Origin of the sequence: Pantoea sp. A4, from assembly GCF_000295955.2 — a bacterium.
Taxonomy (GTDB): domain Bacteria; phylum Pseudomonadota; class Gammaproteobacteria; order Enterobacterales; family Enterobacteriaceae; genus Pantoea; species Pantoea multigeneris.
The window spans coordinates 1-57,671 of sequence record NZ_ALXE01000024.1 but is presented as its reverse complement, the minus strand read 5'-3'; the positions used below and the strand labels follow the sequence as shown (position 1 = coordinate 57,671).

Here is a 57,671-nt window from a genome sequence, read left to right as displayed (position 1 = left end):
ATTGGCGTTGCGCTGGGTATTCTGCTCTCCCGTCGTTAATTATGGATAAACAGCAAAGCCACGGCCCCGGCAAAGGGGTCATCCACATCGGACAGCGCATTGTGACGACGCTGGTCAGCATGGCTGAAACCCGCGTGCGGCTGGCAGTGGCAGAACTGGAAGAGGAAAAGGCCAATCTGATTCAGATGTTACTGATGATTGGTCTGACCATGCTATTCACGGCTTTTGGCTTGATGAGCCTGATGGTACTGATCATCTGGGCTGTTGACGCGCAATATCGCCTGATGGCAATGGGTATCACCACTGCCGTGCTGTTTGGCCTGGCGCTGATTTTTGGCTTGTGGACGCTGTACAAATCTCGCCAGTCCACGCTGCTGCGCCATACGCGCAAAGAGCTGGAAACCGATCGCCGCCTGCTGGAAGAGGATAAGTCATGAGCCGCCGGGAGCGTGAACAGCGCATCCACGACCTGCTGGGTGACATCCAGCAGCAACGGCTCGATCTCAGCGCGGCGCGACGTGACTGGCTTCAACACACGGCACATTACGATCGTGGCTGGCACACGTTCATCAATCTGCGCCGCTATCTGGCGATTGGCAGCGGCGTGCTGGCTATCTGGTCGGTGCGTAGCCCCAGTCTGATGCTGCGCTGGGCCAAGCGCGGATTTGGCGTCTGGAGTACCTGGCGCATGATCAAATCCACCCTCAATCAGCGTTGATCCCCCTGGCCGGTCGTTGTATCCGGCCTCTTTAATTCAGTTTTACTGAATAACATCAACATTTTTTCTCGCTTACAACCTTTGCACTCCGCGACTATCATCTTCAGCTATCAACCCAATGAACAGCAATATCGCAGTTCGGCGGGTAATACTAGCCGCAGGCGCATTTGCCCTGTCGTAAAAAACCGTTGGAGTAAATGATGAAAAAATTCGAAGACACTGGCCTGCTGCTGGCACGTATCCTGATGCCAATCCTGTTCATCGTTGCAGGTTGGGGCAAAATCACCGGTTACGCAGGCACTGCGCAGTACATGCAGTCTGCAGGCGTTCCTGGCTTCCTGCTGCCACTGGTTATTCTGCTGGAGTTTGGCGGCGGTCTGGCGATTCTGTTTGGTTTCCTGACGCGTTTCACCGCGCTGTTTACCGCAGCTTTCACCCTGCTGACCGCGTTTATCTTCCACGTTGATTTCGCGAACGAAATTAACCAGCTGATGTTCATGAAAAACATGTCTATCGCCGGTGGCTTCCTGGTGTTAGGTCTGGTTGGACCGGGTGCATACAGCATTGATGCACTGATTCGCAAGAAACTGCAGCCTTCTGCGTCTTTCTAAGCGACAACAACGCATATACTTGTCAGGGCGGAGATCTTCTCCGCCCTTTTCGTTTTTGGAGGGCATATGGGACAACTGATTGACGGTGTCTGGCATGACACCTGGTACGATACCAAATCCACCGGTGGACGTTTCAAGCGTAGCGACGCCGTGTGGCGCAACTGGGTGACTGCTGATGGCAGCGCAGGCCCAACCGGTAACGCCGGTTTTGCAGCTGAACGAGGCCGCTATCATCTGTATGTCTCCCTCGCCTGCCCCTGGGCACACCGCACTTTGCTATTGCGCAGCCTGAAAGGGTTAGAGGATTTTATCTCGGTTTCCGTGGTGCATCCGTTGATGCTGGAGAACGGCTGGACGTTCAATGATGATTTCCCCGGTGCGACAGGCGACCACCTCTATCAAAAACAGTATCTCTACCAGCTCTATCTGCATGCCGATCCCCACTACACCGGGCGTGTTACGGTGCCAGTGCTGTGGGATAAACAGCAGCAAACCATCGTAAGCAACGAATCCGCAGATATTATCCGCATGCTGAACAGCGCCTTTGACGCACAAGGGGCCAAAGCAGGCGATTACTATCCGTTGGCACTGCGCGAAAAGATCGATGAGCTAAATGGCTGGATTTACGACAGCGTGAACAACGGCGTGTACAAAGCCGGATTTGCCACCTCACAGCCCGCTTATGACGAAGCCGTGACCGCGTTGTTCCATTCGCTGGCGCGACTGGAGCAGATCCTCGGTCAACATCGTTATCTGACCGGTGATAGCCTGACCGAAGCCGATCTGCGTTTATGGACCACGCTGGTGCGCTTTGATCCGGTTTATGTCACCCACTTTAAGTGCGATCGTCACCGGATCAGTGATTTTATCAACCTTAATGGCTTCCTGCGCGATATCTACCAGATGCCGGGCATTGCCGAAACGGTCAACCTGCCGCACATTCGCCATCACTACTATTGCAGCCACAAGACCATCAACCCTAACGGGGTGATCTCGGTCGGCCCGGCTTTTAACTGGGATGAACCCCACGGGCGCGGGTGATCAGCTTTCCCCCACGGGCTGAGCCGGTGGGGGAAAACGTCACTCAGAACCGGTAGCTGACACCCGCTTCCACCGTACGGTCGCGGCCAATCCAGCAGTAGGTTGAGCTGTAACAGGTATAGGTGAACTTGTTGGTCAGGTTCTGCGCACTGGCTTTCACCAGCAAACCGCGCAGTTGCGGACTGAGCACACCAAGATCGTAGCTGATCGCCGCATCAAACTGCGTGTTGCCACCGATCGCCGGGAGTGAGTTGTCCTGCGTGATCTCTGACTTGCCGCTGTAGCGTAGCCCGGCTCCCAGCATCAATCCCTGCAAGGCGGTCTCATTGAAGGTGTAATCCGCCCACAGGTTAACCTGGTTTAGCGGCACCTGAGTCGTACGCTTGCCCTGATACAAATCATCTTTCTTGTTTACCGCATCGGTATAGGCGTAGTTCGCCACCAAATTCAGGTTATCCAGCGGGCGGCTCACCACACTTAACTCCGCACCATTCGACTCCACTTCTCCTGTCTGGCGATAGTTAGTGAGAGAGTTAGCCCCCAGGCTGTAATCGGTAGTCACCACATTTTTCTGTTTGATCTGGAATACCGAAGCGGTAACGGTGGTGGCGTAATCAGGCAGCAGGTATTTCACCCCGCCCTCCAGCTGCTTGCTGGTGGTCGGTTTCGCCTTATCAGCCGTTAGCGTGCCCTGCGGTGAAACCGGCATAAAGCCTTCCGAGTAGCTGACGTAAGGGGCGATACCATTGCTAAACTGGTACAACGCGCCGAGTCGCTTGGTTACCCGATCCTGCGCAGTCCAGGTTTTGCTGTCCCCGGAAAGATAATCTGCGGTGATAGCGTGATAATCGTCATAGCGCAGGCTGGCAAGGATATTCAGGCCGCCAAAGGCCATCTGATCCTGAAGATAGTACCCCTTCTGGCTAAAACTCAGGCGTTTGTTTAGCGCAGTGTACAGGCCAAGGCTGCTGTCCGTGACCTGGCTGTAGTCAGGTGCCAGCAGGTTAATATCCGGGGTCGCATTCCCGCTATAGCGGTAGGTCAGGTGCGAATTCAGGTGCTGGTAATCAAAGCCTGCCAGCAGATGGTGCGTCCACGCTCCCCACAGCACATCCTTCTTCAGTTGGTTATCTATATTGACGCTATCCAGCCCTTCATCGGTGGTGTAACCGTAGCGTGAGAGCTGCGTGCTGCTGCCATCGGTGCCAAGGGAGTAGACGCTACGTTGATGGGTATCTACCGTGAAATAGCGCGCTTTCTGCACCACGCCCCAGCCGTTATCGAACTGATGTTCAAAGCTGTAGCCCACCATACCCTGCTGCTGCGAGAAACCATTCCAGTGGTCGCCAGCATAGGCACGGCGTGAAGCGTAACCGCTGCGCAGATAAGCCAGCGGCAGCGGGTTTGAGGGTGTCAGGCTTGGCTGATTCTGCCACAGCGCTTCCAGCGTCAGACGGGTTTGGTCAGAGGGCTGCCAGCTGAATGAAGGCGCGACCAGGTAACTTTCGTGCTTGCTGGTATAGGGCTGATCCTGCCCTTCGCTGGCTTTGCTGATAAAACGGTAGCTCCAGTCACTGTCGGCGATCTGCCCGGTGGAGTCGATATACCCCTCTTTCAGGTTACGGTTACCGGTGTTGAACCCCACTTCCGTGTTTTGGGCTTTCTGTGGCTTTTTGCCCTGAATATTCACCAGGCCTCCCGGCGAGGCGTTGCCATACAGCACCGATGATGGGCCTTTCAGGATATCTACCTGATCAATCAGGATCGGATCGATACTGGCTTTGGTGTTGCCGGTCACGTTATAGGGCAGCTGGAGTCCATCGTAATACTCATTATCCGCAGAGAACCCGCGGATCTTGTATTCGCTCATATAGGTGGTGCTGCCGCGCATCTCGGTTGAGACGCCTGCATCGTAGCGCAGGATCTCATTCAGTGAGTTCGCGTGGCGCTTCTCAATCTCTTGCTGACTGATACTGTTGATGGTTTGCGGCGTGCGGCTCTCCGGCACGGCAGATTTTGTTCCACTGTTGGTGTAAGGCGCGACGCTGTTTTCAGCGCTACCCGCTGCTTCACCGGCCGTGACCACCAGCGTGGATGGATTCCCCTGGGAGGGCGCAGCATTGGCTGCCGGGCAGAGTGCGCAGGCAATGGCCATCGCCAGCGGACTCAATGCGTTTAAACGTTTCCATGCCAACATAAAAATGACTCTCGCTCTTGTTATTTTTGCTGGCGCTATTATCCCGACCCGCTAAACAAACCCGCTATGCGTGCTGCTGCAATGCGTATGCGCACTGACAAATTTACGCCAGCTCGCTGGGTGCCACACCATACTGGCGGCGAAAAGCGGTGGCGAAGTTGGTCGCGTGCTGATAACCGGACATCCATGCCGCCTGCTGCACGCTATATCCCTGCTGCAAATACTCCCGCGCCAGCGCGAGGCGACACTGCCGCAGGTAGTTAAAGATGGACTCGCCATAGCACTGGCGGAATTTGCTGCGTAAGCTGCTGGCGCTCATGGCCGCGAGCTGTGCCAGTGCATCCAGGGTATAGGGCCGTTCCGGGGCGCTCTCGATCAGCTGCTTAACCTGCTCCAGCCGCTGCAACTCGCGTGGACAAAGGGGGGACACGGGGGAAACTGACGGCGTGGGGATCATCCAGTAACCCAGCAACTGCAACAGAATACCTTCAAGGATCAGTTGATGTGCCAGGCTATCACCTGCGGGCAACTGTTGCAGTGATTGCAGCACCACGCCGGGAATCGCGCGTAGCGCGGTCTGCGGCTGCGTTTGCTGCCATTGAGCCAGATACGCCGCCACGGCTGAAGACGGGCAAAAACGTTGGGGATCGATAGCGAGGGAGAGCGTGACCAGGCGCTCTGCTGCCTGATGGCGAGCACTGAGCGTCTGCTGTGCATCCAACCGGGTGGTCAGCGCCATGCCACTGTGCAAATGCTGATAGCAACCGTTGACGGCGATCTCCACCTGTCCAGACAATACCAGCAGTACATACAGCGGCGAATGACCAGTTGAAGTGGATTCATAGGGTTCTATCACCTGCAAATCCGAACGGGTAATACAAACGCCGGCTGGCAGCACCCACTCCTCAACATAGCCCTGCACAACGGCACGCTGCGCCACATCCTGCCGTCCCTGCTCCAGCGCAGGGAAGTGATAATCAATGCCGTAGCGCGCGCCAATATCGAGAAAGTGCGCCACGGTAAATGCGCTGGCACAGCGCGGCGAAATCGCAGAGTTCATCACAGTCAGCCTTGCTCACCATCACAGGACTGACAGAGTAACATTCTCAACAAGCAGAAGCCTACAAATGATAACAGTTCTTATTTATAGAACAGCGTTATTATCCTGGAATTTAATTATGGCGACATAAAAACCCATATCATTTATAAAAAAATCCATTTGCGACACTATTATCTACAAAAAAATAAAAACCAGACCCATCCCAAAAAATACAGTTTGTAAAGTTAATGTGTTTTTATTGACGAGAAAAAAACCGTCTTTATTATTCACGAAAAAACTAACAAGGCCTCCTATGGATACTACAGAAGAGTTAAATAATACTTACTACTTTAATGGAATGCACAACTTAACAGCTGGAGAACTCTTTTTTTTCATATTCCTTGAAGAAGCGCAAAAAAAATTAGGCGTGGATGATATCGCTGCTCTGGCACTTATCATACTTGGTCAGCCCTCTAAAAGTACGCGAGGTAAGCCAGAGGGTGCAACCAAAGGAACGTCTATTTTAAGTGAACGGCTAAGGCGATGGCTGAATGTTAGGGTCCATCGCTGGCCAACACTCACCACGGGAAGCATCGTACGTTTAAGATTTTCATATGTGAATAATCTTGGTGCTTTTGCCGGTCGTTGGATTCCTATATTAGGGATTGCATTTATTCTCAATGATGTCACCCAAATAGCGTTGAAAACGACTCAGCACTATAATAAGGTTGCGCGAGGAGAGGATAAATTATGGTGACTGAACCCTTGGCCGATGAACTATTTGCATGGTACGAAGAAAACTATAATCATAAACCGTTATTTCACAGGAAAAAGCCTGAACTTTCACTGGAGACCAGTCTTTCAACGGGAGATATGCCATGGGCTCGGGAAACGGGTGATGAAATCATGAAAGACTATTTTCGACGCTTTCAAGTTGATGACAGTCATTTCGACTTTCTGATCTACTGGCCTTATGAGAAAGGTCTGCTGCCAAACTTCCTTCGTCCCAAAGCATGTAAAGTCCCCGATGTTGAAGCAAAACCTTTGACTTTACGCATGCTTCTCGCCTCAGCGGAAGCAGGAGAATGGTTATTTGACAGAAAAGACCAATAAAAAAGCCGCTCTCGCGGCTTTTTTATTGGGGTGCGTTAGCGGCGTTTAAGGAGTAAATACATACTCACTGCGAAGAACGCACCGCTTGGCAGTATCGCGCCGAGAATCGGCGGTAAGCCATAAACCAACGACAGCGGGCCGAAAATCTGGTCCAGCACGTAGAAGATAAAACCAAAGCTAATGCCGGTCACCACGCGTACCCCCATCGACACGCTACGCAGCGGTCCGAAGATAAACGACAGGGCCATCAACATCATTACCGCTACCGACAGTGGCTGGAAAATCTTGCCCCACATATTCAGTTGATAGCGGCCGGAAACCTGGCCAGACTGCTTGAGGTATTTGGTGTAGTTATACAGACCACGGATCGATAATGCGTCCGGGTCCAGCGCGACAACGCCCAGCTTGTCTGGCGTCAGGTTGGTTTTCCAGTCACCGGTCAGACTCTGTGAACCGGTAATCTGTTTCGGGTCATTCAGATCCGACTCTTCCACCTGCGAAAGCTGCCACTCTTTACGATCTTTATCCCAGCTCGCGCTGGCGGCATAGCGCACTTTTAACAGCCGGCGCTGATCGTTGAAGTTGTAAATACTGACACCATCCAGCGAGTTATCACCGTGAATGCGCTCAATATAAATAAAGCTATTACCGTCTTTAGCCCACAAGCCGTTCTGGGTAGAAACCAGCGCGCCGCCGTAAATCTGTTGGGCGCGATAGTTACGTGCCATCTGCTCGCCCTGCGGTGCAATAAACTCACCCACCAACATGGTCAGCAGCACCAGCGGGATTGCCGTCTTCATCACAGACAGCGCGACCTGCAAACGGGTAAAGCCTGAAGCCTGCATCACCACGAGCTCGCTGCGCTGTGCCAGTGCCCCCAACCCAAGGAGTGCGCCTAATAACGCCGCCATCGGGAAGAAGATTTCAATATCTTTCGGCACACTGAGCAAGGTGTAATAACCCGCATCCAGCGCGGTATAGGCACCCTGTCCGGTTTTGCGCAGCTGGTCGACAAACTTGATGATGCCAGAGAGCGACACCAGCATGAACAGCGTCAGCATAATGGTGTTAAAGATGGTCTTACCGATATACCGGTCTAAAACGCGAAACATCAGGCTGCCCCTCCGCGCACAAAGCGACCGCGAATACGCCGCATTGGCACCGTATCCCACAAGTTAAGCGCTATCGCCAGCACCAGATACGACACATTGACGACCCACATCCAGATAGCCGGATCAAGGCGGCCTTTGGAGCCACTTGAACGCAGAGAACTCTGTAACAGGAAGAAAATGAGGTATAGCAGCATCGCTGGCAGCATGGATAACACGCGGCCCTGACGTGGGTTAACCACGCTGAGTGGCACCACCATCAGCGCCATAATCAGCACCGAAACCACCAGTGTCAGACGCCAGTGCAGCTCAGCACGGAACGGCGGCGTTTTGTTCTCAATCAGGCTGGACATACTGGCCTGATCGGAATCATTCGGATCCAGCACCGCCTCTTTGTAGCCAATCACAGCCTGGTAATTACTGAAGTCCGTGATGCGGAAATCACGCAGCATTGCCGTGCCTTCAAAGCGCGTGCCTTTATCCAGCGTGACGACCTGCGAACCGTCTTTGCGCTGTTCCATATGACCGCTGTCACCCAATACCACAGAAGGGCGTGCATTGCCTTTTGGACGCAGTTGAGCAAGGAAGACGTGACCGAAGTGGTTGCCTTTGACGTTTTCGATAAACATCACGGCATTACCGTCACTGGAGGTCTGGAACTGGCCTGCCGCCAGTGCAGCAGCACCGGGGTTAGCTTTCGCATTCTTAGTGACTTCATCCTGATAGCGCGATGACCACGGGCCAAGCCAGGCCACGTTGATCGCCGCTACCGCAGCCGTCATCAGCATCAAAATCATGGCTGCTTTGACCAGCACACTTTTGCCGAGACCGCAGGCGTGCATCACGGTGATTTCACTCTCCGTGTACAATCGCCCAAGCGTCATGAGAATCGCCAGGAACAGGCTAAGGGGTAAAATAAGTTGCGCCATTTCAGGCACGCCAAGGCCTAACAGTGTCAGGACAAGGTTTGTCGGGATGTCGCCATCTACAGCGGCACCTAAAATCCTGACTAACTTCTGACAAAAGAAGATTAATAGCAGGATAAACAGGATAGCCAGCTGACTTTTGAGCGTTTCCCGAACCAGATATCTAATGATGATCACGCTTAGTACGCCTGTGAAAACTTGTCTTTTTGCAGGAAAATCGCTAGTTTCAACGCTTATTCGCCATTTATCTTCATCAATGGCCGTCATCGTAGCTAAAATTGACAGACAAATGCTTCAGGATGGCGCAAAAACAACCTATTGCCATCTTGATTCATTATGACCGCAGGCGGCCAAATGTCATGCTGCGCCGCAAAATAAAGGGTGACGAGCGGACTACATTCTAGCGACAGCCGAGGCCGTTGTCTTTAAGATTCAGGAGAGTGCATGGAGTTCAGTGTAAAAAGCGGAAGCCCGGAAAAACAACGCAGTGCCTGCATTGTTGTCGGCGTTTTTGAACCGCGTCGTTTATCGCCGATTGCCGAACAGCTGGATAAAATCAGCGATGGCTACATCAGCGCCCTGCTACGCCGGGGCGAGCTGGAAGGTAAAGTTGGCCAGACGCTGCTGCTGCACCACGTACCCAATATCCTCTCTGAGCGCATCCTACTGATTGGTTGCGGTAAAGAGCGTGAACTGGATGAGCGCCAGTACAAACAGGTGATCCAGAAAACCATCAACACCCTTAACGATACCGGTTCGATGGAAGCGGTCTGCTTCCTGACTGAGCTGCACGTAAAAGGACGCAATACTTACTGGAAAGTGCGTCAGGCAGTAGAAACCTCAAAAGAGGCGCTCTACAACTTTGACCAGCTGAAAAGTAACCGTGTTGAACCACGCCGTCCGCTGCGCAAGCTGGTATTCAACGTACCTACCCGCCGTGAACTCACCAGCGGTGAGCGCGCAATCCAACATGGTCTGGCCGTGGCTGCCGGTGTTCGCGCGGCGAAAGATCTCGGCAACATGCCGCCAAACATCTGTAACGCGGCCTACCTCGCTTCACAGGCACGCCAACTGGCAGATGGCTTTAAAAACGTGACAACGCGTGTCATTGGCGAACAGCAGATGAAAGAGCTGGGCATGAATGCTTATCTCGCCGTGGGCGCTGGCTCGCAGAATGAATCGCTGATGTCGGTTATTGAGTACAAAGGCAACCCCGATACAGAAGCGCGTCCGATTGTGCTGGTGGGCAAAGGCCTGACCTTTGACGCAGGCGGCATCTCGATCAAGCCCGCCGACTCAATGGACGAAATGAAATATGACATGTGCGGCGCGGCCTCAGTGTATGGTGTGATGCGCATGGTGGCAGAGCTTGGCCTGCCGCTAAATGTGGTCGGCGTCCTGGCCGGGTGCGAAAACATGGTTGATGGCCGGGCAATGCGTCCTGGTGATGTCCTGACAACCATGTCCGGTCAAACGGTAGAAGTGCTGAATACCGATGCCGAAGGCCGCCTGGTGCTGTGTGATGTGCTGACTTACGTTGAGCGTTTTGATCCTGAAACGGTGATTGACGTAGCCACCCTGACCGGTGCCTGTGTGATTGCATTAGGCCATCACATCAGCGGTTTACTGTCGAACCACAATCCACTGGCCCATGAGCTGATTGGCGCGTCCGAGCAGTCTGGCGATCGCGCATGGCGTCTGCCGATGTCCGATGAATATCAGGAGCAGTTAGAGTCCAATTTTGCCGATATGGCGAACATTGGTGGGCGTCCAGGTGGTGCAATTACTGCCGCCTGCTTCCTGGCGCGTTTTGCGCGTAAATATAACTGGGCTCATTTGGACATTGCTGGCACCGCATGGCGCTCAGGCAAGGCCAAAGGGGCTACCGGTCGTCCGGTGCCGCTGCTGTCGCAGTTCTTGCTTAACCGCGCCGGACTGAACGGCGACGATTAAGCCTGAATAATGAAAAACGCAACCTTCTATGTGCTGGCCGATGATGTGCCAGCCGGTGAGCTCAGCGCCGTTGAGGCGCTGGCTTGCGATCTGGCCGCGCAACACTGGCGCGGAGGCCAACGTATACTTATCGCCTGCGTCGATGAGCAACAGGCTATCCGTCTGGATGAGGCGTTATGGCAGCGCCCAGCCGAGGCTTTTGTACCCCATAACCTCGCTGGAGAAGGGCCGCGTTACGGCGCTCCCGTCGAACTGGCCTGGCCTCAGCGTCGCGGGAGTTCACCGCGCGATCTGCTGATCAGCCTGCTGCCACAGTTCGCAGATTTTGCTACTGCTTTCCATGAAGTGGTAGACTTTGTTCCTTACGAAGAATCGCAGAAACAGCTGGCGCGCGAACGCTATAAAGCGTACCGCAGCGTTGGATTCCAATTGAATACGGCTACCCCGCCGCAGCCGCCAACGACATAGCAGAAATGGAAAAGACATATAACCCGCAAGATATCGAGCAGCCGCTTTACGAGCAATGGGAAAAGCAAGGCTATTTCAAACCGAATGGTGATACGAGCCAGGAAAGCTTCTGCATCATGATCCCGCCGCCGAACGTCACCGGTAGCTTGCATATGGGTCACGCATTCCAGCAAACCATCATGGATACCATGATCCGTTACCAGCGTATGCAGGGCAAAAATACTCTGTGGCAGGCCGGTACTGACCACGCAGGTATCGCAACCCAGATGGTGGTTGAGCGCAAAATCGCGGCTGAAGAGGGGAAAACCCGTCAGGATTATGGCCGTGACGCCTTTATCGACAAAATCTGGCAGTGGAAAGCAGAATCGGGTGGCAACATCTCCCGTCAGATGCGCCGTCTGGGCAACTCCGTTGACTGGGAGCGCGAGCGTTTCACCATGGACGAAGGCCTGTCCAACGCCGTGCGCGAAGTGTTTGTCCGCCTGTACAAAGAGAATCTGATTTACCGTGGTAAGCGCCTGGTAAACTGGGATCCAAAACTGCGTACCGCCATCTCTGACCTGGAAGTGGAAAACCGTGAAACCAAAGGTTCCATGTGGCATATCCGCTATCCGCTGGCCGATGGCGTTACCACCGCTGAAGGCAAAGACTACCTGGTCGTTGCAACCACGCGTCCGGAAACCCTGTTGGGTGATACCGGTGTGGCCGTTAACCCGAAAGATCCGCGTTACAAAGACCTGATCGGCAAAGAAGTTCTGCTGCCGCTGGTGAATCGTCGTATCCCCATCGTGGGCGATGAGCACGCAGACATGGAAAAAGGCACCGGTTGTGTGAAGATCACCCCGGCGCACGATTTCAACGACTACGAAGTCGGTCGTCGTCACCAGCTGCCAATGATCAACATTCTGACCTTTGATGGCGACATCCGCGAACGTGCGGAAGTATTCGACACCAACGGCGAAGTCAGTGATGAATGTGCGGATGAAATCCCGGTTCAGTTCCAGAAGCTGGAGCGTTTCGCTGCGCGTAAAGCACTGGTTGCCGCTGTCGATGAACTGGGTTTACTGGAAGAGATCAAACCGCACGATCTGACCGTACCTTACGGCGACCGTGGTGGCGTAGTGATCGAACCTATGCTGACCGATCAGTGGTATGTGCGCACTGCTCCACTGGCAAAAGTTGCGGTTGAAGCGGTTGAAAACGGTGATATCCAGTTCGTACCGAAGCAGTACGAAAACATGTACTTCTCATGGATGCGTGATATCCAGGACTGGTGTATTTCGCGTCAGCTGTGGTGGGGACACCGCATCCCAGCCTGGTACGATAACGAAGGCAATGTCTACGTTGGCCGTACCGAAGAGGAAGTGCGTCAGGAAAACAACCTGCCTGCAGATGTTGCACTGCGCCAGGATGACGACGTACTGGATACCTGGTTCTCTTCAGGCCTGTGGACCTTCTCTACGCTGGGCTGGCCAGAAAATACCGAAGCGCTGCGTACCTTCCACCCAACCAGCGTGCTGGTGAGTGGCTTCGACATCATCTTCTTCTGGATTGCCCGCATGATCATGCTGACCATGCACTTCATGAAAGATGAAGACGGTAAACCGCAGGTGCCGTTCAAAACTGTCTACATCACCGGTCTGATCCGTGATGATGAAGGGCAGAAGATGTCCAAGTCGAAAGGTAACGTTATCGATCCACTGGATATGGTTGACGGTATTTCGCTGGAAGACCTGCTGGAAAAACGTACCGGCAACATGATGCAGCCGCAGCTGGCAGAGAAAATCCGCAAGCGTACCGAGAAGCAGTTCCCGGAAGGTATTACCCCTTCAGGGACCGATGCCCTGCGCTTTACGCTGGCAGCGCTGGCCTCTACCGGCCGTGATATCAACTGGGACATGAAGCGCCTGGAAGGTTATCGCAACTTCTGTAATAAGCTGTGGAATGCCAGCCGTTTCGTGCTGATGAACACCGAAGATCAGGATTGCGGCCAGAATGGCGGCGAACTGCAACTGTCGATCGCCGATCGCTGGATCCTGGCAGAGTTCAACAACACCGTTAAAGCCTACCGTGAAGCGCTGGACAGCTACCGCTTTGATATCGCCGCGAACATCCTGTACGACTTCACCTGGAACCAGTTCTGTGACTGGTATCTGGAGCTGACGAAGCCGGTGATGAACAGCGGTAGCGAAGCAGAACTGCGCGGCACGCGTAATACGCTGGTCACCGTGCTGGAAGCGTTGCTGCGCCTGGCGCACCCGATTATTCCATTCATCACTGAAACCATCTGGCAGCGCGTTAAAGTGCTGAAAAACATCACGGCTGACACCATCATGCTGCAACCTTTCCCGGAGTATGACGCCGAGAAAGTCGATGCAGTGGCGCAGGCAGACGTGGAGTGGATGAAGCAGGCGATTGTCGCGGTACGTAACATCCGTGCAGAAATGAACATCTCTCCAGGCAAGCCACTGGACGTACTGCTGCGTAATGCGCCGCAGGAAGCCGTGCGTCGCGTTGAAGAGAACCGGACATTCCTGTCTCGTCTGGCGCGTCTCGAAAGCCTGACGATTCTGCCAGCGGGCGAGAAAGGCCCACTGTCAGTCACCAAAATCGTTGAAGGCACCGAACTGCTAATCCCGATGGCCGATCTGGTCAACAAGGAAGCGGAGCTGGAGCGTCTGGCAAAAGAGCTGACCAAACTGGATGTTGAGATTGAAAAAATTCAGTCAAAACTCTCCAACGAAGGCTTTGTCTCACGCGCACCAGAAGCGGTAGTGGCGAAAGAGCGCGAGCGCATCAGCGAGTTTGAAGCAGCTAAAGCAAAACTGATTGAACAGCAGGGCTTGATTGCGGCATTGTAAGCGCTAAAGGTTTACTGCTTATTCTAAGCCGGGCCGATGCCCGGCTTTTTATTGAGGTGAAAATGACAACCGCCACACAACTGGAATTTCAGGTGCGGCCCATCACGCCTGCGGATAATCCCCATTTAGCGCGGGTGATTCGCGAAGTCTCTGCCGAATTTGGGCTGACCGCCGATAAGGGATTTACCGTCTCCGATCCCAATCTGGACCGCCTGTTTGAGCTATACAGCGCCGATCGTAGCGCCTACTGGGTGATTGAACACCAGGGTCAGGTGGTTGGCGGCGGCGGCGTTGCACCACTCTCTTGCGCCGCGGACGATATTTGCGAACTGCAAAAAATGTATTTCCTGCCGCAGGCACGTGGAACCGGATTAGGGCGTGAGATGGCGCTGCGAGCGCTGGAACATGCGCGGTCGCTGGGATTTCGGCGCTGTTATCTGGAAACAACGGGCACACTATTGAGTGCGGTAAAACTCTATCACGCGTTGGGCTTTACTCTGCTGGACGGTCCGATGGGGTGTACCGGACACAATGACTGTGAAGTCTGGATGATTCGGGACTTATAATGCCCCTTTGAGCACACCGGCACGGTGCTGCGGACAAAAAAATGCGCAGCGTTGACAACACGCTGCGCACATCTCTGTTACTTTTTACTTTTCAAACCCGCAGCACCTTGCGCGGATTATCCTTGCAGCTTATCCAGCAGTTTCTGATGAATACCGCCAAAGCCACCGTTGCTCATCACCAAAATGGTATCGCCCGGTTGAGCGGCTTTCGCCACCATCGCCACCAACGTGTCGATATCCGCGCTCCAGTGCGCCGGCTGAATACAGGCTTCAGCCACTTCTGCTACCTGCCACGGAATGTGATGTGGCTGGAACAGGAAGACTTCATCAGCGCGCGCCAAAGAAGGGGCTAAATCGTTTTTGCTGACGCCCATTTTCATGGTGTTCGAGCGTGGCTCCAGTACCGCCAGAATGCGCGCGGTGCCGCCCACTTTGCTGCGTAACGCGGAAAGCGTCGCGAGGATCGCCGTAGGGTGATGCGCAAAGTCGTCATACACTTTGACGCCGTTGACTTCACCACGCAGCTCCAGACGACGGCGGGCATTGATGAAGCCGTCCAGCGCCGCGGCGGCATCCTGCGGACGCACGCCAACGTGACGCGCAGCAGCAATCGCCATCAGGCCATTGTGCATGTTGTGCTCGCCCACCAGCGACCAGTTGACCTCACCCACCTGCTCGCCAGCCAACTGAACGCTCCAGCGTGATGCATCGGGGGTCAGTTTTTTCGCCTGCCAGTCACCGTTTTCGCCCAGCGTCTCCTGCTCGCTCCAGCAACCCTGCGCCAGCACCTGCTTCAGATTTTGATCGTTTTCAGGTGACAGGATTTTGCCCTGCCCCGGCACGATACGCACCAGATGATTAAACTGCTTCTGGATCGCTTTCAGATCGTCGAAGATGTCCGCATGATCGAACTCAAGGTTATTGAGGATCAGCGTGCGTGGGCAGTAATGCACGAATTTCGAGCGCTTGTCGAAGAAGGCACAGTCATACTCATCGGCTTCGATCACAAAGAACGGGCTTTTTCCTAATTTCGCGGAAACATCGAAGTTGCCCGGCACGCCGCCAATGATAAAGCCTGGCTCCAGCCCACACTCTTGCAGAATCCACGCCAGCATACCTGAAGTGGTTGTTTTTCCATGGGTTCCTGCCACCGCCAGTACCCAGCGCTCGCGCAGCACATAGTCATGCAGCCACTGCGGGCCGGAAAGGTAAGGAATATTACGTTCCAGTACCGCTTCCACGCAGGGATTGCCACGGCTCATGGCGTTGCCGATGATCACTAAATCAGGTGCAGGATCAAGCTGATCAACATCATAACCTTCATGAATATCAATACCTTGCTCTAACAGCTGCGTGCTCATGGGTGGATAGACATTACTGTCCGCACCGGAGACTTCATGTCCGAGCGAGCGTGCCAGCAGAGCCAGCCCGCCCATAAAAGTGCCGCAAATTCCTAGGATGTGAATACGCATAACCTGATCCATTACTCAAAAGTCCGGCGCACAGTTTACCGCTCTGCGCGACGGGAAGAAACGGATTAGGACTATGGTTTTTGCTGTTCAATCGGCTAAACTGCGTACGCATACGCTGGCAGTTTTTTCCATGCTGCCGCTCCATCGAAGATTCAGGGAATGTGTTATGAAAACATTGGGCGAATTCATCGTCGAGAAACAGCACGACTTTCCGCATGCCACAGGTGAACTGACGGCGCTTATCTCAGCCATTAAGCTGGGTGCCAAAATCATTCACCGTGACATCAATAAAGCGGGCTTAGTGGATATTCTCGGCGCGAGTGGCGTGGAGAACGTGCAGGGCGAGCAGCAGATGAAACTGGATCTGTTTGCGAACGAGAAGCTGAAAGCGGCACTGAAAGCTCGTGGGATCGTCGCCGGCATCGCTTCAGAGGAAGAAGATGAATTTGTGATCTTCGAAGGTGTAGAAGACGGTAAATACGTCGTGCTGATGGACCCGCTGGACGGTTCCTCCAACATTGATGTTAACGTCTCTGTGGGCACCATTTTCTCCATCTATCACCGTGTTTCTGAGCCAGGTACGCCGGTAACAGAAGCCGACTTTATGCAGCCAGGCCACAAGCAGGTTGCCGCAGGTTATGTGGTTTATGGTTCTTCCACCATGATGGTCTACACCACCGGTGTTGGCGTGCATGCGTTTACCTACGATCCGTCTCTGGGCGTGTTCTGCCTGAGCCACGAACGTATGACCTTCCCGGAGAAAGGCTACACCTACTCCATCAACGAAGGTAACTACATTCGCTTCCCACAGGGCGTGAAGAAATACCTGAAGTTCTGCCAGGAAGAAGATATTCCGACCCATCGCCCATATACCTCACGTTATATCGGCTCACTGGTGGCAGATTTCCACCGTAACCTGCTGAAAGGCGGGATCTACCTCTATCCAAGCACCGCCAGCCACCCGAAAGGCAAACTGCGTCTGCTGTATGAGTGCAACCCAATGGCCTTCCTGGCGGAACAGGCCGGCGGTAAAGCCAGTGATGGTGCCACCCGTATTCTGGATATCCAGCCAGAAACCCTGCACCAGCGTTGCCCGTTCTTCTGTGGTAACGATGCCATGGTTGATGACGTAGAACGTTTCCTGCGTGAGTTCCCGGACCAGCATTAATCCGGCCTGATTCAGAACATTAAGCGCCCTGCCGGGAGACTGGCAGGGCGTTTTTCTTTTCCCTCTTCCAATCACCAATCTCCGGTTGCGTCTGCGCCTTGAATCGTCGATAAAGAAAGCGCTTACACTTTATCCTCTGGAGAAATCATGGCTGCTTATGCCTCGACAATCATTCTAATTTGCCTTGCGGTACTGAGTTACTTTGTTCACAACAACGCGGTGACCATCTCGATTCTGATTTTGCTCGCCATTAAGTTGACGCCGCTGGCCACGTTTTTCCCGGTGGTGGAAAAACAGGGTATTCAGGTGGGTATTATTATCCTGACTGTGGCGGTTATGGCCCCTCTGGCAAGCGGTTCTCTTCCCGCCTCCTCACTGATTAAATCTTTTATGGACTGGAAATCCGGCGCGGCGATTATTGTCGGTGTGTTGGTGGCGTGGCTGGGCGCGCGGGGTGTGAGTTTTATGAGTGCTCAACCTTCAATTATTGGTGGTCTGCTGGTGGGCACAGTGATTGGCGTAGCGTTCTTTCGTGGCGTACCGGTCGGACCACTGATTGCGGCCGGGATTGTCTCGCTGATGTTCGCCGGAAAATAGCCTCTGGAGCAATCTGAAAGGTCAAAAAGAGGGGCATACTTTCAGAGTCAGTTGGCTATAATAGCGGTCACTTAACACATGACTAGTGAAGGAATTGACAATGAGTCTGAACCAGGTGCCTGCGGGTAAAGAACTGCCAGAAGATATCTACGTAATCATCGAGATCCCAGCCAATGCTGATCCGATCAAATATGAAGTAGACAAAGAGTCTGGTGCACTGTTTGTAGACCGTTTTATGTCTACCGCGATGTTCTACCCGGCTAACTACGGCTACATCAACAACACCCTGTCTCTGGATGGGGACCCGGTTGACGTGCTGGTTCCTACCCAGTACCCACTGGTTCCAGGTTCTGTGATCCGCTGCCGTCCAGTTGGCGTGCTGAAGATGACCGACGAATCAGGTGAAGATGCGAAAGTGATTGCTGTACCGCACACCAAACTGAGCAAAGAGTACGACCACATCAAAGATGTGCAGGACCTGCCAGAGCTGCTGAAAGCACAGATCACTCACTTCTTCGAGCACTACAAAGATCTGGAAAAAGGCAAGTGGGTTAAGGTTGACGGCTGGGATAACGCAGAAGCGGCCAAAGCTGAAATCATCGCCTCTTACGAGCGCGCACAGAAGAAGTAATGTCTGTGCTGTAAAAGAAAACGCCGTCCAGTTGGACGGCGTTTTTTTTATCTCTTAAACGTCTTCATCACGCTTTAGCCAGTCACCGCTCGCTATCTGTTGCAGTCCGGCTACCGAACGCTGATAGATATAAAGCCAGGCACTGCCATAAGGTGTTTGCACCAGATGACGTTTATATTCGCCACCTTTGGTACGCAACGCGTCCAGTTCTCCCATGGTCGAGGCGTCAACCCGATAGACTTCGCAGTATACCGTCCCCGCCCCTGGCACAACGCCTGGGTAAAGCCCCAGATTGTAGAGCTCGAAGCCCTCAATCTGATGATCACCCAGCCATTGCGCATTGGTCATCCAGTGACTATTTCCCTGTTTGCGCCGTAAACTGCCATAGACAATTATTCGCATTACTAAAACTCAAACTGATAGAGCAAATCGAGAGCCTGATCCACGCCGGATACGGCCTCAAGATAGAGTTTAGGCATCAGGCGATAACGTAAGGTTAAGGTCGCCAGTGAATCAAAGATGCCAACACCATATTTTACTTGTAGACCCGGCAGCACGTAACCGCTGACCTGCACCTGTTGGCTGTCACCAACACCCGCAGTATCCAGAGCAAGATTACTTACGCCGAAGGTCTCGCCGATTTTACCCACAACCTGCCCACTTTGTGCAACCCCCAGGCCTACCAAAGCAGAAGTTAATGCGTTACTGTCTCCTTCACTGCTCAAACCCTGACCGCGCAAGAGATAGGAAAGGGCTTCCTGCTGCGACATGGTAGGATCGGAGAAGACCTCAACCTTCGGCTCATCCGCCAGGCCCGTGACGCGGATCCCGGCGGTGACGTCATCTTCCGTTGATTCCGGATTACGAATCGCCTCCAGATTGAGATACGGTTGCGCAGGCGGTCCAGAGAACTGCAACTCACCTTTACGCACAATCAGATCCTGCCCATACGCGTGGAAACGGCCAGAAGGGATATTGATCTGCCCATTGATACCCAGTCCGGTTTTGTCCTGCACCAGCTTCAGATCGCCATTGAGCTTCGCTTTCAGGCCAAAGGCTGACAGGCGCACATCATCACCCACGTGAATCACCAGATTGCTGTTGATAGGGATCGCGGTGCTTTTCGGCTGTATTGGTTGTAGATTTTCATCCAGCATCACTTCATCTGAAGAGACGCCAACCGCGCTCTGCGGCACATCCTGCACCGTGATACGCGCCCATGGGATGTCCACCTTCCCATCCAGCGTAAACGCAGCAGGCGTGGCTTCAAACACGATATCTGGAGACACATCCATACGTACCATCGGTGGCACCGTGACACGAACCCGGTTGCCCTGCGCCGCAATCTTCGCACGCCAGTTATCGATTTTGCTCCAGTCCGCATCGCCGTTCAGGTTGATATTGCCCTGTTTGGTCTGCACCAGGCCATTGAGCGTTGAGCTACTGCCGTTGAACACCATATTCAGGTTGGCAGCCGTCAGATCAACCGGCATGAAGCTGGCATCAACATCCAGATCTTTCAGCCCTAACTGACCGTAGATCTGCGGTTGCAACACGCTGCCGCCCAGACGCAGATTACTGTTGAGCATCCCCTTGATTTTCTCACCGTCAACCAGCGCCGGGTTGAGCATCGCCAGGGAAAGGTTGCTGATGTTGACGTTGCCAGCCAACAGACGGCGTTTTTCCGGGTCGGTAATCTGCACGTTGCCGCTTAGCTGCCCGTTATTCACCAGTTTGATGAGCCAGTCGAGCTGAGCTTTGCCATCACGCAGGGCCGCCGTCAGGTTAAGGGTATCGAAAGCGATGGGTAACGTATTGCCCTGTACATCCTGGGCCACTTTCACACCATTGCCTTTCAGCGTGATATTGCCTGTCGGCAAACCGCCTTTGCTGTCCCAGCTCATGCGGGCATCACCGCTAAAGCTGCCATTCAGCTGCGTCTCTTTTGGCAGGAACGGTTTGATCATCGCCAGATCAAAGCGGTTCAGCACCAGATGCGCATGGCCGCTTGGGCCCGCTTCCACCGGTTCGGGCACACACAACCGGGCATTCGGGTTCTGCCAGCAGTGTGGGCCAATCGTGGCGGTTTGCTTGCTGTTGAGGTAATCAATGCTCATGGACGGCAACAGTCGCCATTCACCAACCGGTGTTTCAAAACGCGTGTTATTCAGCGTGCCTTTCCAGTGCTGCGTTGCGCGGTCAAAACTTCCGTTGATCGCCAACTGGCCAGAAACAGGTTCGCCCTGCACTGCCAGCGTTAACTGGTGCTGCTTTTCATCACCGTTGGCTTTCAGCAACAGTGACTGAATCTTAAGCGCGTCCTGCTGTAGCCGGTCGACACGTAGCTGTAGCTTACCGCCGATTTGTTCGCTGGAGCTGACATCCCCCTCCAACGCGACGCGCTGAATGCTCAACTGCTGCCAGCGTAATCCGGTGGCGTTGAGATCCGCTAACAGTTGGGGGGCCTGCAAGGTTCCACGCGCTTTAATCGTGCCTTTCACTACCCCAGCCAGGCCAGGCAGTGCATTGTTCAGGCTCGGCGCATCGACGACGGTATCAAGGTTCAGCGTCTTGCCCAACTCCCCTTTCATTTGCAGCGTATTGCGTCCCAGTGCCACATTGATGCCCGGCACCGTCCACTGGTTGTAGCTGTTACCGCGCAGTTGACCCTGCACGTTAACGGCATTCTGCTTCACATTGCCTTTCAGTTCGATTTTCGGCACGTTGAGCTGCCAACTGCCACCATAAAGGCTGCCGCGAGTACTGATGGTGCCATCCAGTTTGGCTGGCCAGTCCGGGTACTGCTTCGCCGTGTTGATCCCGCTTAACGTCAGATCGCTGTGCCAGCTGATGGCTTTGCTCCAGTCCACCAGCGCCTGCAAATCGACGTTGCCTTGCAGTACCGCCAGTCGCAGTTTATCCAGCGAGAACTGCTGGGTGTTGCCTTTGCCATCCATTGAAATCGTCGCCGGTGGCATCCCTTCGCCTTTTACCGCAGTGCGTAGCGCCATGCTGTAATCGGTAGCCTTACCGCTAAAGCGGTAATCAAGGTTATCTGCCTGATACTGCACCGGGCCGCTCAGAGGCCAACGCAACTGCGGGCTGGTTAATGTCAGAGAGAGTGGCAAACCTGCAACCGCCAACTGGGTTGAGGCATCCAGCTGTGCCGGAACGGGGCCAGAGAGGTTGAGTGAAAGTTTCAGGGTATCGCGCATCGCACCGCTCAGGTCGAGAGCCACTTTCTCGCCTTTTAACGGATCGATATCAGCGCTGCCATTTAGCTTAAACGCCACTGGCCAGTTGTCGGCTAATGTCGCTTCACCGCTGCCCTGTAGCTGACCGAAGTTAGAATCAACATCCAGCGTTTGCAGTTTAAGTTGGCGATCTTGCGTGGTGGCTTTCAGCTCAAGCCGCTTCACGGTGATATCGGTATCACCCGTCAGACGCAGCTGTTCACCCACAATCTGCTGAATCTCGATATCCAGTGGCAGCGTGAAATCCGGCAGCTCAGGTAACAACGGCTTTTCAAACAGCGCCGCTACCGTTTCACCTAACGGTTTCTCTTCTGGCTGTGGCTGTTGCACTTTGGGTTGCACCACCTGCTCATCCACCACTTTGGCGGCTTTGGGCAGGGCTACCAGCAGGCTCTCGATGCGAGTTGGGCTCAGTGTCAGTGCACGCTTTTGCCAGTGCATACCGGTGGTAAATTCCTGCAGCGAAATGGCGGTATCATCAATTTTCAGGTTGATGTTGTGCAGGCCGAGATGGCTTAGCGTCAGCGGATAAGGGGTGCTCAGTTCGCCAAGGCTGCTCTCTTCCTGTGGCGTATCGGCTTTCGCGGGTGCCATTTTACTGCTGTCCACCACTACGCTGACATCACTCAGATCGATGTCATCCACACACAGCGAGGAGTGGAGCAGACAGTTGAGATTCACCGCGAGATGGAAGCGCCCGGCACTCACGCTAACCCCGGGCATGTCGTAACGCAGGTCGCTGACGGTAAGATTACGCCAGCCTCCGTCCACCTGCTTGATGGAGAGGCCCGGCACCCAGCGGTTTGCACCCTTGAACAACAGATGCAGTCCCGGCGTTGTCCCTACCAGAAAAGCGACGCCGCCAAACAGCAGCACGAAAAAAATCAAAACACCAATCAGGACCTTTTTCCATCGCTTCATAGTTCTGGCCCCAGTCCTACGTAAAATTGCACACCATGTTCCTCGCTATCGCCAATCGGGCGGGCGATATCAAATTTAATCGGCCCTACCGGCGAGGCCCAGCGCACACCAACACCGGCACCGGTTTTGATATCACTGCGGCGGATGTCATTGACGGCTTCGCCGGAATCAATAAACACCGCTCCCCACCACTTGCCGCTGACGTTGTATTGATATTCCAGCGATCCGGTTGCCAGCTTTGAGGCACCGGTTAGCTTGTTATCGGCATCACGCGGCGAGATATCTTTGTATTTGTAACCACGAATGCTGCGGTCCCCCCCGGCAAAGAAGCGCAAGTCAGGCGGGACTTTGTCGAAATCACTGGTTTCAATCCAGCCGAGATTACCGCGTACCACAAAGCGATTTTTCTCACCCAGCATGCGAATCCAGACGTTTTGTGCCTGCAAGATCAGGAAGTCCACGTCAGATCCCCAGGTGGTGTTTGATACATCCACAGAGTAACGCTGCGAATCCCCCCACGTTGGCATTAAACCACCGCGAGATCGCGTGCGATTCACGCTAACTCCCGGATAAAGCAGCATGGTGGTGTTGGTTACGCTACCTTGGGTATAGTGATCGAGGCTCCACTTCAGGTTAATCGCCCTTTGCCAGCCGCTGCTGCTTTCCCAGTAGCGTGAAACGCCCAGGGTTGAGGTATCGGCTTTGGTATCGTTGAGATCGGTGCGTTTTAATCCGGCAGAAAAGGTGTAGTACTGCTCAATCGGGCTTTTCAGCAGCGGAATTTTATAGGTCATGTCGAGCTGCTGTTCTGGCGCAGACACATAAGTGCTGGCAGTCAGGCTGTGACCGCGATCGTTAACCCATGGCCGGTTCCAGGTGGCTTTAACGCGCGGCCCAACATCGGTTGAGTAGCCAACTCCGGTTTCCAGGGTATTCTGCGTGCGCGGTGCCACTGCCGCATTTAAAGGCAGCACTTTGCTCTCACGCCCTTTATCAAACTCTGGTGCCACCACCACGGTGCTAAACCAGCCCGTCGCCGACAGGCGGCGGTTCAGTTCAGCCAAATCGCGGGAGTTATAGGGATCGCCTTTTTTAAACGGCACCAGATTTCTTAAATACTCTTCGCGGATTTGCGAGCCGGTAAAGCTAACATCACCAAAGTGATAACGTTTACCGCTGTCGTAATCTATGTCCCAGAATGCTTCATGCCGGGCAGCAGAAACCCCGAGTTGGCTCTTCTTAAAGTCGCCATCAAAGTAGCCGTTACGTAGTGCAAGATCGGAAAAACCACTTTTGAATTTGTCGTAATCACCGTGATTCAGCTGCGTGCCAATTTTTGGCCGGCCGTTTTTGATCCACGCGAGGTAATCCGGGTCGTTTTTCGCTTCACCTTCAACCACAATGGTACTGCCCGCAATTTTCACCGGCTCTCCCGGTGTCACGTGGGCAATCAATACCGGCCTGCCACCTTGCGCAGGAGCAGGACGTGATTCGAATTCCACTTCAGTGTCGTAGTAACCCAACGCCCGCAGCCCCTCTTTAATGGCTTGCGAGACGCGTGCCTGGAAGCGACCATCGTTGGTTACTTCATCGCTGCTAATTGTCGAAAGGCGAGCTCTGGCATTCTTTTGTAATTCCCCCTGCAACCCTTCCAGCTCCAGGCGGACTTTTGCCGCATCTGCGGTCGAAGCAACAAGCAACAGGCAACTGATGCAATAGAGATGTATTCGCGGCACGCATACTCCTGTTTTAGTGCTGGCCCCTTTTCCGCAGGGGCATTAATCATTGCGCCGTGGCGACCCTGGCGGGCGCTATCCACAGCATAGCCGCGCTTTACCCTGGCGGCGAAAAAATCACACTTCATGTAAAAAAACGACGGCTGCCGCTAAACTCGCGCAATGCCAGGCCAAAGGACCTGTTTAATATTACGCCACAACAGCCGTTAACTAATTCCTATTGTCGATAATTGCGGGCGGTGTGACAACCGCAGTGTCCCGTTAAGGCAAATTCAGCCTCTGTCTCGGAATTATCTTAAAGAACTCTTAATCCATCGCTTCGCACTGCTGGCGGCGCGATTAGCCCTGCTGCTATAATCAGCTGCCGCAGGCAAACCGCCTGCATTCAACACCTCTGCCCCGGCAGTTTTACACTTGCCGTATCGGTGCAGACATTTTTGGCACGGATAGCCCGCCGACAAATGCGTACACGACGTACTCGCTTCTCCGCATGTTGCCCAGGCCAAAAATGACGAGTGGATAAACTTTTGGATCTTTTATGATTAATAGCTTACTTGTCATTATCTTGCTGATTGTTATCAGCTCCTTTTTCTCCCTTTCTGAGATATCGCTGGCCGCTGCCCGTAAAATCAAACTCAAACTGCTGGCCGACGAAGGCAACATCAACGCACAGCGCGTACTGAAGATGCAGGAACAACCCGGCATGTTCTTTACCGTGGTACAAATCGGCCTGAATGCGGTCGCCATTCTTGGTGGTATCGTCGGCGATGCCGCCTTCTCTCCGGTGTTCTACAGCCTGTTTAGCAAAATCGCCAACCCAGAACTGGCAGAGCAGCTGAGCTTTATCTGTTCATTTACCATCGTCACCAGCCTGTTTATCTTGTTCGCCGATCTGACACCAAAACGCGTCGGCATGATTGCACCAGAGGCGGTAGCACTGCGCATCATCAACCCCATGCGCTTCTGCTTGCTGATCATGCGTCCGCTGGTGTGGCTGTTTAACGGCCTGGCAAACGTCTTCTTCCGCATCTTTAAACTGCCGATGGTGCGCAAAGACGACATCACTTCTGATGATATCTATGCGGTAGTAGAGGCGGGTGCGCTGGCTGGCGTACTGCGTAAGCAGGAACACGAGCTGATTGAAAACGTATTTGAGCTGGAATCCCGTACCGTTCCCTCTTCTATGACCTCGCGTGAGAACATTGTGTGGTTCGATCTGCGTGAAGACGAAAGCAGCCTGAAAGCCAAAATTGCCGAACGTCCACACTCCAAGTTCCTCGTGTGTGATGGCGATATTGACCACATTGTGGGATATGTCGATTCCAAAGAGCTGCTGCTGCGCGTGTTGGGTAACCAGAGCATGACCTTACACAGTGGGGTTCAACTGCGTTCTGCGCTGATTGTGCCAGACACGCTGACCTTGTCTGAAGCCCTGGAGAGTTTTAAAACCGCCGGGGAAGACTTCGCGGTCATCATGAATGAATACGCCCTGGTGGTAGGTATCATCACACTGAACGACGTGATGACGACGCTGATGGGCGACCTGGTTGGCCAGGGTATGGAAGAACAAATTGTCGCGCGTGATGCCAACTCGTGGTTGGTAGAGGGCGGTACGCCCATTGATGACGTGATGCGCGTGCTGGATATTGATGATTTCCCGCAGTCAGGCAACTACGAAACCATTGGCGGTTTTATGATGTACATGCTGCGTAAAATCCCGAAACGCACCGATTTCGTGAAGTTTGCCGGGTATAAATTCGAAGTGGTAGACATTGATAGCTACCGTATTGACCAGCTACTGGTTACGCGGATTGATGAGCATCCGCCAGTGCTGCACGTGGAAAAAACAGCAGAAGAGTCATAATCTATGGGCGGCCTGAGAGCCGCCCTTTTTGTACTTACTGGTACTCAGCTTGTAGCCGCAGTACCTGGCGATTCACTTCAGACATCACACTCAGATGCTGTTTGTCACGGACACGTGGAATCAGCACTTTGCCTTTGTCGAATTCGAATGCGCCAACATCCTTGATGTATAACCTTCCTTTGAACAGCGTTTTCACATATTTCGCAATTTGCAGCGGATTGTAGCGCTGGAAGATCTTCATACTTAACTCCTGTAAATTTTCAATAACGCTTCGTCGTTGCCAAATTCGGTACGAGCTCATGAAGCGCAAATGTCAGAACACTATAGAACATCAGGCGTTACCTATGTTCCTAAAAGCGACTTTTTTTACTGAACTGACATATTATTACAGAAGACTCTGTTATTGCCTTCTGCTTATTCAGTATAAACATTCGCTCTGTGTGGATTTGTGTCCTGCCTTGCAAAGCTACAATTACTGTACGACAGGCGCATCATCCTCGTCGGATATTGCAGTAAAATGAAACAACTGGTCGAACCACATAAGGAATGTATCTGATGCGAATTTTCCCTCTGATAGCCACAATCGCCCTGCTGTTTCCCGCTCTGGCACTGGCTCATAACTTGAAAATCGGTGAACGTGTGCCCGCGGTCGGGGTTAAAGACGAAGGTGAGTTAGTCTTAAAGCAAGATAAGTTCAGCTACCAGCCGTGGAATAGCGCTCAACTGGCAGGGAAGGTACGTGTGGTACTGCCGATTGCCGGACGATCGTCTGCGAAAGAGATGAATGCCGCCATGATTGAAGCGATTAAGAGCGCTAACTTCCCCCGTGACCGCTATCAAACCACCACTATCGTCAACACTGACGACGCCATTCCCGGCACCGGTATGTTTGTCACCAGCAGCATCAAAAGTAATAAACAGCAGTATCCGTGGTCGCAGTTTGTCATTGATGATAACGGTAACGTGCAAAAAGCCTGGCTGCTCAAACCCGCAGGTTCAGCCGTAGTGGTATTGGATAAACAAGGCGTAGTGCGTTGGGTAAAAGATGGTGCGCTGAGCGAACAAGAGGTGCAGCAGGCGATTACGCTGCTGCACGAACTACTCAAGTAGCTTAGAGGATTGAGACGCGGAAACCGGGGTTGAGGAAAGATTCGCGCGGCGAGTAGTCCAGCGTATGACCTTTCCAGTCATTGACGTGCGCGCCAGCAGCGATAGCCACCGCATGGCCTGCTCCGGTATCCCAGATATTGGTAGGCCCGAAACGAGGGTAGAGCTGCGCTTTACCCTCGGCAACCAGGCAGAATTTCAGTGATGAGCCAATGGCCGTGGTCTGATGCTCGCCCAGATGGGTGAGGTAATCTTTCAGCTCTTCGTCTTTCGCCGCATGTGAACGGCTTACCACCACCAGCGGCGGATGGGCTTCTTTAATGTGAATCGACTGGCGCGGCTGGCCCTGCTCTTCTTTCCACGCCTTGCCGTCGGCCGCTGCATACATCACATCTAATACCGGTGCGTATACCACGCCCAGCACCGGTTTACCGGCTTCAATCAGCGCGATATTCACGGTGAATTCACCGTTGCGTTTAATAAACTCTTTGGTGCCATCCAGCGGGTCGACCAGCCAGTAGCGCTGCCAGTGCTGGCGCACTTCCCAGGCGGGAGGATCTTCTTCAGACAGCACGGGCGTGGCGGCGTCCAACTGTGCCAGGCCACCAATAATGATTTTGTGTGCGGCGATATCCGCTGCGGTTACCGGTGAGTCATCGGATTTGCGATCGATATCCAGCGGCGTTTCAGCGTTATATACCTGCATGATGGCATCGCCCGCTTCACGAGCCAGCTGGCAGATTTTTTCTAACATAAGTCACCTCATTGTCTGCAATTTCCGGGCGCGATGCCCTGCGCGTCTCATTTACATTTTAGCAGCCAGGCCAGCCGTAACGATCTCGCGAGCAAAATCCGGAATATTATTTAGACATATCAGTATCATAGTTCTGCATTTGTCACCAGAAACAAAAAAGCCTGAGCCGGGTTCAACCCGACTCAGGCTCTGTTGGCGTGCAGGGAAATTACAGAATTTCCAGCAGCTCCACTTCAAACACCAGGGTGCTGAATGGTGGGATTGAAGCACCCGCACCACGCTCGCCGTAAGCCAGGTTCTGTGGGATAACCAGTTCCCATTTAGAACCCACTGGCATCAGCGTCAGCGCTTCGATCCAGCCTGGGATCACGCCACTTACCGGGAATTCAGCCGGTTCGCCACGCGCTACTGAGCTATCAAACACAGTACCGTCGATCAGTTTGCCGGTGTAGTGAACACGTACGCGATCCTGGCGTGCTGGAATTGCACCTTCACCCTGGGTGATCACGCTGAACTGCAGACCAGATTCGGTGCTGTTAACACCTTCACGTTGGGCGTTTTCCGCCAGGAACTTCTGGCCTTCTGCTGCCATGGCTTCGGTGCGCTCACGACGCACGCCTTCCGCACGCTCATGAACTTCACGCAGAGCGCGGTGTACTACATCTACCGGTACTGCCGGTGAGTTCCCTTCCAGCGCATCGCGCAGACCAGCGAGCAGTGCTTCTGGCTGCAGACCCTGCAAACCAGACTCCAGCAGCTGCTGGCCAACCTGTAAACCAATACCGTAACTTGCCTGTGCTTCGACGCTGTCAAAAGAAGGGGTAGTCATCTTCGTTCCTTTATCACAAAAATTTGAACCGGCAGCATAGCAGGTGCAGGCCGCTGGCGTAAAATCCCGCGCTGCCTGGATGACTTTTTCCGCTGAAAGAGAAACAATACACAAGTCAAATTTCTCAATGCTGACGGGGAGTTCCCGCCAGCATTGCCCATACTAATAAAAGGACAAGGTTAACCTTGCCGCAACTGTAACAAGAGAGAACTCATGGGCCAAATCGCCCCACGCCGCCGCAGGACGCGCACTGCGCGCACTTTACCCCGGCTCCCTCGTCTGTGGCCCGTCAGCCGCAGCAGACCAGAGACCGGTGAAGAGGAGGTACACATGGCAACTCGTTCACCATCTCGCTTTGCGGAGTGGTTTTATCGCTTCTGGCATTTTACCGACGGCATCCGTTGGATGGACCCCCTACCGTACTTCCATCGCCGCGGCATTATTATCGCCCTGGTGGTCATTCTGCTCGCCTTTCTCTGGCCGAGTGGCTCTCCTCAGCAGTTTCCTGTGACAACGCCAGTCACGTCAGATAATGGCAAAGAAGTGCCGATGCAGGCAGATATTTACAATAACAGCAGTAATAGCAAACCGCAGGTGGACTCACAGGGAAGCTGGCGCAGCTATACCATTGCCGCAGGACAGACGCTGGCGCAACTGTTCCGGGATAACAATTTACCGGTGGGTGATGTGTTTGCGATGGCGAATGTGGAAGGCAGCGATCATCCACTGAGCGCCCTACAGACTGGACAGCAAGTGAAGATTCGCCTGAATAATCAGGGGCAGGTGACAGGATTAACCGTGGATGGCAGCAATGGCCCGGTGCTGTTTACTCGCCAGAATGACGGCAGCTTTATCCGCGCGCAGTAAATAGCAGAAACAAAAACGCCGGCACAAGGCCGGCGTTTTCGCATCACTGAGTAAAATTACTCAGCAACTACGCTCACAACCAGTTTAGCGAAGACTTCGCTATGAACCTGGATGTTCACTTCGTGCTCACCAGTGGTGCGCAGAACGCCGTTCGGTAAACGAACTTCGCTCTTAGCCACGTCAGCGCCTGCTGCAGTAATTGCATCAGCGATGTCGCGAGTACCGATGGAACCGAACAACTTACCAGCGTCGCCTGATTTAGACGCGATAGTAACGGTGCCCAGTGCACTGATTTTCTCAGCGCGAGCGTCGGCAGCTGCCAGAACGTCAGCCAGTTTAGCTTCCAGTTCAGCGCGGCGAGTTTCGAAGAACTCAACGTTTTTCTTGGTAGCAGGAACAGCTTTGCCCTGTGGTACCAGGAAGTTACGAGCGTAGCCCGCTTTAACGTTAACCTGGTCACCCAGGCTGCCCAGGTTTGCTACTTTATCAAGCAGAATAACTTGCATTACCTTATCCTCTTAAAGTCGTTAATGGACAGTTGCCGATTACTGATGACGATCAGTGTATGGCAGCAGGGACAGGTAGCGAGCGCGCTTGATGCAGCGAGCCAGCTGACGCTGGTATTTTGCACGAGTACCGGTGATACGGCTCGGGACAATTTTACCGCTTTCGGTAATGTAGTTTTTCAGTGTAGCGATATCTTTGTAATCAATCTCTACAACGCCTTCCGCGGTGAAACGGCAGAACTTGCGACGACGGAAATAACGTGCCATTTGGCTAGTCTCCAGAATCTATCAATTCAATCTGCTCGGCATGTAACACCATACGCGTTTGCCCATTGCGTGCCTGATGGCAGCTAATGAAACCTTCGAGTATAAGTTGCGTACCGACCGTTATATGTTGAGTAATCACCTGATGATGATTGCCGCTGATAATCACCGGCATCTGACACCAGGCTTGCCGGTGGAAACCGGCCTCTTCCTGCACTGAACGGTGCTCAAGCACAAACTGACAGTGCGGGATGCCTGACGGGCTGACTTTGCGTACGGGCAGTGTCGTAACAGTGCCGGACAAGCGCAGTCGATTCGCCGTCACGCGCGATTACTCTTCAGAATCCCCAGCATCTGAATCATCAGCCGATTCGTTTGCGAAGTCTTCGCGACGATCACGACGCTCATCTTTCGCTTTAACCATCGGAGATGCTTCAGTTACCGCGTGCTTAACGCGCATAACCATGCTGCGGATAACGGCGTCGTTGAAGCGGAAGTTAGTTTCCAGCTCATCAATCACTTCCTGCGGCGCTTCTACGTTCAGCAGAACGTAGTGTGCTTTGTGCAGTTTGTTGATTGGGTAAGCCAGCTGACGGCGGCCCCAGTCTTCCAGGCGGTGGATCGTGCCCTGTGCACCAGTGATAGCACCGGTGTAACGCTCGATCATGCCAGGAACCTGCTCGCTCTGGTCAGGGTGGACCATAAATACGATTTCGTAATGACGCATCGAAATTGCTCCTTACGGATTATTCAGCCTCCTGTCGGGGTCAGCCGCGGCCCATGGAAGCAAGGAACGTTATAGGCTGTGTAATCTACACAACCTGAGAATGCGGCTGAAAATTGACGCGTAATCATACTGATCTGCCAGGGGAAACTCAAGCGAACAATTCATCAAATCTGCCTGCAATCGCCTGTTGCCAGGCGTTTTCGTGCTATTGCGCGACTTAAAGATGGTGCTTAAAAAAGCTGACTAGCGCAGTCAGGGCTGCCGGGGTGATTTTATGGCCAATATGCGGCTCTGACAGCGAAGTGAGCTGGGCATCCCACTGCCGCTCACGCAGTGCCTGATCTAAGCGTTGCGTTTCAACAAACGGCACCACTTCGTCGGCCTCGCCGTGCCATAAAAACAACGGTCGCTGGCTCAGTTTTTCCAGCTGCTGGCAAGGGTCGTACTCCGCCAGCGGTGCCATGGTTGCCGCAAAAACCTGCTGCTGCTCCGGTGTCTTTGCCTCCAGAGGGGGAAACAGGCGGTGGCTGAGCTGCATAAAATAGCCCGATCCCATCAGGCAGGCGATGCTGTGCAGATGCGGATAACGCGCCATGGCACCGAGAGCCGTCATCCCACCTTGCGAGGCCCCAGCAACCGCAAAGCGTTGGTTATCAACCCAGTTGTGGGCGCGAAGTGCAGCCTCAAGCGCCGGGACTTCGTCAATATTGCTTTTCAGGATCTGCCAAAAATGGGCCATGCGCATTTCGCTGTCCCCGTCGTAGCGGGCACCATGCATGGCGGAGTCCGGTATCACGGCACGAAATCCCGCCTGCGCCAGCGCCACCGCAAAATAGGCATAGACCTCTTTTGAAGAGGTGAAACCATGCCAGAACAGCACCGTTGGCAAAGGTTGCTGCTGAGAGCCCGCAGGCGCGGCGTGCAGGCACTCAATGCCAGCCAGCGTTTCCGTTGTAAGTTCTATCATGTTTCCTCCTGCATCATGGTCAGCGCCCAGTGTAAGTCGCTGGCAGGAAATGGCGAAATCGTTCACACTTCAGACAGGTGAAATTTCTTCAGGAACCGGTATGCGCCTGCGTCTGTTACTCACAGCCGTGCTTTTAATCAGTGGCTGTTCGTTGATCAACCCGAAGCCAGAGGCACCACCAGCACCTGGCGCACAGGCGCAGGAGATCAATCGGGCGCAGAGCTATGGCTTAACCCGGCTGGGAGAGATAAGCGTAAGTGTGATCGGCTCACCGGATGATGCCCAACGGGCCGTGGCAGCGCGCGCCAATCAGGCTGGCGCGACCTACTACCAGATTCTGCTGGTGGATGAGACCATCAGGCCTGGCCGCTGGTACGCCAGCGCGATTCTCTTTGGCCCAGCACATTGAATAAAGGTATCCCAACCGCGGATACCTCTGGCACCATCAGTTTAAAAACTGGCGTACTAACGGGCCAAAATGTTCGAGGTTTAGCTGTTTCATCAGCTGAATCCCCGCTTCACGCATCGCGTCAGCATCATTCTCCAGGTGGTCTTTACGTAACAACGCATTGATTCGCGCTGTGTAAACATCCGGATCGGCAACCACATCTTCAACCGCCTCTTGTGCCTGCCTGAATGCGTCAGGATAGCGCCGTTGCAGCAGGTTCTGCATTGCCGGATTACCCGCCAGCCAGGCGGTAAATCCCTTCGCCTCTTCAGTCAGCACGCTTTGTAACGCTTTGTTGATATCGGCCTGAGTGACATGAGAGACAGCAAAAAAGCGCATATCTTCGGTATCAATCGGCAGCTTGAGCTGAGTACGGAGTTTTACCTGATAGGCCAGATAGACTTCGATCGGATCGACCGCGCGCAGGCGAGAAACATGCTCGCGGGCGATACCATCCAGTAACTCAAGGCGGTAGATGCCGCGCAATTTATCACTGAATCCTTTGGGGTCACGATCATAGCGCCCACTGTTCACTTCTGCCGTAGTACGCAATTTTTTCATTTCGTTGTAAGCCAGCGAGACGCGGTCTTCACAGCTGTCGGTCGCGCAATGGCTGGCGGTGAAGCTCTCCTGTCGCAGAGCAGCATTCTGTTCCAGCTCGTCGAGCCAGGATCTGACGTTTGTGCGGAACATTTCGCTATCGTAATTGACCGTCAGGCGTAGCCGATCGAGAAACTGCGAGAACTCGCGCGCCGACTCCTGTTCAGCAAAACCACTCCAGGTTTGCATCCGGGCTGCCGCGAGCGGCTGAGGAAACCAGTCAGCGACGGCATTTTGCAATGGCCGCGCGAGCCGGGTACTGGTTTCAGCCATAGAAAAGAATATCACCGGGCCACGATAGCCCGGCGCTAAAGCCACCTGTCTTGCCTCATCGATCACCCGCAGGGAGAGCGGGTTGTTATCCAAATAGACCTGTGCCTGTGGGCGCAACTGCCAGATTGCATCAGTCACACTGCGAAAACGGTTGTTATTTAACCTAATCTGATCCAGCTGGGGTAACTCTGGGGGTAATCCCTCCAGCGAACGTAACTGATTACTGATCAGTGATGCCACGGTTAAACGAGGCATCGCCTGCTGATTAAAGTCCGCCAGGCTGGTTAGCGCATTACCATCAAGGTAAAGGCAAAGCAGGGCATTCAGGGGATGTGAAGTGCTAACTCGCTGCAACTGTTGGCTACGGCATAATGATAGCGTGTGCAGCGTGGGGAATTCGGTCGCCAGCTCCACCTGACGTAGCTGTGGAGAGAACCCGACTTCGATGCGATAAAGCGCACTCATATCCCCCTCAAGTCGTAGCTGCTCCAGATGATGAACATCGCGTATAAAAATTGAAGTGAGTTTAGGTTGATTATTGAGTGCCACAGTAGGTTCAGTAAGCGAGATACGCGTAAGCTTCAGATCCTTAAGCAGCGGCATGTTTTCCGGCAAATCCACCCAGTAGTCACGCCCAGACACAGGCATCATGACCTCAATGTGTAGCCGCTCCAGCTCGGGCATATTGGCGGGTAGATGGAATGACGAGCCGACAGGCATAGAGGAAAGATTGATATGCACCGTTTTCATCGAAGCGGGAATACGATTGCCGAAGAAAAGATACAGTGCGTCCGGGGGCATGTATTTTGCTGACCATTCGGGAAGCTGGCGATGAATATCCAGCAGAGTATCGGCCATCATTTTTTCCAGTTGATTACCCGGAATACGCGACAATCCCGCCATAAAATCAATCGATTCACCGACTGTCCTGACGATACCTTGTTGTAGTAACACATCCTTAAGCACAATACGCGCGCTGCGATCCGTTAATCCGGCGGATAGTGACTCAGTGACTTTTTTCCAGCAGGTGAGGTGGTGCTTTGCCCAGTCGGGCGGATTGCCCGCTGCAGCAAGTGAGGAAAGTAACGCCGCTTCCATCACAATTTTGTCTTTGGCGGGGAAGTGAAATTTATGTAGCCAGGCATCAACCTGCTCACGGCTCATCATGCCGCCACGGCCAGCAAGATCCATTATGGCCAGCTCGCTACTGGCTCGAGCGTATTGATTGACGCTTGCTCCGCGCAGGCGCAGTTGCAAAAGGTTCGCCTCAGGATGCCGGGTGGCGCTGCTGGTAATCACCGCCGCATAGGCTTCACCTTCTGCCTCACTGTGAGTAATGCCGCGCGCAGTCAGTATTTTTGCGGTTTTCCCCGGATAAAGTGTGCAGATGTGTTCACGCGTTGCGTATTGCATCGCCCAGTCCGGGGCAGGTAACGGCACCTCAGTGCTGGTGCCGCATCTGTCCCGAAGTAGCCAGCCAAGTAATGCTTTGCCCTGCCGATTATCCGCAAAGACAAAACCCTGTGATGCCGCCCGAATAAAAGTGGCAGAGTACGCCGGTACTCTTGTCGGCGGCGAGATTCCGATCATCCCTAATGCCCGCCACTCCTGACCCGGGATTACCGACGCATGATATCTGGCAGGTAAGCGGCCTTGACGAAGCTGCTCAATGAGCCCCCTAAGTACAACATGACCGCGCGCACCACCGCCAAAGTCAAAAGCGCTGAGAAAATTTTGTAGGGCATGCTGATCTTCGGCGATGCCAATCAGAAAGCTGTTCTGCCGCGACTGGCCCACCCCGCCACCGTTAAGTCCGCCAGTATCAAGCTGCCATCGGTTATCACGAAAGATAATTTTGGGGCCTGCGGCATGGGGCTTTGCTGGATCGCGCAACCGGACCGAGCGCCAGCCATTATCAGAATAGACCTCGAAAGCCTTTCCCTGATCCCGGATATAGACCTTATCTGCCGATTGCCAGAATTCACCCGGCAGGTCCTGACGTGGCTGATAGCGAGAGCTGGCATCAAGCACAGTTTCAGAAGCCGCGACCTCAGAACGTAACCGGCCCTCTGCATCAATCGCCTTACGCCATCCCACTACCTCTTCAACAGCATCAGCCACTTGCTGCGGTGTAGAGAGCTTGCGCCCCAACAACCCGGAGAGTTTTTTTACCGAGCGTCCCGTTGCTTTCAATAACATGCCAAGCGCTGGCAAACCATCTGCCGCATCCGGTAGCAACAGCCACGTCTTGAGCAAAGCGCTGTCTGTTTCCCCCTGCTCCAACTGCCGGACAATATCCCTTCCACCCTGTGCTATGAAAGGCAGCATTAACGAGCCACAAGCCAGTTTAAAAGTACCACCAGTGCCTATGCACGCTACCGCTGCGCCATACCCCGCCATTTTCATCAGCAGTTCATTGATAAAGTGCTTACGCGTATAGCGGTTAGCTTCCGCCCTGGCAATCAGCTGTTCAAAATAGCGCGTGGCCCCCTCTTCCAGGCCCGAAAGCGCCACCGCATCCAATGTAAAGTGACTACCGGAAGCCATCTTGAGCACATTATCAAGCTGAGTAAGATCGCCCGGCGCTGTCAGATTACGCAGTAAAGGCCGGACATTAGCCCCATCTTCAACTACATAGGTTAGAAAGGTCGACGCGGGCAGCAGACGCTGGCCGTAAATGCCGGGCGGGAAATAGACAAACGCCCGTTCGTCAGGCGCTGACGACGCCAGTTGAACGGTATAAACTTCGGGGAGCGTAATGTCCAACGGATAAACCATACCGCCAGGCGCATAGCGTAACCGGCAGTCACTTAATCTGTCATTAGGATAGCGAGTACCTTTCCCACCCCCCGCCATACGTTCCATCAACGCAATAATACGTTCTTCATCGGCAGCGGAAATCACCCCGCCTTCACGCGCCGACTCTGCCGCACGCTCTATATTCAACTTCTGCAAAGTGATCCATGCTTTACGTGAAGCAGAGCTTTTCTGTATATGCTCACTGCGTAAGTAACTTCCATAACGATCAATAACATAGCCACCTCTGAGCTGCGATAAAATTCGCCGCTGTAGGCCGACATCGCGATTCATATTATCTAATGCACTACTGGTCGTTTGATTAAGGATCAGCCCCTGCGGGATTTGAGTAATGCGCACCTCGCCAGGCAAGCGCTCATTATTCGTAGTGGAGAAAAACTGATATAACGAACGGGCACCTTCGGCCCCCAGATGAATAATCCGCCCAGGTAAATGGCGTGACGAGACAAACGTATTATCGCTGTGCAAGGGGTTATCGTCAGGACGAAAGCGATACAGGTTATCCGCCCACTCACTCAGGCTGCCACGCAGACCATTTATCGCGATTTCGATCCCGTCCGGATCGAGTAAAGTCGCATTAAAGCGGATATCACTTTGATTGAGCGCACGGGAAAAATCCGCTGACACTTGCTGCCGCAAATACGTATCAAATTCTGTGACATCACTTTTCATCAGTGCTGAAAACTGCTGCTGTGCTAGCTTCTGGCGCTCGCCGAGCAATGTGGCTGATGGGCTGTTAGCGATGACTGACCTTACAGCGGTATGAATAAACTGATTCAGTTTCTCCTGAAAATCGCTTCCCGGCAGAGGCTCCGCGCGCAACTGGCAATGTTTAAGGCTGGGATTCAGGCTAATACGATTGAAATAGCGTTCCAGTGCTGGGCGTTGCAGAGGCGCTGCGGCCAGCAAGATCTGCTCTCGCAGCATGCTCTCTTCAGGGTTGAATGTGCCATTAATACTCGTGCTGAGCACCGCCTGCCCCAGTCTGCGCATATCGGGAAACTGCTGAAAACTGGCCTGCTCAGGGAAGTAATTCCATGCGTGCAAGCTGTTATAGAGCACCACCTCCCCGTTACTGTTACGGTCGCTCTGCTGTTCCATGACCAGCGAATGCGGCAAGGTGATTTTCTGCGGTAGCGTTTTATCCGTTCCGGTGTAATACCAGCACAGCGTGCCGGTAGTGACATCAGAAGCATTACGCTGCGCGGACTGAACAATCTCCAGCCCTTTCAGCCAGGCGTTATCTCCTGCTCCCAGTTTGCCGGTGTACTCCGCTTCCATCAGGGCCATGTTGAAATGTGCGCGTAGCAAATCCTGCTGATGCGCGGTCGCGTTTTTGTCTTCACTATGGCGCGCAAGCTGATCGGCTGCCATCTGGTAACGCGTATAAGACTTCATCCACGACACTGCCTGTTGTTCTGTTAATGCCGGTGCTAATCCGAGTTTGTTCAGCACTCGCCAGACACCGGCCTGAAAAAGATTCTCTGTAGCGGGGTGGGTGCTGTTGGCAGCGCGCTGATTGCGGTCAATGTCGATGATGAGGGGACGTAAAGTAATAGGGGAAGAGCTGGTGTTTAAAGTGGCGAACATGGCAATCTCCTGATGTGGGCCTGATTGGCCTCTGGAGACTGGGTGCTCATCCACCGGAGAGTGTTCAGTCAGCACTTCCCGCTTTCTGTCTGGACCGTCAGATTCTCCTACCCGCCGATAGCGCGGAGCAATAAACGCTGGCTTAAAAGCTCATCCAGCCCTGCATTTTGGCGTGTACCCAACCATTGCTGACACCAGGCATCGGCCAAAGGAGGCTCAGCACATTGCAACAGTTGTGCACCGATGCCCAGTAGCAGCAGGGTTTGCGCCACTTCGCGGCCTTGTGCTTCCTGTAGATGGCTATGCAGCGATCGTAATTTGCGCCAGCAGGCGTCAAACAGGCGGTTGCTGCCTTTTACCGCATCAAACTCTTGCTGCAACATGGCTTCCATGCCCGGTTGACGTTGTAGCGCTCGCAACACATCAAGGCACATAATATTGCCCGATCCTTCCCAGATGCTGTTCACCGGCATTTCACGGTACAGGCGCGGGAGTTCGCTCTCTTCGCAGTAACCGATTCCCCCCAGGACTTCCATCGCCTCCGCAACAAACGGGATGCCCGCTTTGCAAATGCCATATTTTGCCACTGGCGTAAATAACCGGGCATAGAGTCGTTCATGCTCGTTGGCTGGCTGGGACCAGGCTCTGGCAAGGCGGAGCAGGAAAGCGGTTTGCCCCTCAAGCTGGAGCGCCTGGCTCGCCAGCACCTGGCGCATCAACGGCTGTTCCACTAAGCACTTGCCCATCGAATGCCGCTGATGGGCATGATACAGCGCAACAGAAAAGGCGCGGCGCATCAGGCCATGGCTACCTAACGCGCAGTCAAAGCGCGTCATCCCGCCCATTTTCAGGATCAGCCGAACCCCTTCGCCTTCTTCCCCCAGCAACCAGCCGCTGGCATCAAGAAACTCCACTTCGGCACTGGCATTGGCACGGTTGCCTAGCTTGTCTTTCAGGCGCTCAATGCGTATTGCATTACGGCTACCATCCGGCAGCAGACGTGGCATGAAAAAGCAGCTTAATCCCCCGGCGGCCTGCGCCAGCACCAGATGCGCATCGCTCTGTGGCACGGAGAAAAACCACTTATGCCCGGTGAGGCGATAGGCTTCCCCCGGCCCCCGCCGCTCCAGAGGCTCGGCACGGGTGGTATTGGTCATGACGTCACTGCCCCCCTGTTTTTCCGTCATGCCCATGCCGATCAATAAGCCACGTTTCTCCGCACCTGGCTGAGCATGCGTGTCATAGCGGTCGCTGAGCAGACCTGGTCGCCAATCGGCAAACGCAGAGGGTAAAGCCTGTTGTAACAAGGGAATGGCCGCATGGGTCATGGTAACCGGGCATAAAGTGCCCGCCTCAACCTGGGCATGCAAAATGAAGCGCGCAGCGCGTGCGACCGTTGCATTGGCCAGGACATCGGGTTGCCAGCTGAGATTGTGCAAACGGCTGGCGCAAACCCCTTGCATCAGCAAATGCCATGCAGGATGAAACCGGACTTCGTCGATACGCTCACCCCGTCCGTCATAACGGAGCAGTTCAGGTGGGCTGGTATTGGCGATACGTCCCAGTTCGAGGGATTCAGCGCTACCTAATTGCAGGCCGACAGAGGCGAGCCAGTCGGTATCCCATTGGGCACCTTCACGTAACAGGGCTTCGCGCAACGGCAGGTCAGAGAGGAAAAGATTGCTGTTACTCAGCGGATGCGGCTGATTAAAAACAGGATGTGTTGTCCAGGTCATAACCACTCCTTACGGCACATTTCTTTAAGTATGAAACGCGCTGGTGGTTATGCCTGGTAAAAATACGCAGATTTATGCGGGGGCTCACAGCCCGCGCTGGCGTACCGCTTCGAACAGGCAGACGCCAGTGGCAACCGAAACGTTCAGTGAAGAGACGCTACCGGCCATTGGAATGCTGATCAGTTCATCACAGTGTTCGCGCGTCAGGCGGCGCATACCTTCGCCTTCAGCGCCCATCACCAGCGCCATCGGACCGGTCATTTTGCTCTGATACAGCGTGTGATCGGCTTCGCCTGCCGTACCCACCACCCAGATGTTGTACTCTTGCAACAGGCGCAGGGTGCGAGCCAGGTTGGTTACGCGGATCAACGGAATGTTTTCCGCTGCGCCACTGGCGACTTTTTTGGCGGTCGCATTCAGTGAAGCAGAACGGTCTTTTGGCACAATAACCGCATGCACGCCTGCGGCATCTGCACTACGCAGACAAGCGCCAAGGTTGTGCGGATCGGTAACGCCATCCAGCACCAGCAAAAACGGCTTTTCCAGGCTCTGTAACAGGTCAGGCAGATCGCCTTCCTGGTACTGACGGCCCGGTTTTACCCGTGCCACGATGCCCTGATGAACACCGCCTTCAACTTGCTCATCCAGCCACTGGCGGTGCGCCACCTGAATGATAATCCCCTGAGCTTCCAGTGCCGCTACCAGCGGTTGCAGACGACGATCGTCACGCCCTTTCAGGATATAAACTTCCTGGAAACGCTGTGGTGCGCTGTCCAGCAGGGCCTGGACGGCATGGATACCAAAAATTATTTCGCTCATTACTCTACTCGACGGTCTGGCAAGGTTTCAGGTGACTTCAGGTGCTTCCGGTGGAAGCACCTGAACGGGCATCAGGCGCTGTCGGTTTTTTTCTTCGCCGCGCGCTTTGCCTTAGTGGCGGCGGCGATTTTACGGGTTTTTGCCGACGGGGTTTTACTTTTTTTCTCTTTCTTCGCTTTGGTGGCTTTTGGCTTGGCATCGCGGAAGGCGCTATCAGGCTCAAAATTGCCTTTGCGTCCCGCATCACGGCGGCGTTTGGCCGGGGCGGATTCACTGCGTTTTTCCTTCTCACGGGCGGTTTTACCCGCACCGCGCGGCTGGCGTTTGCTGGAGATGAGCGCAAAATCAATTTTGCGTTCATCCATATGCACCGCTTCAACCCGCACTTCTACCGTATCACCCAGACGGTAAGTCTGACCGCCAGATTCGCCGATCAAACGCTGACCCACCTGATCAAAACGATAGTAGTCGTTATCCAGCGACGAGACGTGAACCAAACCATCAATGAACAGATCGTTGAGACGCACGAAGAAACCAAAACCGGCAACGCTGGCGATAACACCCGTAAAGACGTTACCCACCTGATCCTGCATAAAGTCGCATTTCAGCCAGTCGGCGACATCACGCGTGGCTTCATCTGCGCGACGCTCGGTCATGGAACAGTGTTGTCCCAGCTCCAGCATCTGCTGCATCTCGTAGTGATAGCCGCCGGTTTCCGTGGTGATACCTTGCAGATCGCCCTGATCTTTAGCGATCAGGTACTTGATCGCACGGTGCAGCAGCAGATCCGGATAACGACGGATCGGTGAAGTGAAGTGCGCATAAGAGGCCAGAGCCAGGCCGAAGTGGCCACGGTTTTCCGGATCATACACCGCCTGCTTCATGGAGCGCAGCAGCATGGTTTGCAGCATTTCTGCATCTGGACGATCGGCGATTTGTTTCAGTAGTTCAGCGTAATCGATCGGCTGCGGCTTATTGCCACCCGGCAAGCTCAGACCCAGCTCATTCAGCACGGTACGGAAGCTGGTGATGCTGTCATCGCCTGGACGGTCGTGATCGCGGAACAGCGCTGGCTCATTATTCTTCTCGACAAAGCGCGCCGAAGCGATGTTGGCGAGGATCATGCACTCTTCAATCAGTTTGTGTGCATCATTGCGCGTGGTACGTTCTACACGTTCAATACGACGCTGTGCGTTGAAGATAAATTTCGCTTCTTCGGTTTCAAACGAGATACCACCACGCTCAACGCGGGCAGCTTCCAGCGCCTGATACATGTTATGCAGCTCTTGCAGATGCTTGACCAGTGGCGCGTACTGCTCACGCAGCTCTTCATTGCCCTGCAAGATATTCCATACTTTGTTGTAAGTCAGGCGAGCATGGGAATTCATCACCGCTTCGTAGTGCTTGTAGCCCGTGAGTTTGCCGCTGGCAGACACGGTCATTTCGCACACCATACACAGGCGATCGACCTGCGGGTTAAGCGAACACAAGCCGTTAGACAGCACTTCTGGCAGCATCGGCACCACCTGAGACGGGAAGTAAACCGACGTCCCGCGCAGTTGGGCTTCGTGATCCAGCGGCTGGCCCGGACGGACGTAGTAGCTGACATCGGCAATCGCTACCCACAAGCGCCAGCCACCACCGCGTTTTTTCTCGCAGTAGACGGCATCATCGAAATCTCGTGCATCTTCACCATCGATGGTGACCAACGGCAGCTCACGCAGATCGACACGGCCTTTTTTCGCAGATTCCGGGACGATTTCACTGAACTTCGCCACCTGTTTCTCCACTTCAGGAGGCCAGCTATGGGGAATTTCATGGGTGCGCAATGCCATATCCACCGCTAGACCGGTGTCCATGTTTTCACCCAGCACTTCAAGAATTTTACCGATCGCTTTAGTGCGACGCGTTGGACGCTGCACCAGTTCCACCACGACTACTGCGCCCATTCGCGCGCCCTGCGTATCTTCAGCGGGGATCAACACGTCAAAGCTCAAACGGCTATCATCAGGCACGACAAAAGCTGTGCCAGCATCGGTGAAGAAGCGGCCGACAATTTGGCTGTTACGTGGTTCAAGCACGCGCACTACGCGAGCTTCGCGGCGACCACGGCGATCTGCACCCTGCGGCTGCGCCAGGATCACATCACCGTGCATACAAAACTTCATCTGCTCAGCGGAGAGGTAGTAGTCATCTTTTTGCCCCTCGGCGCGCAGGAAACCATAACCATCACGATGGCCAATAACATTACCGCGCAGCAGATCAAGACGTTCTGGCAGGGCATAACACTGACGGCGAGTGAAGACCAACTGGCCGTCACGTTCCATTGCACGCAGACGACGACGCAGCGCTTCCAGCTGATCTTCGTCCTGTAAATTTAGCGCCTGCGCGATATCGTCGCGATTGGCGGGTTTTTCACGTTTTTCCAACAGGGCCAGAATGAATTCGCGGCTGGGAATTGGATTGTCGTATTTTTCAGCTTCTCTATCCTGGAAAGGATCTTTTGACATATCGGTTCCTCCGATGTCATTTGTGATTAATTGCCACCGGCGGGTCTGACAACAAAATCTGATGTAATTGATAATTATCGTTAACGATGTCTGCCAGCGTGTAGTCATCTAACGCTAGCAAGAATTGTCGCGTGGCATTGTTTAAAGCAGATTTCAACCGACAAGCAGGAGAGATGGCACAGCTGCCGCAATCCACCAGTTCGAGCGGCTCCATTTTACGCACCACCTCACCCACGACGATATCTTTTGCTGCCATACCGAGGCGAATACCGCCATTTTTACCCCGGACGGAGGAGACAAAGCCTGCACGACTCAGTTGATTGATGATTTTCACCATATGGTTACGCGAGACGCCATAGATATCGGTCACTTCGGTTATGCTGGTCAGCTTGCCTTCCGGCAGTGTGGCCATGTAGATCAGGGCACGCAGACCATAATCTGTAAAACTTGTTAGCTGCACATTAACCTCAGCGGCTCATGAACCAGTACAGAGCACTTCTTTTGCGGGTGAATTTTTATCAGGGATCTGTTTTTAATTATGGATGATAAACCAGAGTGGCGGGATAAGTGCGATTTTTTCAGCACCGACGGGCTGAGAAGAAAAGAGAAAGGCCGGACAAAGCCGGCCTCTGATGATTATGCGTCGAACGGATCGCGCAGAATCATGGTCTCGCTGCGGTCTGGACCGGTAGAGATGATGTCAACCGGAACACCGGTCACTTCTTCTACACGTTTGATGTAATCCAGCGCGGCTTGTGGCAGGCCATCGACAGATTTCACACCAAAGGTCTTCTCGCTCCAGCCTGGCATGGTTTCGTAGATCGGTTCGATCCCTTCCCAGTTCTCAGCAGCCAGCGGGGTTGTAGTCACTTCGCGGCCATCTGGCATACGGTAAGCAACACAGATTTTTACTTCTTTCAGACCATCCAGCACGTCCAGTTTGGTCATGCAGAAACCAGACAGTGAGTTGATCTGCACCGCACGACGCACGGCAACCGCATCCAGCCAGCCAGTACGACGACGACGACCGGTGGTCGCGCCAAACTCGTGACCCTGTGCACACAGGAATTCACCGGTTTCATCGAACAATTCAGTCGGGAATGGACCTGCACCCACACGGGTAGAGTAGGCTTTAACGATACCCAGCACGTAATCTACGTGACGTGGGCCGATGCCAGAACCGGTAGCTACGCCGCCAGCGGTGGTGTTTGAAGAGGTCACATACGGATAAGTACCGTGGTCGATATCCAGCAGCGTACCCTGTGCGCCTTCGAACATGATCAGGTCGCCACGCTTACGCGCGCCATCCAGCAGTTCAGAAACATCAACAACCATGCCGGTCAGGATGTCTGCAACGGCCAGCGTATCTGCCAGGACTTTCTCGTAATCAACCGCGTCGGTTTTGTAGTAGTTCACCAGCTGGAAGTTGTAGTACTCAACAATTTCTTTCAGCTTAACGGCGAAGGTTTCTTTGTTGAACAGATCGCTTACGCGCAGGGCACGACGCGCCACTTTATCTTCGTAAGCAGGCCCGATACCACGGCCGGTAGTACCGATGGCTTTCGCGCCGCGTGCTTTTTCGCGCGCAACATCCATTGCAACATGGTATTGCAGAATCAATGGGCAAGCTTCTGACAGCAGCAGACGTTCACGTACTGGCACACCGCGCTCTTCCAGGCCTTTCATCTCTTTCATCAGCGCTTCAGGAGACAGTACAACGCCATTACCGATGATGCTGGTAACGTTATCACGCAGGATGCCTGAAGGGATTAAGTGGAGGACGGTTTTTTCACCGTTGATGACAAGTGTGTGGCCTGCATTGTGGCCACCCTGGTAACGCACTACATAGTTAGCACGTTCGGTCAAAAGGTCTACGATTTTACCTTTGCCTTCGTCACCCCATTGGGTGCCTAGTACAACGACGTTCTTACCCATTTTTTCAAAATCACCGATTGCTTAAAAAAGGATTCTACCACCGGTTTTTTTTGCTTTCAGCACTTTTAGCATACGATTGCGCAGTTTTTTGCCTGGGTTTTGATCATCACAACATCCTGGGGGTTGAAGACGTCTGGAAGCACAACCAAACGGCCCACCGCTGCGAATTTAGCCACGGTGCAGACTGACCATGACGAAAATAACCACTCCCGCCACCACTAATCCACCGCCAAAACGGTGCAACAGGCGATCCGGGGTTTGCGCCATAGTCATAATCATACGCCGCCAGATGCGCGGTAACAGCATCGGTCCCAATCCTTCCAACACCAGAACCAAAGCCAGCGCTGTCCATACGGTTGTTGTCATGTCCTTGCCTCAAAAAAAAGGCCGACAAGATTGTCGGCCTGAAGGTTATATCAGTAATTATCGCGTCGTGTTAGAGGGCGCCTTCATATATCGGAAGAAGTCGCTATCCGGGCTGAGCACCATGACGTCCTGATTATTCTGGAAGCTCTGCTCATACGCGCGCAGGCTGCGAACAAAGGCATAGAAATCAGGGTCCTGGCTGAACGCATCTGCATACAATTTTGCTGCTTCTGCATCGCCATCACCACGGGTAATCAGAGCCTCACGCTGCGCTTCTGCCAGGGTTTTAGTGACCTGGTAGTCAGCCTGAGCACGCAGTTTTTCTGCTTCTTCCTGGCCCTGTGAACGCTGACTACGCGCTACCGCTTCACGCTCTGCACGCATACGGTTGAAGATGGCGTCAGACACTTCCGTAGGCAGGTTGATCTGCTTAATGCGTACGTCAACGACCTGAATACCCAGTGCGGCCATACTGTTCGGATTTGGCGCAGGCTCTTTGCTGTTGGTTTCACGCTCTACGCGTGCAGCAGCATCGGCAATTGCATCATCCGCCGCTGGCGTCTGCACTTCATCTTCACCTGAAGTACCGGTGTTAAGCGCATCACGCACGTCGGTTGTCAGGCGGCCGCGTGAGTCAGTCACGATATCTTTAACATCGAGACGACCCATTTCAGAACGCAGACGGTCACTGAACTTACGTTTCAACAGCACTTCTGCCTGAGAAACATCACCGCCGCCGGTGGCGAGGTAGTAACGGCTGAAGTCACTGATGCGCCATTTGATGTACGAATCAACGATCAGGTCTTTCTTCTCTTTGGTGACGAAACGATCGGCCTGGTTATCCATGGTCTGCACGCGTGCATCTAGCGTTTTCACGCTCTCAAGGAATGGCACTTTAAAATGCAGACCTGGCGCATAAACCAGTGGCTTATTTTCATCATCACGCACTACTTTGCCAAAGCGTAATACAATCCCACGCTGGCCTTCTTGTACCACAAACAGTGACGCGTACAGCACCACCAGCGCGACAATCACAACTCCGATTATTGGCTTACGCATCGCTTATTCTCTCCCTTCGCGCTGAGTGTCGTTACGCAGAGCGTTGGCACGACGTTGGTCCAGGATACTCTCCGGGCTGTAAGATGAAGTGCTCCGGCTGGCATTGTTTTCTGACAGCGGCGGCAGTTTCATCAGGTTGGCGGACGTTTGTCCTTTTTGCCCGGTTGCCTGGCCACCCTGCAGCAGTTGATCCAATGGCAGAACCATCAGGCTGTTGCTGCGATCGTTGATCAGCACTTTACGCGTGTGGCTCAGCACACGTTCCATGGTTTCGATATACAGACGTTCTTTGGTGATCTGCGGGGCAGCTTTGTATTCAGGGAGAATTTTGGCAAAACGCGCCACTTCACCCTGCGCTTCCAGGACGGTACGTTCTTTATAAGCACGCCCTTCTTCCAGGATACGCTGCGCCTGACCGTTGGCTCGCGGCTGCACTTCGTTGGCGTAAGCTTCTGCTTCACGCACATACTGCTCACGGTTTTCACGCGCGGCAATCGCATCATCAAACGCGGCTTTCACCTCTTCCGGTGGGCGAGCCGCCTGGAAGTTAACGTCCAGTACCGAAATGCCCATATTGTATGGACGAATGGTCTCTTCGATTTCACGCTGGGTTTCGCTACGCACGACGGTACGACCTTCCGTCAGGATGCGGTCCATCGTGGAGCGGCCAATCACGCCACGCAGGGCGCTGTCCGTTGCCTGACGCAGGCTGTCATCCGGACTGTTAACCGCAAACAGGTAGCGGGCTGGATCGGTCACGCGATACTGTACGTTCATCTCTACGCGTACCACGTTCTCATCAGAAGTCAGCATGGTACCGGATGCAGCCAGCTCTCGTACCGCTTCGACGTTCACCGCCTGTACCTGATCGATAAAGGTCGGCTTCCAGTTCAGACCTGGCTCAACCAGATGACTGAACTTACCGAAGCGTGTTACGACACCACGTTCTGCTTCTTTGATGGTATAGAAACCACTGGCAGCCCAGATGACAACGACCGCAGCCGCAGCGATGCCGACAAGCTTGCCGCCATTTCCTGCGCCACGCGTGCCGTTATCACCTGACTTGCCTCCGCCAAATCCACCGAGTTTTTTACTCAGCTTGCGGAAGATATCGTCTAAATCAGGAGGCCCCTGATCGCGACCTCCCTTATTTCCCCCAGAGTTGCCGCCTTGATTATTGCTGCTTCCCCACGGGTCGCGGTCTTGTCCGTTGTTGCCGGGCTGATTCCACGCCATGTTTCCACTCCATTATTTATGTTCATTGTATTGGCTAGCAGCAGTTGCTACCCGATTTTACCGTCGGGTGGCTCTTTTACGCATTGTTGCTGCGAGACAAATGACGTTACGCCTTGTTACAGCTTATCTTCTTTTGAGTAAGCGCGTTTAGGCAACTTGTCAAACAATGTAAGTTGTCAGGGATGGTTCTTGCTTACACAGACGGCGCCAGTCCACTATTGGCATTCGTACGTGCAGCCCAATCGAACCATCTTCGTCATTCCACTCTTTTTCTATGGCATGCAGTTGGTAAAATCGGCTACGCAGTCGCCCGGCTTCTGGCGGCAAACGCAGATCGTACTGGGCTATCTCTCCAGCCAGCCGCTCTGACAGTGCTTGCCTGAGCTGCGGAAGGCCAACACCGGTCTGAGCAGAAAGCCAGACCCGTACCGGTTTGTTCTCTTCATCACGATCGATGCGCGGGACGAAGTCATCCAGCATATCGATTTTGTTCATGACGTGTAGCGTGGGGATCTCATCCGCTTCAATCTCTTCCAGCACCGTTTCTACCGCTTCAATATTCTCAGTCAGCCTGAGATCTGCGGCATCAATAACGTGCAGTAATAGCGTGGCTTCACGCGTTTCCTGCAAAGTGGCTTTGAATGCAGCGACTAAATCGTGGGGAAGATGGCGAATAAAGCCTACTGTGTCCGCTAATACCACCTCGCCAACATCCGCCACATTCAGGCGACGCAGGGTGGGATCCAGGGTTGCGAATAGCTGATCTGCGGCATACACATTGGCCGACGTCACCGCATTAAACAGCGTAGACTTACCGGCGTTGGTGTAGCCAACCAGCGAGACAGTAGGAATATCCGCTTTTGCACGCGCCTGACGCCCCTGTTCACGTTGTTTTTCAACGCGCTCAAGACGGCTCATAATCAGGCTAATACGGTTGCGGAGTAAGCGACGGTCAGTCTCTAACTGGGTTTCACCTGGACCACGCAAACCGATCCCGCCTTTTTGACGTTCAAGGTGTGTCCAACCACGTACAAGACGTGTAGCAAGATGGCGTAACTGTGCCAGCTCGACCTGCAATTTACCCTCATGGGTGCGGGCGCGCTGGGCAAAAATATCCAGAATCAAGCCCGTACGGTCGACGACTCGACATTCGCACAGACGCTCAAGATTTCGTTCCTGGGCAGGAGATAAGGCATGATCGAATAAAACGACCGATGCTCCACTCGATTTTACCGCATCGGCAATTTCAACGGCTTTTCCTTCACCGACAAAATATTTGGGGTGTGGCGCTTTACGGCTTCCGGTAATAACCTGTAGCGCTTCTACGCCAGCGGAAGAGACCAGAGTTTCAAACTCCTGTAAATCTTCCAGCTCTTTGTCCTGGGAAAACCAGATGTGTACCAATACGGCCTGCTCACCGGCTTCATAACGGTCAAACAAGCTTTAACCTCGCTTAAAATAAAAGACCAGAACGGAGAGCACTGGCTCCCCATCCTGGTGACACGACTAAGCGCGAAATTACTCGGCGCTATCGCCGTCTTGCTGTGGCTGAGACTGAGCGGATGGGTTGCTACCGCTATGGTGGTAATTACTGCCGCTGCCGCCGGTATTGTTGCTATGGTGAGAAACCGGGCGAGACGGAACAACAGTAGAGATAGCGTGTTTATACACCATCTGGCTGACTGTGTTTTTCAGCAGGATCACGAATTGATCGAAAGATTCGATCTGGCCTTGCAGTTTGATACCGTTGACCAGATAAATCGAAACCGGAACACGTTCGCGACGCAGAGCGTTTAAAAACGGGTCTTGTAGTGATTGCCCCTTAGCCATTCTATCTTTTCCTTATATGATTGTTTATTACTATTAGAACCGTTGGTTCTGAAAAAAAGCGACGTAAAATTTGCGCACGAAAACCCGTCAATTGTACACATCACCCCTGTTTCGCACCAAGAACCTGTAACAGGGTTTCTTGCGCTGAATCAGGCTTGTCGCTATCTAGCCAATGTACATCTGACCAGCCGCGTAACCAGGTGATTTGACGCTTAGCAAGCTGCCGGGTTGCGCAAATTCCCCGATAAACCATCTCGTTGTAATCAATTTCGCCAGAAAGATAAGACCACATCTGACGGTAGCCGACACAACGAATGGAAGGCATGTCCGTATGCAAATCACCTCGTGCGAACAGAGCCCGAGCCTCCGCTTCAAATCCCGACTGCAACATCTGTTCAAAACGTAACGCGATGCGTTGGTGTATCAGTTCCCGGCTCGAAGGCGCAATCGCAAACTGGTACACGTCGTAGGGTAACGCTTCTCCAGAGGTTTTTGTCAGTTCTGTTAAAGTTTTACCCGAAATAAAAAAAACTTCCAGTGCTCGCGAAAGTCTCTGGGGATCATTCGGATGAATACGATTTCCGGCTACCGGGTCGATTTCACATAACTGGCGGTGCAGAGCTTCCCACCCTTGTTCACCTGCCATCTGTTCTATCCGTTGTCGCACGGCGGGATCGGCCGCTGGCAACGGGGATAATCCTTCCAATAATGCCTTGAAGTAAAGCATTGTCCCACCCACCAACAACGGAATTTTTCCATTACGGGTGATTTCAGCCATTTCTGCCAAAGCATCGCGGCGAAATTCAGCGGCAGAGTAACTTTCCGCCGGGTCGCGAATATCCAGCAAGCGATGGGGAGCTTGTGCTAACTCATCCTCGGAAGGCTTCGCCGTACCAATGTCCATCCCACGATAGATTAAGGCAGAGTCCACGCTAATAAGTTCAACCGGTAATCGCTTTCTTAGCGATATTGCCAGTGCTGTTTTACCGGAGGCAGTTGGCCCCATCAAAAAAATGGCCTTGGGACGGCCAGCCAGGTTCATCTCACTCATACTTCAACGCGTTAAGTGCGCTCTCAATCTCAATGGGCTGTAATAATCCGGGAGGCGGTGCTTTCAAGAGCTGTGGACAGAGTCGTTCCAGTTCAGCTAACAGCGCAATCGCCTGTGAATGATTCCAGTGAACCGGTTCAGCTTCTTCACGTTGTGCCAACCAGAGGGCCAACTGTGTTGCTGCACTGGCCGGGTGGCGGGCGAGATAGCCTAGCAGTTCTGGAATCAAGATTTGTAAATTCTGTGCTCGTAAGGGTAAAGGTACTGCTCGCAGCGTCACATGATCGCCTTCCGTGACAATATCCACGCCCATTTGGGTCAACAAAGCGGCATTATCCTGCACTGCCCGCTTTTCTTCAGCCGCAATTTTTAAGCGCACTGGAATGAGCAACGGCTGCGGCTTTAGTCCCTCATCACCTGGCGACAACTGTGCCTGTTTAAGCCAGCGGTTCGCCATGGGCAGCGCCAGCAATAACAGCGCACCCTGCTGTTCCAGTAAAGCATAGTGTTGCTGAACCACCGTTAATACCCGACCAAAACTTTGAGTGTGAGCTGCCAGCGGCGCTTCAGCCTGTACCGCAGCACGCGGCTTTTCGACCGTTTCTACCGGAGGGTTCAACGATTCAGTACGCGCTGGGGTATGAAGCAGCTGTTGATATACCGCCCCTTCACGCTTCTTATAGCCCTCTTCGCGCTGCTGCCACTGGTTAAAGCTGCCAGCACCGCTGTTTTCACTGCGCTGTGACTGCCGCGCGGGGCTTTGGTAATCAGCCACCGGTTCACGGGCGGTTGGCGTCTGTTCACGCGCCTGAGGTTCACGGGCAAAATGATTACTGCCCGCCGCCTGACGGTTTTCCGGTAACGTCGGTTCGCTTCCTGCTGGTTGGCAGGCCTGTAATGCCGTAACCACGCCTTGATAGATAAAATCATGTACCAGCCGCGATTGGTGAAAACGCACTTCATGCTTGGCCGGATGCACGTTGACATCGACCTGATGGGGATCGATCTCCAGATACAGCACGTAAGCGGGCTGCTGCTCATCTTGCAGCTGCGTTTGGTAGGCCTGACGGATCGCATGATTAATGAGTTTGTCACGCATCATGCGGCCATTAACGTAGCAGTACTGTAAGTCCGTTACCTGCCGTGACCCTGCGGGATCGGCCACCCAGCCGCGCAGTGCCAGACCATCATGCTGCCAGCCAATGCGCAGAGCGTGCTGGATAAAAGGCGTGCCGCAAATGGCCCCTAATCGTCTTTCGCGTTGTGTATCATCCGCCACGCCACGATACTGGCGCACCAGTTTTCCATTGTGGCTCAGTGAGATTGACACATCGAACCGCGCCAGCGCAATACGGCGAATCACTTCATCGATATGGGTAAATTCGGTTTTTTCTGTGCGCATAAATTTGCGCCGAGCCGGTGTGTTATAAAACAGGTCGAGCACTTCAAGCGTGGTGCCAACGGGATGCGCGGCAGGTTTCACCGTCACCGCCATATCCCGCCCTTCTGCATACGCCTGCCAGGCCTCGTTTTGGCTTGCTGGCCGTGAGGTCAGCGTAAGGCGTGAGACCGAGCTAATACTCGCCAGCGCCTCCCCGCGAAAACCGAGGCTGACAATCGCTTCAAGATCGTCAAGAGACGCTATTTTGCTGGTGGCGTGACGAGCCAGCGACAGCGCCAGCTCCTCTTTGCTGATACCACAACCGTTATCGCGGATGCGAATCAGCTTCGCGCCGCCTTTTTCGATATCCACATCTATGCGGGTCGCCCCGGCATCCAGACTGTTCTCCACCAGTTCTTTCACTACCGATGCAGGACGTTCAACCACTTCGCCTGCGGCAATCTGGTTGGCTAACTGCGGCGGTAATATCTGAATTGGCATACTGAGTATCCTTAGCGCTTACGGGTTCAGGACGCTGGGATTTTCAGGTTCTGACCCAGCATTACATTGGTGGATTTCATATTATTCGCCTGCATAATCGCTTTGGCGCTTACCCCATAGTGCGCAGCGATAGCGGTAAGGGAATCTCCGCGTACCACCTTGTGCCGTTGCGGTACAACGCGAGCAGCACTTTTCACTGGCGCTGCTGCCGCGCTGGCAGGCACTTTCAGCCGCTGTCCGACCCACACCACATCACGCTTAAGGCGGTTAAGATCGCGTAACGTAGCCATACTAACGCCATAACGCGCGGCAATTCCCGATAAGGTTTCACCACGTGTGACCACATGACGCTGCACTGCCCCGGTGTACTGCGTGGTGCCGGAGGCAGGATTACTGGCCACGCTCACCGGTTCCGGCGAGCTCATTGGCCGATTTTCCTGCTTTGGGACGTTCTGAAACGGATGCGCCAGGAAATAATTACGCAGGCCGTGATAAATCGCCTGTGCAATTTTCTCCTGATAAGCGCTACTGCCGAGCAGTCGCTCCTCCGAGGCATTACTGATGAAGCCAGTTTCCACTAACAGCGAGGGAATATCCGGCGAACGCAACACACCAAGGCTGGCATGTTCAGGTAAGCGCTTATGCAGCGGTGTAAAACTGCGTAGCTGTTGTAAGACTTTTACTGCCACATCATAGCCAACGCGCTGTGAGTGGCCGAATTGCAGGTCCAGCACCGCCTGGCTCAGGTAGGGATCAGCCTGGGAGTTCGCCAGCAGGTCGCCCGCGCCACCTAGCAATTCTGATTGCTTCTCTTTTTGCTCCAGCCAGTTCGCCATTTCGTTATTGGCACGACGATTGGACAGCACCCAAACAGAAGCGCCGGTAGCCGCGTGGCTTGGTGCGGCATCCGCATGAATCGAAACCAGCAGGCTGGCATTCTCTTTACGCGCGACTTCGGAGCGTCCCATTACGGAGATAAAGTAGTCACCGTCACGGGTCAGGACCGGCTTAAACATCGGGTCACGACTCATTATCGCCTTCAGCTTACGTGCAATGGCGATAGTGACATTTTTCTCGTGCAAACCGTGCTGACCCGTCGCACCAGGATCTTGTCCACCATGACCGGCATCAATCGCCACCACGACCACGGCATTGCGCGTCACAGCACCGCCTGGGCGAACAGTGGTATTGGTGTTGGTCACGACCGGTGCAGCGGGTTGAGTGAAGGGATTCCCCTGTTTGGCAACCGTCACTGGCGCAGTATTGCGAGATACCGTAACTGGTGTGTTCCCTTTGATAGTGAACACCACGCGGTATGTCCCACCTTCTCGTTGAGTCACCGCGCGGGTCTTCGCCGTCTGGGTTAATTCCAGCACCAGGCGAATACTCTGTTTATCTTGTGGCGTACTGGTACGGATACGTTTCAGCAGGTTGTCCCCACTGAAATTAAGTGGCAGACCTTTAATCACACCACTCTGGCGGATATCCAACACAACCCGGTTCGGGTTGTGTAGCGGGAAGAAGCCATACACCGGCTGGCCACTGAAGGTCAGTGTGACCGTGGCCTGGTCCCGATTATTATCCACTTTGATGTCGGAGAGGTTAGCAGCCCAACCGACGCTGGAGACCATTAGCAACAGCGCCATCAGCGCTAGCTTCATCCTTGTCATCATGCAGGCTTCCCACCTTGCGCGCAGGCGCTGAGCAGGGTTTCTCCGTAGGCGCTGTGCGCTTCCAGTTCGGCTTCACGCGCGTCACCAACATAGCGCAGGTTCAGCACCAGATCCGGGGCGGGCAAGAAGCCTTCGCCCTGCTGCGGCCACTCAACCAGACAGATGGCATCACCGCTGAAGTAATCACGAATGCCCATAAACTCCAGCTCTTCTGGATCGGCCAGACGATACAGGTCAAAGTGGTACAGGGTACGATTGCCCAGGGTATAGGGTTCGACGAGCGTATACGTTGGGCTTTTAACATTGCCCTGATGGCCCAGCGCTTGTAAAAAGCCACGGCTAAAAGTGGTTTTTCCTGCACCAAGATCGCCATATAAATAAATCACGACCGCATCCTGGCTCACGCGGGCCAGTTGCGCACCTAATTGCAGGGTAGCAGCCTCATCGGGCAACGGGATAATACAGCTTTTCATACTTTCTTATGGGACCATCTCTGGATTAACAAACTGCCACAGCGTCTCGAACAAATCCGTCGCCAGCATACCACGCGTTCCTCGCTGCGCTGCAACCGCATCTGCCGCTGCGCCATGTGCAACACATCCGGCACAGGCAGCGTCATACAATGAGAGATGCTGACCAATGAAAGCGGCAATAATGCCACTCAACACATCGCCCATACCGCCAGAAGCCATGCCAGCATTGCCCACATCGGCAATCGCCTGCCCACCGCTCTCATCGGCTATTAGGGTGCCAGCACCTTTCAGTACCACGATGCCGCCATAACGTTGCACCAACTTTTGCAGCGCCTGGAAACGATCGCTTTCCACTTCCTGAGTAGAGATGCCAAGTAAACGCGCAGCCTCACCGGGGTGAGGCGTGATAACACGATTTTGACGCTTCTCAGGACTGATTGCCAGCAGGTTAAGTGCATCTGCATCCCACAGCATTGGCTTATTACATTTTTTTACCTGTTCCAGTGCTTGCTGGCCCCATTCGCGCTGCCCTAAACCGGGTCCAGTCACTATCACCTCGGCCCATTCCAGGGCGGATTCCAGCGTGCTCTGGCTGAGTACATCCACCATCAACTCGGGTCGGGCTGTGAGGATCGGCTGAACATTGTCAGCATGGGTGAGAATACGTACCAACCCAGCCCCGGCGCGCAAAGCCGCTTCCCCGGTCATTCGGATAGCCCCTGCCGTGCCGTTGTCGCCACCCACTACCAGCAATCGCCCATGGCTCCCTTTATGGGAAGAGGGCTTACGCGGCGGTAACCAATGGCTGAGTACACTGGCATCGTAACGGCGAATGGGAGCACTCTGCCCCGAAAGAAAGGCCGATAAGCCGAGATCGTGACAAAAAAGCTGTCCGGTATAATCACGCGCCTTCGCCGTGAGTTGCCCTGCTTTCAGCACAATAAAACTCAACGTCTGCGCCGCGCAGATCGCCTCACCAAATGCCGTACCATAATCTGCCGACAAACCGGAGGGCATATCCAGGGAGAAGACCGCCGCAGGATGGAGGTTTGCCAGAGTGATAAGATGGGCATAAGGTTCGGCGACAGGACGATTAAGCCCAGTCCCCAACAACGCATCGACAATCAGATCGACCTGTTCTGGCCAGGCTTTCTGGGTTGAATGCAGCACACCCCCCGCGTCCAGCCAGGCCTCTTGTGCTCGCTGCGCTTCATCAGGGAGTGGCTTACTGCTCTCACAGGCGATGACAGTGACGCAAATACCGGCAGCCTGAGCCAGACGAGCCACCACATATCCATCGCCACCATTGTTACCGTGGCCACAGAGTATGAGCCAGTGTCGAGCCACCGGCCAGGCGGCCCGTGCATGTTCATAGGCGGCCTGCCCGGCGCGCAGCATTAACTCATCAAGGGTGATGCCCAATGCATCTGCGCCCTGCTGTTCCAGTAGGCGAAGCGCCTGCGCAGGCCAGACAGAATATGGTAAACTATCAGGGTTTGTTTTCGACTGCCGGTTCCTCATGTCATACCCTCTTGATCTTCATCAACTCGCTGACCTCATTAAGCAGTGGGGGCTGGAACTTGGCTTCCAGCAGGTCGGCATTGCCGATACTGATCTCAGCGCCGAAGAGCCGAAACTGCAGGCCTGGCTGGACAAGCAGTATCATGGCGAAATGGCGTGGATGGAGCGTCATGGCATGATGCGCGCACGTCCACACGAATTATTGCCCGGCACTTTACGGGTGATCAGCGTGCGGATGAATTATCTCCCCGCCAAAGCCGCTTTTGCCAGCACGCTGAAAAATCCTCAGCTGGGCTATGTTAGCCGTTACGCGCTGGGCCGCGACTATCACAAAGTATTACGCAATCGCCTGAAAAAGCTTGGTGAAATGATTCAGGAACACTGCGGTGAACTGAACTTTCGTCCGTTTGTCGATTCTGCGCCGCTGATGGAGCGCCCTCTGGCGGTGAAAGCGGGCCTCGGATGGACCGGCAAGCACTCTTTGATCCTGAATCGAGAGTCAGGTTCCTGGTTTTTCCTTGGTGAGTTGCTGATTGATCTCCCCCTGCCCATCGACAACGCACAGCCTGAGCAGTGTGGCCGCTGCGTTGCCTGTCTGACGATTTGCCCCACTAACGCCATTGTCGAGCCTTACGTCGTCGATGCGCGGCGGTGCATCTCCTATCTGACCATTGAACTGGAAGGGGCGATTCCCGAAGAGTTTCGGCCGCTAATGGGCAACCGTATTTATGGTTGTGATGACTGCCAACTTATCTGCCCATGGAACCGCTATGGTCAGTTAACCGACGAAGAAGATTTTTCACCGCGCGCCGCGTTACATACGCCGCAGTTGATTGATCTGTTCAGCTGGAACGAAGCGAAATTTCTGCGCGTCACGGAAGGATCGCCAATTCGCCGTATCGGCCACCTGCGCTGGTTGCGGAATATCTCGGTCGCATTAGGTAATGCGCCCTGGTCTGCTGAAGCCGTGGCGGTGTTACAACAACGTCAAGGGGAAGACCCGATGCTGGATGAGCATATTGAGTGGGCACTGGCGCAGCAGTCGCAAAAGCGTCAGGAAATGACCATTGAGGTTCAGCCCGCACAGCAGAAAAGGTTGGTCAGAGCCATTGAGAAGGGATTGCCACGCGATGCGTGATTTGGAAAAGGGTTTTCCACATGCTGTGAATAAAAATAAAAATCTCTTGTCATTCAATTATTACCTGCGCTGCAAGCGCACTGAATAACAAAATGAAAGAATATCATTTCTTTTAATAACAATAAGTTATGTCACAACGATCATCTTTTAAGATTTTTCTTTACATCTTGCTTACAAGTATGCGCTGTGGATAAGTCTGTTTAAAACAGTTTTGCAACGTCTGAAAAACAGCCGAAAAACGAGGCGTATTGTTGTGGATAAGTAGTAGGGAGAAAAAATTTGGAGCGGGAAACGAGACTCGAACTCGCGACCCCGACCTTGGCAAGGTCGTGCTCTACCAACTGAGCTATTCCCGCATCATCGAATGTTCTAGTTCACGCTAAAGTGAAAACTAACCCATTGATTTTGAATGGTCTGGTATAAATCTTATTTGGAGCGGGAAACGAGA

The 57,671-nt window shown here is 53.7% G+C and carries 51 protein-coding genes and 1 tRNA gene (1 of these 52 running past the window's edge); 19 read left to right on the top strand and 33 right to left on the bottom strand.

All coding sequences use genetic code 11. The features are described 5' to 3' along the window. From B880_RS0110955 to B880_RS0110935, 5 genes are all read left to right on the top strand, one after another. A protein-coding gene (locus B880_RS0110955; RefSeq protein ID WP_017347453.1) for a DUF883 family protein crosses the window boundary here: on the top strand, window positions 1-39 show its end. The gene continues 267 nt to the left of window position 1, outside the view; 39 of the gene's 306 nt are visible here — the last part of the coding sequence; the start codon falls outside the window, past its left edge; its stop codon occupies window positions 37-39. Window positions 40-41: 2 nt separating this feature from the next. Further along, entirely contained in the window at window positions 42-437 is a 396-nt protein-coding gene (locus tag B880_RS0110950; protein WP_017347452.1) for a phage holin family protein, read from the top strand. Then, window positions 434-718: a YqjK-like family protein gene (locus tag B880_RS0110945; RefSeq protein ID WP_017347451.1), complete on the top strand. Its 285-nt coding sequence runs from the start codon at window positions 434-436 to the stop codon at window positions 716-718. The genes B880_RS0110950 and B880_RS0110945 overlap by 4 nt, the downstream gene beginning before the upstream one ends. Before the next feature lie 200 nt (window positions 719-918). Further along, entirely contained in the window at window positions 919-1,329 is a 411-nt protein-coding gene (locus B880_RS0110940; protein ID WP_026042570.1) for a DoxX family protein, read from the top strand. Between the two features lie 66 nt (window positions 1,330-1,395). After that, window positions 1,396-2,370: a glutathione S-transferase family protein gene (locus tag B880_RS0110935; RefSeq protein ID WP_017347449.1), complete on the top strand. Its 975-nt coding sequence runs from the start codon at window positions 1,396-1,398 to the stop codon at window positions 2,368-2,370. Between the two features lie 43 nt (window positions 2,371-2,413). On the opposite strand, the gene B880_RS0110930 is transcribed toward B880_RS0110935, so the two are convergent. Then, window positions 2,414-4,567: a TonB-dependent siderophore receptor gene (locus B880_RS0110930; RefSeq protein ID WP_017347448.1), complete on the bottom strand. Its 2,154-nt coding sequence runs from the start codon at window positions 4,565-4,567 to the stop codon at window positions 2,414-2,416. Window positions 4,568-4,670: 103 nt separating this feature from the next. Beyond that, entirely contained in the window at window positions 4,671-5,627 is a 957-nt protein-coding gene (locus tag B880_RS0110925) for a helix-turn-helix domain-containing protein (protein ID WP_017347447.1), read from the bottom strand. 292 nt (window positions 5,628-5,919) lie between these two features. Here B880_RS0110925 and B880_RS0110920 point away from each other — a divergent pair, with 292 nt between their 5' ends. Beyond that, entirely contained in the window at window positions 5,920-6,363 is a 444-nt protein-coding gene (locus B880_RS0110920; RefSeq protein ID WP_017347446.1) for an STM2901 family protein, read from the top strand. Continuing rightward, window positions 6,357-6,719 (top strand): DUF1493 family protein, encoded by a 363-nt coding sequence (locus B880_RS0110915; protein ID WP_017347445.1) that lies wholly within the window; start codon window positions 6,357-6,359, stop codon window positions 6,717-6,719. Before B880_RS0110920 ends, B880_RS0110915 begins: the two co-directional genes overlap by 7 nt. Before the next feature lie 35 nt (window positions 6,720-6,754). On the opposite strand, the gene lptG is transcribed toward B880_RS0110915, so the two are convergent. Both lptG and lptF read right to left on the bottom strand, forming a co-directional pair. Next, a complete protein-coding gene (gene lptG, locus B880_RS0110910; RefSeq protein ID WP_017347444.1) occupies window positions 6,755-7,831 on the bottom strand; it encodes an LPS export ABC transporter permease LptG in 1,077 nt (358 codons plus the stop codon). Then, complete coding sequence (lptF, locus tag B880_RS0110905) at window positions 7,831-8,931, bottom strand: LPS export ABC transporter permease LptF (RefSeq protein WP_017347443.1); 1,101 nt, start codon at window positions 8,929-8,931, stop codon at window positions 7,831-7,833. The genes lptG and lptF overlap by 1 nt, the downstream gene beginning before the upstream one ends. A gap of 267 nt (window positions 8,932-9,198) precedes the next feature. Between lptF and pepA the strand changes: the two genes are divergently transcribed. The 4 genes from pepA to B880_RS0110885 all read left to right on the top strand — a co-directional run bounded on the left by pepA (window position 9,199) and on the right by B880_RS0110885 (window position 14,602). After that, window positions 9,199-10,707, top strand: coding sequence for a leucyl aminopeptidase (gene pepA / locus B880_RS0110900; protein ID WP_017347442.1), 1,509 nt, complete (start codon window positions 9,199-9,201; stop codon window positions 10,705-10,707). Between the two features lie 9 nt (window positions 10,708-10,716). Then, entirely contained in the window at window positions 10,717-11,175 is a 459-nt protein-coding gene (locus B880_RS0110895) for a DNA polymerase III subunit chi (RefSeq protein WP_017347441.1), read from the top strand. A 5-nt stretch (window positions 11,176-11,180) separates the two neighbouring features. Beyond that, window positions 11,181-14,036: a valine--tRNA ligase gene (locus tag B880_RS0110890; RefSeq protein WP_017347440.1), complete on the top strand. Its 2,856-nt coding sequence runs from the start codon at window positions 11,181-11,183 to the stop codon at window positions 14,034-14,036. Between the two features lie 62 nt (window positions 14,037-14,098). Then, entirely contained in the window at window positions 14,099-14,602 is a 504-nt protein-coding gene (locus B880_RS0110885; protein ID WP_017347439.1) for a GNAT family N-acetyltransferase, read from the top strand. A gap of 116 nt (window positions 14,603-14,718) precedes the next feature. Here the strand turns inward: B880_RS0110885 and mpl are convergent, their stop codons facing one another. After that, window positions 14,719-16,074: a UDP-N-acetylmuramate:L-alanyl-gamma-D-glutamyl-meso-diaminopimelate ligase gene (gene mpl / locus B880_RS0110880; RefSeq protein WP_026042566.1), complete on the bottom strand. Its 1,356-nt coding sequence runs from the start codon at window positions 16,072-16,074 to the stop codon at window positions 14,719-14,721. 166 nt (window positions 16,075-16,240) lie between these two features. Between mpl and fbp the strand changes: the two genes are divergently transcribed. The 3 genes from fbp to ppa all read left to right on the top strand — a co-directional run bounded on the left by fbp (window position 16,241) and on the right by ppa (window position 18,470). Then, window positions 16,241-17,242, top strand: a complete 1,002-nt coding sequence (fbp, locus tag B880_RS0110875; protein ID WP_017347437.1) for a class 1 fructose-bisphosphatase — start codon at window positions 16,241-16,243, stop codon at window positions 17,240-17,242. 147 nt (window positions 17,243-17,389) lie between these two features. Next, complete coding sequence (locus B880_RS0110870) at window positions 17,390-17,839, top strand: DUF441 domain-containing protein (RefSeq protein ID WP_017347436.1); 450 nt, start codon at window positions 17,390-17,392, stop codon at window positions 17,837-17,839. Window positions 17,840-17,939: 100 nt separating this feature from the next. Then, window positions 17,940-18,470, top strand: coding sequence for an inorganic diphosphatase (gene ppa / locus B880_RS0110865; protein ID WP_017347435.1), 531 nt, complete (start codon window positions 17,940-17,942; stop codon window positions 18,468-18,470). Between the two features lie 54 nt (window positions 18,471-18,524). On the opposite strand, the gene B880_RS0110860 is transcribed toward ppa, so the two are convergent. From B880_RS0110860 to tamA, 3 genes are read right to left on the bottom strand one after another with little or no spacing between them, the layout of a single operon-like run. Beyond that, window positions 18,525-18,872 (bottom strand): gamma-glutamylcyclotransferase family protein, encoded by a 348-nt coding sequence (locus B880_RS0110860; RefSeq protein ID WP_026042565.1) that lies wholly within the window; start codon window positions 18,870-18,872, stop codon window positions 18,525-18,527. Window positions 18,873-18,874: 2 nt separating this feature from the next. Beyond that, window positions 18,875-22,645, bottom strand: a complete 3,771-nt coding sequence (gene tamB / locus B880_RS0110855; protein ID WP_017347433.1) for an autotransporter assembly complex protein TamB — start codon at window positions 22,643-22,645, stop codon at window positions 18,875-18,877. Further along, the gene (gene tamA, locus B880_RS0110850; RefSeq protein WP_017347432.1) at window positions 22,642-24,381 is read right to left on the bottom strand and encodes an autotransporter assembly complex protein TamA; all 1,740 of its coding nucleotides are present in this window, start codon (window positions 24,379-24,381) and stop codon (window positions 22,642-22,644) included. Before tamA ends, tamB begins: the two co-directional genes overlap by 4 nt. 538 nt (window positions 24,382-24,919) lie before the next feature. On the opposite strand from tamA, the gene B880_RS0110845 reads away from it, so the two are divergent. Further along, window positions 24,920-26,245, top strand: a complete 1,326-nt coding sequence (locus B880_RS0110845) for a hemolysin family protein (RefSeq protein WP_017347431.1) — start codon at window positions 24,920-24,922, stop codon at window positions 26,243-26,245. Window positions 26,246-26,279: 34 nt separating this feature from the next. Here the strand turns inward: B880_RS0110845 and B880_RS0110840 are convergent, their stop codons facing one another. Next, window positions 26,280-26,486, bottom strand: coding sequence for a DUF1107 domain-containing protein (locus B880_RS0110840; RefSeq protein WP_017347430.1), 207 nt, complete (start codon window positions 26,484-26,486; stop codon window positions 26,280-26,282). 314 nt (window positions 26,487-26,800) lie between these two features. Here B880_RS0110840 and B880_RS0110835 point away from each other — a divergent pair, with 314 nt between their 5' ends. Further along, window positions 26,801-27,355: a YtfJ family protein gene (locus B880_RS0110835; protein ID WP_017347429.1), complete on the top strand. Its 555-nt coding sequence runs from the start codon at window positions 26,801-26,803 to the stop codon at window positions 27,353-27,355. Window position 27,356: 1 nt separating this feature from the next. Here B880_RS0110835 and cysQ read toward each other — a convergent pair whose 3' ends face one another. Next, complete coding sequence (gene cysQ / locus B880_RS0110830) at window positions 27,357-28,106, bottom strand: 3'(2'),5'-bisphosphate nucleotidase CysQ (RefSeq protein WP_017347428.1); 750 nt, start codon at window positions 28,104-28,106, stop codon at window positions 27,357-27,359. 208 nt (window positions 28,107-28,314) lie between these two features. Further along, window positions 28,315-28,935 (bottom strand): FKBP-type peptidyl-prolyl cis-trans isomerase, encoded by a 621-nt coding sequence (fklB, locus tag B880_RS0110825; RefSeq protein ID WP_017347427.1) that lies wholly within the window; start codon window positions 28,933-28,935, stop codon window positions 28,315-28,317. Between the two features lie 213 nt (window positions 28,936-29,148). Between fklB and B880_RS0110820 the strand changes: the two genes are divergently transcribed. Beyond that, window positions 29,149-29,802 carry an OapA family protein gene (locus B880_RS0110820; protein ID WP_157060546.1) on the top strand — a complete coding sequence of 218 codons (654 nt, stop codon included), beginning with the start codon at window positions 29,149-29,151 and terminating at the stop codon, window positions 29,800-29,802. A 56-nt stretch (window positions 29,803-29,858) separates the two neighbouring features. Here the strand turns inward: B880_RS0110820 and rplI are convergent, their stop codons facing one another. The 5 genes from rplI to yjfP all read right to left on the bottom strand — a co-directional run bounded on the left by rplI (window position 29,859) and on the right by yjfP (window position 32,266). Beyond that, the gene (rplI, locus tag B880_RS0110815; protein WP_017347425.1) at window positions 29,859-30,308 is read right to left on the bottom strand and encodes a 50S ribosomal protein L9; all 450 of its coding nucleotides are present in this window, start codon (window positions 30,306-30,308) and stop codon (window positions 29,859-29,861) included. A 39-nt stretch (window positions 30,309-30,347) separates the two neighbouring features. Next, window positions 30,348-30,575, bottom strand: coding sequence for a 30S ribosomal protein S18 (gene rpsR / locus B880_RS0110810; protein ID WP_002210155.1), 228 nt, complete (start codon window positions 30,573-30,575; stop codon window positions 30,348-30,350). 4 nt (window positions 30,576-30,579) lie between these two features. Then, window positions 30,580-30,897, bottom strand: coding sequence for a primosomal replication protein N (gene priB, locus B880_RS0110805; RefSeq protein ID WP_017347424.1), 318 nt, complete (start codon window positions 30,895-30,897; stop codon window positions 30,580-30,582). A gap of 6 nt (window positions 30,898-30,903) precedes the next feature. Continuing rightward, entirely contained in the window at window positions 30,904-31,299 is a 396-nt protein-coding gene (gene rpsF / locus B880_RS0110800) for a 30S ribosomal protein S6 (protein ID WP_007892026.1), read from the bottom strand. Window positions 31,300-31,516: 217 nt separating this feature from the next. Next, on the bottom strand, window positions 31,517-32,266 hold the full coding sequence (gene yjfP, locus B880_RS0110795) for an esterase (RefSeq protein WP_017347423.1): 750 nt from the start codon (window positions 32,264-32,266) through the stop codon (window positions 31,517-31,519). Between the two features lie 100 nt (window positions 32,267-32,366). Between yjfP and bsmA the strand changes: the two genes are divergently transcribed. Beyond that, window positions 32,367-32,675 (top strand): biofilm peroxide resistance protein BsmA, encoded by a 309-nt coding sequence (gene bsmA, locus B880_RS0110790; protein WP_017347422.1) that lies wholly within the window; start codon window positions 32,367-32,369, stop codon window positions 32,673-32,675. A 36-nt stretch (window positions 32,676-32,711) separates the two neighbouring features. On the opposite strand, the gene B880_RS0110785 is transcribed toward bsmA, so the two are convergent. From B880_RS0110785 to nnr, 16 genes are all read right to left on the bottom strand, one after another. Beyond that, window positions 32,712-37,994 carry an NEL-type E3 ubiquitin ligase domain-containing protein gene (locus tag B880_RS0110785; protein ID WP_017347421.1) on the bottom strand — a complete coding sequence of 1,761 codons (5,283 nt, stop codon included), beginning with the start codon at window positions 37,992-37,994 and terminating at the stop codon, window positions 32,712-32,714. Between the two features lie 107 nt (window positions 37,995-38,101). After that, the gene (locus B880_RS0110780; RefSeq protein WP_017347420.1) at window positions 38,102-39,730 is read right to left on the bottom strand and encodes an isovaleryl-CoA dehydrogenase; all 1,629 of its coding nucleotides are present in this window, start codon (window positions 39,728-39,730) and stop codon (window positions 38,102-38,104) included. A gap of 84 nt (window positions 39,731-39,814) precedes the next feature. Next, a complete protein-coding gene (rlmB, locus tag B880_RS0110775; RefSeq protein ID WP_017347419.1) occupies window positions 39,815-40,549 on the bottom strand; it encodes a 23S rRNA (guanosine(2251)-2'-O)-methyltransferase RlmB in 735 nt (244 codons plus the stop codon). 71 nt (window positions 40,550-40,620) lie between these two features. Beyond that, entirely contained in the window at window positions 40,621-43,059 is a 2,439-nt protein-coding gene (gene rnr, locus B880_RS0110770; RefSeq protein WP_017347418.1) for a ribonuclease R, read from the bottom strand. Between the two features lie 16 nt (window positions 43,060-43,075). Beyond that, window positions 43,076-43,519 (bottom strand): nitric oxide-sensing transcriptional repressor NsrR, encoded by a 444-nt coding sequence (gene nsrR, locus B880_RS0110765; protein WP_017347417.1) that lies wholly within the window; start codon window positions 43,517-43,519, stop codon window positions 43,076-43,078. Between the two features lie 176 nt (window positions 43,520-43,695). Further along, entirely contained in the window at window positions 43,696-44,994 is a 1,299-nt protein-coding gene (locus B880_RS0110760; protein ID WP_017347416.1) for an adenylosuccinate synthase, read from the bottom strand. 168 nt (window positions 44,995-45,162) lie between these two features. After that, complete coding sequence (locus tag B880_RS0110755; RefSeq protein WP_017347415.1) at window positions 45,163-45,360, bottom strand: DUF2065 domain-containing protein; 198 nt, start codon at window positions 45,358-45,360, stop codon at window positions 45,163-45,165. A 57-nt stretch (window positions 45,361-45,417) separates the two neighbouring features. Then, window positions 45,418-46,419, bottom strand: coding sequence for a protease modulator HflC (gene hflC / locus B880_RS0110750; protein ID WP_017347414.1), 1,002 nt, complete (start codon window positions 46,417-46,419; stop codon window positions 45,418-45,420). 3 nt (window positions 46,420-46,422) lie between these two features. Continuing rightward, a complete protein-coding gene (gene hflK / locus B880_RS0110745; protein WP_017347413.1) occupies window positions 46,423-47,655 on the bottom strand; it encodes an FtsH protease activity modulator HflK in 1,233 nt (410 codons plus the stop codon). Between the two features lie 159 nt (window positions 47,656-47,814). After that, on the bottom strand, window positions 47,815-49,095 hold the full coding sequence (gene hflX, locus B880_RS0110740) for a ribosome rescue GTPase HflX (protein WP_017347412.1): 1,281 nt from the start codon (window positions 49,093-49,095) through the stop codon (window positions 47,815-47,817). 78 nt (window positions 49,096-49,173) lie between these two features. Then, the gene (gene hfq, locus B880_RS0110735; RefSeq protein WP_017347411.1) at window positions 49,174-49,485 is read right to left on the bottom strand and encodes an RNA chaperone Hfq; all 312 of its coding nucleotides are present in this window, start codon (window positions 49,483-49,485) and stop codon (window positions 49,174-49,176) included. Window positions 49,486-49,585: 100 nt separating this feature from the next. Continuing rightward, window positions 49,586-50,536 carry a tRNA (adenosine(37)-N6)-dimethylallyltransferase MiaA gene (gene miaA, locus B880_RS0110730; RefSeq protein ID WP_017347410.1) on the bottom strand — a complete coding sequence of 317 codons (951 nt, stop codon included), beginning with the start codon at window positions 50,534-50,536 and terminating at the stop codon, window positions 49,586-49,588. Then, the gene (mutL, locus tag B880_RS0110725; RefSeq protein WP_017347409.1) at window positions 50,529-52,418 is read right to left on the bottom strand and encodes a DNA mismatch repair endonuclease MutL; all 1,890 of its coding nucleotides are present in this window, start codon (window positions 52,416-52,418) and stop codon (window positions 50,529-50,531) included. The genes miaA and mutL overlap by 8 nt, the downstream gene beginning before the upstream one ends. 26 nt (window positions 52,419-52,444) lie before the next feature. Beyond that, a complete protein-coding gene (amiB, locus tag B880_RS0110720; protein WP_026042564.1) occupies window positions 52,445-54,091 on the bottom strand; it encodes an N-acetylmuramoyl-L-alanine amidase AmiB in 1,647 nt (548 codons plus the stop codon). Beyond that, entirely contained in the window at window positions 54,088-54,564 is a 477-nt protein-coding gene (tsaE, locus tag B880_RS0110715) for a tRNA (adenosine(37)-N6)-threonylcarbamoyltransferase complex ATPase subunit type 1 TsaE (protein WP_017347407.1), read from the bottom strand. The genes amiB and tsaE overlap by 4 nt, the downstream gene beginning before the upstream one ends. Window positions 54,565-54,570: 6 nt before the next feature. Further along, window positions 54,571-56,085: a bifunctional ADP-dependent NAD(P)H-hydrate dehydratase/NAD(P)H-hydrate epimerase gene (gene nnr, locus B880_RS0110710; protein ID WP_017347406.1), complete on the bottom strand. Its 1,515-nt coding sequence runs from the start codon at window positions 56,083-56,085 to the stop codon at window positions 54,571-54,573. On the opposite strand from nnr, the gene queG reads away from it, so the two are divergent. Then, window positions 56,084-57,223 (top strand): tRNA epoxyqueuosine(34) reductase QueG, encoded by a 1,140-nt coding sequence (gene queG / locus B880_RS0110705; protein ID WP_017347405.1) that lies wholly within the window; start codon window positions 56,084-56,086, stop codon window positions 57,221-57,223. The two genes, nnr and queG, sit on opposite strands and share 2 nt — an antisense overlap. A 280-nt stretch (window positions 57,224-57,503) precedes the next feature. On the opposite strand, the gene B880_RS0110695 is transcribed toward queG, so the two are convergent. Continuing rightward, window positions 57,504-57,579 (bottom strand) — tRNA-Gly (locus B880_RS0110695). Window positions 57,580-57,671 lie beyond the last annotated feature (92 nt).

Coding starts and splice junctions, on each gene's coding strand:
- B880_RS0110950 (WP_017347452.1), top strand. CDS start 42: ATGGATAAACAGCAAAGCCACGGCCCCGGCAAAGGGGTCATCCACATC.
- B880_RS0110945 (WP_017347451.1), top strand. CDS start 434: ATGAGCCGCCGGGAGCGTGAACAGCGCATCCACGACCTGCTGGGTGAC.
- B880_RS0110940 (WP_026042570.1), top strand. CDS start 919: ATGAAAAAATTCGAAGACACTGGCCTGCTGCTGGCACGTATCCTGATG.
- B880_RS0110935 (WP_017347449.1), top strand. CDS start 1,396: ATGGGACAACTGATTGACGGTGTCTGGCATGACACCTGGTACGATACC.
- B880_RS0110930 (WP_017347448.1), bottom strand. CDS start 4,567: ATGTTGGCATGGAAACGTTTAAACGCATTGAGTCCGCTGGCGATGGCC.
- B880_RS0110925 (WP_017347447.1), bottom strand. CDS start 5,627: ATGAACTCTGCGATTTCGCCGCGCTGTGCCAGCGCATTTACCGTGGCG.
- B880_RS0110920 (WP_017347446.1), top strand. CDS start 5,920: ATGGATACTACAGAAGAGTTAAATAATACTTACTACTTTAATGGAATG.
- B880_RS0110915 (WP_017347445.1), top strand. CDS start 6,357: ATGGTGACTGAACCCTTGGCCGATGAACTATTTGCATGGTACGAAGAA.
- lptG (WP_017347444.1), bottom strand. CDS start 7,831: ATGTTTCGCGTTTTAGACCGGTATATCGGTAAGACCATCTTTAACACC.
- pepA (WP_017347442.1), top strand. CDS start 9,199: ATGGAGTTCAGTGTAAAAAGCGGAAGCCCGGAAAAACAACGCAGTGCC.
- B880_RS0110895 (WP_017347441.1), top strand. CDS start 10,717: ATGAAAAACGCAACCTTCTATGTGCTGGCCGATGATGTGCCAGCCGGT.
- B880_RS0110890 (WP_017347440.1), top strand. CDS start 11,181: ATGGAAAAGACATATAACCCGCAAGATATCGAGCAGCCGCTTTACGAG.
- B880_RS0110885 (WP_017347439.1), top strand. CDS start 14,099: ATGACAACCGCCACACAACTGGAATTTCAGGTGCGGCCCATCACGCCT.
- mpl (WP_026042566.1), bottom strand. CDS start 16,074: ATGCGTATTCACATCCTAGGAATTTGCGGCACTTTTATGGGCGGGCTG.
- fbp (WP_017347437.1), top strand. CDS start 16,241: ATGAAAACATTGGGCGAATTCATCGTCGAGAAACAGCACGACTTTCCG.
- B880_RS0110870 (WP_017347436.1), top strand. CDS start 17,390: ATGGCTGCTTATGCCTCGACAATCATTCTAATTTGCCTTGCGGTACTG.
- ppa (WP_017347435.1), top strand. CDS start 17,940: ATGAGTCTGAACCAGGTGCCTGCGGGTAAAGAACTGCCAGAAGATATC.
- B880_RS0110860 (WP_026042565.1), bottom strand. CDS start 18,872: ATGCGAATAATTGTCTATGGCAGTTTACGGCGCAAACAGGGAAATAGT.
- tamB (WP_017347433.1), bottom strand. CDS start 22,645: ATGAAGCGATGGAAAAAGGTCCTGATTGGTGTTTTGATTTTTTTCGTG.
- B880_RS0110845 (WP_017347431.1), top strand. CDS start 24,920: ATGATTAATAGCTTACTTGTCATTATCTTGCTGATTGTTATCAGCTCC.
- B880_RS0110840 (WP_017347430.1), bottom strand. CDS start 26,486: ATGAAGATCTTCCAGCGCTACAATCCGCTGCAAATTGCGAAATATGTG.
- B880_RS0110835 (WP_017347429.1), top strand. CDS start 26,801: ATGCGAATTTTCCCTCTGATAGCCACAATCGCCCTGCTGTTTCCCGCT.
- cysQ (WP_017347428.1), bottom strand. CDS start 28,106: ATGTTAGAAAAAATCTGCCAGCTGGCTCGTGAAGCGGGCGATGCCATC.
- fklB (WP_017347427.1), bottom strand. CDS start 28,935: ATGACTACCCCTTCTTTTGACAGCGTCGAAGCACAGGCAAGTTACGGT.
- B880_RS0110820 (WP_157060546.1), top strand. CDS start 29,149: ATGGGCCAAATCGCCCCACGCCGCCGCAGGACGCGCACTGCGCGCACT.
- rplI (WP_017347425.1), bottom strand. CDS start 30,308: ATGCAAGTTATTCTGCTTGATAAAGTAGCAAACCTGGGCAGCCTGGGT.
- rpsR (WP_002210155.1), bottom strand. CDS start 30,575: ATGGCACGTTATTTCCGTCGTCGCAAGTTCTGCCGTTTCACCGCGGAA.
- rpsF (WP_007892026.1), bottom strand. CDS start 31,299: ATGCGTCATTACGAAATCGTATTTATGGTCCACCCTGACCAGAGCGAG.
- yjfP (WP_017347423.1), bottom strand. CDS start 32,266: ATGATAGAACTTACAACGGAAACGCTGGCTGGCATTGAGTGCCTGCAC.
- bsmA (WP_017347422.1), top strand. CDS start 32,367: ATGCGCCTGCGTCTGTTACTCACAGCCGTGCTTTTAATCAGTGGCTGT.
- B880_RS0110785 (WP_017347421.1), bottom strand. CDS start 37,994: ATGTTCGCCACTTTAAACACCAGCTCTTCCCCTATTACTTTACGTCCC.
- B880_RS0110780 (WP_017347420.1), bottom strand. CDS start 39,730: ATGACCTGGACAACACATCCTGTTTTTAATCAGCCGCATCCGCTGAGT.
- rlmB (WP_017347419.1), bottom strand. CDS start 40,549: ATGAGCGAAATAATTTTTGGTATCCATGCCGTCCAGGCCCTGCTGGAC.
- rnr (WP_017347418.1), bottom strand. CDS start 43,059: ATGTCAAAAGATCCTTTCCAGGATAGAGAAGCTGAAAAATACGACAAT.
- B880_RS0110760 (WP_017347416.1), bottom strand. CDS start 44,994: ATGGGTAAGAACGTCGTTGTACTAGGCACCCAATGGGGTGACGAAGGC.
- B880_RS0110755 (WP_017347415.1), bottom strand. CDS start 45,360: ATGACAACAACCGTATGGACAGCGCTGGCTTTGGTTCTGGTGTTGGAA.
- hflC (WP_017347414.1), bottom strand. CDS start 46,419: ATGCGTAAGCCAATAATCGGAGTTGTGATTGTCGCGCTGGTGGTGCTG.
- hflK (WP_017347413.1), bottom strand. CDS start 47,655: ATGGCGTGGAATCAGCCCGGCAACAACGGACAAGACCGCGACCCGTGG.
- hfq (WP_017347411.1), bottom strand. CDS start 49,485: ATGGCTAAGGGGCAATCACTACAAGACCCGTTTTTAAACGCTCTGCGT.
- miaA (WP_017347410.1), bottom strand. CDS start 50,536: ATGAGTGAGATGAACCTGGCTGGCCGTCCCAAGGCCATTTTTTTGATG.
- mutL (WP_017347409.1), bottom strand. CDS start 52,418: ATGCCAATTCAGATATTACCGCCGCAGTTAGCCAACCAGATTGCCGCA.
- amiB (WP_026042564.1), bottom strand. CDS start 54,091: ATGATGACAAGGATGAAGCTAGCGCTGATGGCGCTGTTGCTAATGGTC.
- tsaE (WP_017347407.1), bottom strand. CDS start 54,564: ATGAAAAGCTGTATTATCCCGTTGCCCGATGAGGCTGCTACCCTGCAA.
- queG (WP_017347405.1), top strand. CDS start 56,084: ATGTCATACCCTCTTGATCTTCATCAACTCGCTGACCTCATTAAGCAG.
- nnr (WP_017347406.1), bottom strand. CDS start 56,085: ATGAGGAACCGGCAGTCGAAAACAAACCCTGATAGTTTACCATATTCT.